Source organism: Ectobacillus sp. OTK, from assembly GCF_059698935.1.
This window is the reverse complement of record NZ_AP048547.1, coordinates 417501-475171: the sequence shown is the minus strand read 5'-3', so window position 1 is coordinate 475171 and position 57671 is coordinate 417501. Positions and strand designations below refer to the sequence as shown.

Sequence of the window (57671 nt, the reverse complement as noted above, 5' to 3'; positions counted from 1 at the left end):
AAGAAGCTCATTAATAGGCTCATCTTCCGGAAAATTTGCAACAATGTCTTCCATTGCTCCTGAAAGCATGTCCTGCTGATTTTGATACGGAATTCCGTCAAAAAGGTCTATCACGCTGGCAATCGCATCAAGTTGATAACTCTGATTAGGGTCAAATTGGAATGTGAGTTTCTTGTTCATCTGCCATATCTCTCCCTATCAGATTGTCTTTACTTTCATGCTTTCACTTAAAATCACCTTATCCCTATCAGAGAGAGCATCATCTAAGCAAATGAATGTGTCATTGCGGAAATTAGCTGCAATCATCGCTACTGTGGATTCGCTAAGCTTCTCATCTAAACAGATGTGCATCTGAAATGGCATGTCCAGATGACGTACAGTCCAAATTGTATTTCCTTCTCTCTCCTTTATTGAAATTTCACTATCAAGAGGGAAACCTTGATTAAGCATCAATTCAATAACAATATTCTGTGAATCCCAGCTTTCTATGAAGCGAGTATTCGTAAAAATATCGAGCTTCTCCTGAAGAAGATTCACATTATCAAATGCAGTGTTGTTCCATTTTGGGATATTGGATTTCTGCAGCCTATAAACAACGAACCCCCTATCCTGACCTGAGTTAGGGTCCTTCTCTTGCAGAGCGAGGATAACTTTTCTAATCCTCTCTTTACAAATATCTGCAATATCATCAAACTCTTTATGCTCAACTGGTTCAGGAATTTGTACTAAAATAAAGTGACGGCCTCCATTATCCTCTTTATTCAGCTCTAAGACTGCTTGAGCAGTAGTACCTGAACCAGCAAAGAAATCCAAAACAATACCATCCTTTCCCATTCCCATTTGAATGATTCTTTTAATTAAATTCACTGGCTTCGGAGTATCAAATGGAACATCCCCGCCGAAAAGCTCTCGTATCTCCCTCTTTCCATTCTCATAGTTGACATCCTTATCAAACCACAACGTTTTATATTTCCTTGCCGAATCTTCTGACAGATAGTCCTTCTGGAATACATCCCACTCACCTCTGGCAGAAATCTCCCTTGCAATTAGCTGGCTTTTATCTTGAACAAACTTTTCTTTTCCCCATCTCCAAACACCATCCGTTCCGTCACTTAGCCTTGGAATGATCTCAACATAACCCGGAATCTTTTCAAGCGTTAAATCAGCTTTCTCAGGTGAATAGTATACAGGATAATACAGATTAGGACGCTCTTCTCTCTTAGAGAAAGATCCTCGCTTTCTTAATCCAAGCAGACGGTATCTGCCTTGCTGATCTTCCAGATTATATTCTTTCTTCTGTTCTTCTGTTAGAGGACTTTTATTTATAACTGCTCTATCAAAGTCTTTTGCATACACAACAATATTCTCATGGGAGGTTGCGATATGTTTTTCAAGATGTCTTCCTCTGGGATTACTTTGAATAGCAATAGTCCCTATAAAGTTCTCTTCCCCAAAAATGTCATTCATAAGCAATATCAAGTTGGCAAGCTCATTATTATCAATACTGATAAAAATGACTCCTTCTCTGCTCAAGAGATTCCTTGCCAGCCTAATCCTTGGGTACATCATGCTTAACCACTTTGCATGGAAACGCCCTCCTACCCTTGGGTTGCTGGTCAACAATCCCTCTTCATCTGCTTGCCCGCTTTTTAGCAAATAGCTCTTCAACGGCTCTTTAAAATCATCCTTATACACAAAGTCATTTCCTGTATTATAGGGAGGATCAATATAGATCAACTTTATTCTCTGTCTATAGCTCTTCTGTAATATACGGAGAATCTCTAAATTGTCACCCTCAAGAAAGAAATTGTTAGAGCATTCCTCTGCAATTCCCTCACCTTTAATTAGATTAAGCGTTCCCTCTGCAGGAAGAAATGCAAGTTTTCTAGCTTCTCTCTTGCCTGCCCATTGCAAACCATAGGACTCTTCAGCATTGGCCTCTGCAGCCTCCTCTCCTATACCATTTATCTCTTCCTTAAGTCTCTCTAAATTCAGAACACCTCCAAAGAATGCTTCTGGAAAAAGTTCTTTCAATTTCTGGATACGGTCTTCATCTATACGTGATGGTCTTTTTAATTCCTCAATCGACATAGTTTACACCTCATCCTCTCCTAAACTCGATTCCAACATTTCTGCCTTCTCATAAATCACGGCCATAATCATCATAAAAGCAGAAAATCATTCTTTGTCTTCATGGACGTAACAGCATGTTCCCTTTGATTATTTCCATATTTGCAATAATTATGGTTAGGTAAGCTCCTGAAGAAGATTTTTCTTTATCGTTACCCCCAGGAATTGATACGGGTGTAGGTGGTTGTTGATTATTACAACTTGAACGCCAACTCTCCTGAAATCCTTAAACTACTCGTTACATCGATCTCTACAAACATTTCTAAGCGAATTATACGCCCTTTATAATCATAGAAAAGTATAATCCTTTCTCTCGCAAAAAGAAAATGCCGGCCCTTATATTCATCGCAATAGAACTGACATTCTAAATAATAGGTTTGATCTCCTAGATCAATGTTATTGATTTGTTATGTACAAGCGGCATAAGAAAATTGATGACCAGGTTGGTAATCCCTTTCGCATCAACCGCTTTGCGCTGCAATCTAATTTCATGCTGTTCCCATTTATTTCTTTATATTACAAACCAAATTTTCATAACACTACATACTCTTTCATGTTATTATTGATATAAAAAAATATACATCTGTTCTGTAAATACATATCAATTTTTTATATAAAACTTATTTCTCGAACAGGTCTTAGTAGGTGTGATACAACATGAAATCCACAGGCAGGTTTACAGCAGTTATTTTAACTTTGATTGCCCACTCCTTGTTTGTTGTTTATTTTTCTATTACAGAAAGACACGGGCAAATTCACATTGTTAGCTTACTTGGCTATTTTCTATGGTTCTTTATCGGATATTGGATAGGAAAACAGTATGATAAAGCAAAGTATTTTTCTGAAAAGGACCCCCTCACCAATTTGTATAATCGTAGATTTATAATAAATACTTTTGAAAAAATCACCTCATTAGCAGAACGTACAAATAGTAAACTCTTTATATTGGTTATTGATTGTGACAATTTTAAACATATCAATGACATGTACGGTCATCATAAAGGTGATTTAATTCTATCTATGATCGGGGAAACACTTATTAGATTCACAGGAAAAAATGATGTTGTCTCTCGTTGGGGCGGAGATGAATTCCTGGTTATTGGACATTGCAAAGAAGAAGCAGCGTTACAAACAATTCTCAATAGACTAGATAATGATTTAGAAAATATTTCAAACCGAATCAATATACCCGTTAACGTTTCTATTGGATCAGCAATTTATCCTGATCATAGCAAGGATTTAGACAAGTTAATCAAATCAGCTGACAAGAATATGTACAAACGCAAATGGACAAAGAAAAGAGATATGAAGCCTGAGCATTATATAGAAACCAAGTAAAAACTGCCCTGCTTTTTACATAGGCGCAAAATTAAAAAAATCGTTTATGCATGAAATATTTCTACTTTTATTCAAATAAAAAGGACCGAAGAAACTCAGGCTATAACCCCCCATGATTCTTTGGTCTTTTATTCGGACAAAATCGCAGGTACGGTGTATCATACTTCAAACATATCTAAGAACAATAGACATACACCTACAAATAGGCTGCCCCCTAACACTAGCGACGTATACCCACTAAACTTCGCAACCTTAGACGCTTTCCGAATCAACCAAAATCCAACCGCCAACAAAATAATTGTTGGGATAGACCAGAAGACTCCCAATCCCAAATTCATTATATACCTCCTACACACACTAAAAAATCCCAATTTCAGCATATCATAGTAAAGGGTAAGGATAGAGGTTAAATTTTATAAAAAGATAGCCCTGAATCTAGAACATTTTCAATCCGTTTTTTATTAAAATCAACTGTCTTATTAATTTTTGAAGAAAGAGAATTATTATAACATTTTTAAGTCCTATTCCTTTGCGAGTGATTGATGGAGGCAAAATTAGCAACAACAAAACGATTAAAGGAATCACGCTATTAAAACGGATATCCCTTCAGGCATTCCCATATTTTATCACTCCTGTAAATATCGGTACATCAATAAATTTCCATTAAGTTCACTAAAAAATACAATATATTATTATTTTCCTCCTGCTTTGTACACCCTAAAAACATCTTAACAAGAGGAGGGAATATATATGGACGAGCAATGCTTTTATTGTGCCAATCCCATAGAAGACAAGTATTGCCATGGGGTTTTCATCATGCAAAATGAACATGTAGAAAAACCTCTTTGTCAGGATTGTTATAAGGAATGGCTCGAGGGAATCAAAGAATAGTCAGTCAAGACACGGTTAGGTGAACTCCCCCACTTACCATTGAAGTGGGGGTCTCCTGCGAGATAGAGCCTGCTGCGCACGTTTTTAATACTCGTTCCTTTTTCTGGAGGAAGGAGTGATATCGCTGAATTTGGTTTTAAGAGATCTCCATTATTTACCTAAGTGCAAGTTAATTTTAGAAATGATAGTCCTTCGATAATTTTTATTTATCAGCTTCTGCAAACAAAAAATCCCCATTGTCTATATATATTAAATTACAAATGTTTTTGTTTAGACTAACTAATGATTTTAACCTGTTTTTTCAAACAAATGATTTCTTCATTTTTAAAATAAATCTTAATCAGCTTGCGGATTTCAGCATCATCATCCATAATCAAAATGCTGGTAGAGTTATTCATTTTTCTCCCTGCCTAACATTCTTGCTTGTCCTCTCATGCTCTTACAATGAGAAGCGAAAATTGCAGCAGTTGCAGCAATCTCCCCAAAAAAGACCGTATTTTGTTGCCAATTTTACTATAACCTCTATGTTGTCACCAAACATTGAGCCTAAGATAAAATAAATCAATGTCCAAACAAATGCAGTTGTATAGGAGTATAGTGCATAGATTTTAAAGGACAGCTTATGTATTCCTGTTAAGCAGGGCACACAATTTCTAAATATTTCATAAAAAATGAAAATGATGATTTGGGTAGAGTTCATTTGAATGAGATTTTGGTATAATATAGGAAGTTATAATGAACTCCTTTCATGCTAGATACTTCAAAAATTCTATTTTATCAAGGGGGAGCTGGTGGTCCGCACAAAGCTGCGGGGCTCTATTCTTGCTCAAATATTAAACAAAGTTAAGAATATCAAGGGCCTAGGATTTTTATCCGTTGGTTTTAATAGATAAATAGCATTGGATTAAAATACTTTGAATTTAACAAAGTTTTAAAATAATTTTTTGAGGTGAAGGATTTTGCGTAAAACTACTCTCATTATTGTAAGCAGTATTATCGTTATAATTGCACTCCTATTTGGGGGAATCAGTTATTATCAAGCAACCCGGTTCAATGCGAATATCACGATTAATGACACAAACGTCGGCGGAATGACTGCTGAGCAAGCAATGAAAAAATTAGAATCATCTGTATTAAAAAACGAAGTCTATATTGGAAAAGAACAAATACTCAATGAAAAGGATACGAAGATGGGATTTACGAGTAAAGACCTGCCTCGTATCAAGAAATTATTAGAAAAACAACGGACGTTATGGCCCTCCTCAAAGGCAATCACATATTCGTTGGTGCCGAGTGAAGAGGATCAGTATCGAAGTCAAACGATGAAAAAGCTAGTAGAGGAAAAGCTCATATCAATGAATCAGAGCTTAAAAGCGCCCCAAGATGCGCAAGCTCATTTGGATCAAGGTAACATCACTATCTCCCAAAGCGTTAAGGGGGAGCAGTATGACGTCGCCAAATTATTAAAGGATTATGAGAAACAGGAGCATAATAGTAAAGTCCATTTGAACGCCGTATACATACAGCCTATCGAAGCGGACAATCCAATTGTAAAAGAAGAAGAGAAAATGCTGCAGGAACTCATTCAACGAACTATTGATTATAAGGTACAGAACCAAGTCTATTCTTTAAAGGGCAGCGATCTCATTAAAAATGCATCAGTGTCAAAAGATATGAAGTATAGTATTGACCCAACCGATATTAAAAACAAGATTGCTGAAATTAATGCTTCTCAATCAACATTAAATAAAAATTATACATTTAAAACACATTCAGGTTCAGTCATATCAGTAAAAGGACAGTCCTATGGCTGGGCAATTAATGTCGACAAGGAAACAAAGCGGATTCAGGAGGCCTTTGAAAAAGGGGAAACATCGATTTCTGCCTCTAATATTTACGGAGTGGGTTATAGCACGTATGGCATCGGCTATGATAATACAACGAACAATGGCATTGGCGATACATATGCTGAAGTGTCAATTGCAGAGCAGCGTATTTGGATTTATAAAAACGGGAAATTGGCAGTCACAACCAATGTAGTTACAGGCAAACATAGCACCAATGAAGATACGCCAACAGGAGTGTGGTATATCATGTTTAAAGAATCACCATCCACGCTCGAGGGCAGTTCAGTAGGCAATCCGAATTATTCAGTTAAGGTATCTTATTGGGCTCCCTTTACAAACAGCGGATGCGGATTCCACGATGCCAGCTGGCGGAAGAACTGGGCAAGTGATGCCTATCTGACGCAAGGATCAGGGTGCTGCGTTAACACACCATCAAGTGCTATGAAAGCTGTGTATGACAATCTCAGTCAAAACGATCCAGTTGTTGTTTATTAAGAAGCAGCGGTGAAGATTTTGAGTGCCTATTTCATGATAATATGTTAGAAACCAGTGTTGTTTAGTAAGGTTTTTATATATTTTTTCATTGAACAGAGAAAAGCTCTAATATTTTCACTAAATCAATTGAAAAGCATTTTCCTTCAAAGTATTAATAGGAGCAGGAAATCGCGAATGATTTCCTGCTTCTTCTTTTAAACTATCTGTGATACGCGCTCAGCATCTCAGAAATGTATGGGGCATTTTTGTCATCTTTTCAATGATTGCTGATAAGAATTACTTTCCTAGAGTGAAACTAAAGAAGTCACCCTTCGGGACAGCTTCTTGCGGCCATAAGATTTGAACTCAGAAGTGAATATCACATAATTTCACTTTCAAGGTATCTGTATAATGTGGATTTGCTAATGCCTGTTTCTTCTTTGATTTCGGCTAAACTGTATTTTTTGCTCTGATACATAGTAATAGCCCGTTTCACATTTTCATCGGGTTTTCTTGGTCTTCCAGTAGAGACTCCCTTTTCTCTGGCTTCATACATGCCCTGTTTTGTTTTTTCACTTATCACATCGCCTTGAAATGCAAGTAGATGCTTTACAATATCATTGAAACGATATCCATCAGTATAGCTTGTATCAATACCTTCAGTAAGAGATTGCAGATATGCCCCTTTTATATCTATTATTTCTAATAACTCGACTAAATGATGTGTTGAATCAGCTAAAGCAAAGAGCTTTGTAATAATTATCTTATCACCCCGGTTGAGGTTATCAAGCATATCTTTAAGGTTTGTCCTTTTTTTGGCTGATGCATGCTCTTCTGCAATAATGACTGTACAATTTACACTTTTTAGCTTTTGCAGTTGATCTTCACATTTCGGATCTTCTTGGTACGGTCTCATATATCCTATTAACATATATGCTCCTCTAACAATTAAGACATTTTTTCAATCATACCATAATTTGTAGTTAGCAAAAAGATTCAAAATGGTTCCTTTTTGGGAATACAAGTGATAGACTAATTTTATTGTATAACGAACCTGACTTTTATGAGAGTTAGAAATCAAACAAATATAAACTATGAGGTGAATGCAAAGTTGAGTAACAAAATAACAACAGAATGGTTTTCCAATGTGAGGGCAGACATTCTTGCCGGTATTGTTGTCGCATTGGCTTTAATACCAGAAGTCATTGGCTTTTCTATTATTGCTGGCGTTGGTCCTATGACTGGTTTATACGCTTCGTTTTGTATGGCTGTTATCATTGCTTTCGTCGGAGGACGTCCAGGTATGATTTCAGCGGCAGCTGGTGCGATGGCTTTAGTATTAGTCGGTTTAGTGAAAGACCACGGTATCCAGTACATGCTTGCCGCAACTATTTTAACAGGAGTTATCCAATTTGTGCTTGGCGTTCTACGAATCGGACAATTAGTCAAATTCATTCCCCGTTCTGTTATGGTGGGGTTTGTAAATGCATTGGCAATTTTAATTTTCACATCACAATTGCCTTCCTTTTCGGGTGAATCTTGGCCCATGTATGCAATGGTGGCTGGCGGATTAGCAATCATTTATCTATTTCCTAGGATAACAAAAGCTGTCCCTTCACCACTTGTTGCGATTATTGTGATTAGCACCATTTCGATTTATACCCACAGTGATGTGAAAACAATAGGTGATATGGGAAGTATTTCGAACACATTACCGCACTTCTTTATTCCTGATGTTCCCTTTAACCTGGAAACTTTCCGTATTATATTCCCGTATGCTCTTTCACTGGCTCTAGTCGGTTTAATTGAGTCTTTGTTAACAGCGCAAATTGTCGATGATATGACGGATACAAGCAGTAATAAAAATATGGAATGCAGAGGACAAGGGATTGCCAATGTCATAACTGGATTTTTTGGAGGTATGGCGGGGTGTGCTATGATTGGTCAATCTGTCATTAACATGAAATCTGGTGGACGCGGACGTCTTTCTGCGTTTGTTGCTGGTGCCTTTTTGATGTTCCTTATCATCGTACTAAATAAGATTGTGGTTCAAATTCCTTTGGCAGCTCTTGTAGCAGTTATGATTGTAGTATCTATCAGCACATTTGATTGGAGTTCCTTAAAACGGCTGCACAAGCTTCCTAAAACAGACACCATTGTTATGGTTGTGACTGTCGTTGCAGTAGTGCTTACTCATAACTTGGCAATTGGTGTTATAAGTGGGATTGTTTTAAGTTCAATTTTCTTTGCTTCTAAAATTTCAAAAGTGAAAGTGACTAAGGTAACTCATCCATCGCTGCAAAAGATGGAATACAAGGTGGAAGGCCAGTTATTCTTTGCTTCCGTAACGGATTTTCTTTCTTCCTTCAATTTCAAACAAGAAAACATCAAAACTGTTGATATTGATTTATCTCATGCTCACATATGGGATGAATCAGGTGTAACGGCTATTGATAAGGCAGTTCTAAAATTTCATCAAAATGGTATTCAAACACATATTATTGGATTGAACGAGGCAAGTGCAACACTGCTTGATCGCGTTGCTGTGTTTAACAAACCAGGTGGTTTAGATCAAAATATCGGTCATTAATACAAATTCCCCTTCAACATAGAAGGGGAATTTGTTATGCAAGTGATTTCCATAATAGAATTACAATACCAATAAAAACGACGGAATAGTTAAAAAGTGCATTGTTTTCTGGTTCTTCAAGTTGACGTCCTGTTAATTTTTCAAAAGCTTGCATACGTAGTTTTGTTTGGTGAAGGTACATCATTATCCCTCTCCTTTTGAATACGAATACAATATTGAAAGCGTTTTCTTCATTATATAGTATTTCTTATTTCGATTCAACTTGCGTCAAAATAGAGTTAGTTTCTTTACATACCGCATACATGTGAAGTTGATATAAGCGTCTATTATGAGTAGTCCTTTCATTCAGCAAGGGCTTCCCTCCTCGTCATTTTTTGTGATTTATACATCTCTGTCACAGCAATATTTTACCGCTCAAAGCTGCATGAAATGCTGTATACTCTTAGTCCCTACCTATAAAATCAGAAGAAATAAACTAAAACTATAAAGACAGCTCAAAACAGTTATCGCCTCCTGAAATAGGTATTACCTCATAATCAATATTTAAACCTGACCCATAATTTAGTTCATATCCTATTTACACAAAAAAACCCGAATAAGGCACTTTTTTATAAGTGTCCCTTATTCGGGTTATAGTTCACCACTAAGCTAGTAGAGTGTATATTATAATTCTTCACCATTCGTTTGAATTACTTTTTTATACCACTCAAATGAATCTTTCTTATATCGCTTCATTGATCCGTTTCCTTCATTATCACGATCAACATAAATCATGCCATAACGCTTTTTCATTTCACCTGTTGTGAATGACACGATATCTATGATTCCCCATGGCGTATAGCCAATTAAATCAACACCATCGTAAGTTACTGCTTTTTCTAATGCTTCAATTTATTTAAGGGAAAATGCTTTATCTACTATTTTTCGCCGTCATTGTGGTACGGTTCCCTATAAAATACCTCAATAGGGTTTTATTTCTGCTTTTCATTCTTTTTTTATTAAAATTTAATTAAGCGGCTTTAATACAGAAATAAATAAATACATAAAATTTCAAACATATACAAATAATGACAAATTCCACACCATAGAATCAAGTAGAATAATAGTGATAATTGAAGTATTAAGGTAAAATAATAGTGATAATCGAATTATTAAGGTAAAATAATAGTGATAATTGAAGTATTAAGGTAAAATAATTGGAAGTTTTGGAGGCAAAACTAAGAGTTTAAAATCGAGAACGTTGATAGCTGAGTTATCAGGTATGCGGGGGGAATATTTATGGGAAATACAGTAAACGAATTAGTTGAGGAAATTGATAAACAACAGATAAACTCATTCAAACGGTTTGCAAACTGGAAGTTTATCACAACTAGTATAATCATTATTATTGCACTTATATTTGCAGCAATCAGCTATTATCAGGCAAACCACTTTAATGCAAATGTCAAAATTAATGGTACAAAGGTCGGTGGATTGACTGCTGATCAGGCGCTTAAGAAATTAAAAACATCTGTATTAAAAAACGCAGTATATGTTGGACAACAACAAATTTTAGATGAAAAAGATACGAAGATGGGATTTACGGATAAAGACCTGTCTGGTGTCAAAAAATTATTAAGAAGCCAGCGGACATTTTTTCCTTCTTCAAAGGCAAAAAATTATTCATTAATGCCAGCCGAACTGGATCAGTATCGAAGCCAAGTGTTGAAAAAACAAGTGGAAGAAAAGCTCTTATCAATGAATAAGAATTTAAAAGCACCCCAAGATGCGCAGGCTATTATGGAACAAGGTAAAATTACAGTCTCAAAAAGTGTTAATGGGCAGCAGTATGATATCGCCAGTCTATTAAAGGACTATGAGAAGCAGGAGTATAATAGTGAAATCCATCTGAACGCTGTATACATACAGCCAATCAAGGAAGACAATCCCATTGTAAAAAATGAAGAGAAAAAGCTGCAGGAACTCCTCGGGCAAACCATTGATTATAAGGTACAGGATAAAGTTTATTCTTTAAAAGCCAGCGATTTAATTAAAAATGCTTCTGTGTCAAAAGATATGAAAATCACAATTGATCCAGTTAATATTAAAAATAAGATTGCTGAAATTAATGACTCTCAATCCACATTAAATAAAAACTTCACATTTAAGACCCATTCAGGTTCAGTCATATCGGTAAAAGGAAAGGGCTATGGCTGGGCAATAGATGTTGAAAAAGAAGCAACACGGATTATGGAAGCTTTTGAAAAAGGGGAAAAATCTCTTTCTGCCTCTAATATTTACGGGCATGGCTGGAAAGGTGAAGGCTACGGTTATGAAACTATAACAAACAATGGCATTGGTGATACGTATGCTGAAGTTTCAATTCAGGAACAGCGTATTTGGCTTTACAAAAATGGACAATTAGTACTAACAACGAATGTAGTTACTGGAAAACATAGCACCAATGAAGATACATCACCAGGAGTGTGGTATATCCTTTATAAACGATCACCGTCCATACTTAAGGGCAGTTCAGTAGGCAATCCGAATTATTCCGTTAAAGTAGATTATTGGGCTCCATTTACGAACGATGGACAAGGGTTCCACGATGCCAGCTGGCGGACAAACTGGGCAAGTGATGCTTATCTTACTGCAGGATCGGGCGGTTGTGTCAACCTCCCGCCTAGTGTCGCGAAGGCAGTGTATGATAATCTCAGTATATACGAGCCAGTTGTCGTTTATTAAGGATTGGCAGCCTATCATGAGTTAATATGTACATCTATAACGTCAGTGAACGTTTTGAGGGCATATGTTTAATACAAATATTTGAGAAACCGCTGCTGTATTCTTTTTTGACGCTAGGTTACTCAGATCTTTCGATGAATTAATTAAATTAATAAACATAAACGGAAGAAGGAAATCTATTAATTAATGATTTCCTTCTTCTTTATTTATACTATCTGTGATACACACTTATCGTGTGCAGCTTGGAGAAACAATCATATACATAAAATTAAGGCCCTATCGATACTTCGACAGGGCCTATTGCTTACTACTTCACCTCTAATTCATCTTTCCTTACAAGCAGTGAACAGCACTCCACATGCCCGGAGTGCTGAGGTAGATAGACTCTAAAAAAACCGATGTAGTTGTGTTCACCCAACACTATAAGTATTTTACGTATAGCCGCCTTGCAGTCTGATTAAGTCGGATTTTCAACCTTAACCAGTCTCAACGTAAACTTTTCAAGCATTATAAAAAATAGTAAACTTGCCGCACGGATGCAGATCAAGTAACTCAATTTCCAATCGTTATAAAAAACTAATATTTTCATCTTCATGAGGATAACATCGCCTAATGGCAAGATAAAAAAAGGAACTACACTCCAATATCTCTTTTTTGGTGTGTAAATACAAAATATCACAATTACAGCCATACACACATGATACAAAAAACCACTAAATAATGTGCTGTCCCGATATATGTTTTCAACCCAATTTACATGAAAAAACTGCTTTCTCAAAAGCATAAGTATGCTTGTTGGAGTTTGCAGAATGATCCATGCAATCGTCCAGAATGTTAGTATTCGCGGGAATTTATGTCTTTTTCTATTTAATATGGAATACCATTTTTTCATAACAACCATAAAGATAAATGTTGCAATACCGGTCATATATGTGTGCCACCAATGGTGGCTGTAGACACCGACTTTAAGAAACAAAACCTCTATCAGCATGAAAACGATGGATATCAATCCAATCCAGAGATATGAGACCTGAAAATACATTATCCAAATCGCTGTCGCAGCCCATAATGCTGTATTGGCTATAATATGCCCTATGATATTTTCTGCAAAGGGATTTGTATAAAGTCCTGGTTTATATACGTAAGCATTTAGTGAAAAGAGTACAATAGCCTCCCCTATCCATGACCAAGCAGTTACGAATATTAAATATGAAATCAAATCAGCTACGCTTCTCTTTTTATACGCTGTATAAACGATAATTATCGCCCCGATGACAATCAACCCGTAGTACCAGAATATATTTGGCATAAATTGCCCCTTTCTGTAATTTGCTGTACCTACTGCGAATGGAAATACAATATTCACGAATTCCCCCAGTTTCTTCAGTTGTATTTACAAGTATCCCCTATTTATAAAACAATTAATACGTCAGCGTATTGGTGATTTGTCTACACCTATTCCGCGCTGCTTGTAACGGCAGGTGATAAGGCTATTACTTTCGCGGAATGGCCTTTTGAGGTAAATGTGATATATGGAAAATCCGGTTTGAATAAAAAGGAGTCACCTTATGGTGACCCTTTCGCCCATGACATCGCTGTTTCAAAAACAAAAAATGAAATCCAATCAGGCAGGTTTTCTTTTTGTAACCTGTTTAGATTATCATGATCTCCTTTTTTATAAGAAGGACGATTTCCGCTGGGATTCATGACCAGAATCGCATCGCAAAACGGTTTCACTCGTTGCGGCAAGTCGTTCTCACATCTTTTTACTTAGTAAAATTTAAAAATTCCCTTCCGATCCAATACGCCATCGTATATCTTTTGAATTAGGCGGACCTATAACAACTGTCTGATCGATAGGCTTGAGCACTTCAGCTAACTGGGCAGCATTCACGCCATAGATTGCCTGGAACACCTCAGGAGGTGTCTTTCTCAGGATGTCGGAACCATATATGGTCTGAGCTTCTTTATTATCAAAAGTAGCCAGGAAGTGGGTGCTATCCATTGCCGCGATTGTCCAATGCCACCATCCCATTGGAACATACACCGTTTGAGGCGGCTTAACACGGTAACTGAGTACCTGCAGAGTAAATGGATTGAGAACAAAAACGACAGTTTCTCCCTGTATCATGTAGATGAGTTCATTCGCGTTGGGGTGCCAATGAGCCTCTACGCTATGTCCTCTATTCAAATAAACATCAAACAAGGTTAGGTTCTGCATAATAGGCAGCTGTTTAACGGATTGCTGGAGAATAAAGTTTTCATTGTTTTTCTGAAAGTATGGAGCAGATCTTAAGTCAAAAGATAAATTCAATGAAGAAGAGCTAAAGTCGAACATATCACTGAAGGTTGACATTGGTATTATCACACCTTTCTTAACCGGGTGTTATGGATTAAATATTAAAGCACACAAATATATATGCATTAACCCAAAAATCATGATTAAATCCAGGCCGGATTTAAGTGCAACGCGAACGACATCCCGGACGCAGGCAGACTCCAAGCAAAAGCCCGAAAACTAGATGGAGCTTCTCCTCAGCTTGGATGAAACGGACTTCATAACCGCATCCCAAAATCGCTGAGGCTCTAAATATTGAGCAGCAATGGCTATTTGAGTTCGATGAACCCTTTTCATTACCTGTAGCTGATGATAAAGAAGCCGCTTTACAAGAAGTGCTTTCGTTACTAAAGGGCGGGGACATACGCCACATTCGTATGACAAAAAGCATACTTGCTGAAATATTCAATTCATTCCCTTACAAGTGAAAAACAGGCTTACAATTGAGCCTGTTTTTTCTGTTTGTTGTCTTCACGACCCTTCTCTTCGTAAACAAAGAGTAAGCATCCGCTTTTTGTTTGAGCGGGCTGCAAAAAACGGACTCAAATGTTTTTTGCAAAATCAAGTGATTTAATAACAGAACAAACCACTAGGAATCCTTGGCGTCTTTGACTTTACATGTTTACAGCACTATAAATTAGAAAAAAAAGGCTCACTACTTATTAAACAATCTGACATGTTTCTACATAACTTTTTTCATTAGCTGAAATGAAAGAAATAAAGAATTAATATTCCATTTATACGGGATAATCCTACCAATTAGGGTAAAAATAAACGAAAACATTCGAAATGGTGTGACTAATGTTTAATGTATTCAAACTTAAAAAACGCAGACCTAACAAAAAATATCCATCAGATTACCTAAAAGATGAACAAAGCATACAGGAAGTAAACGAACAAAATGAACTAGAGAAAAATATACAAAAAAACGATTATGTCGAAGATTGGGAAAAAGAACTCACTAAATCAAAAGATTACAAAAAAACTTTCCATTTTAGTCAAAAGTCAGGTAAAAAATTTCATTTTACCTTTCTATCATCACTTATTGAAGAAGAAGTGCTAGACAATAATGTCCTCCCCTCTTTACTTAAGGGAGAGTTTCATGAAATAGCTGATGTTAAACAGCTGCTTCCGATTGCGGATGTAGAGCTATCAAGCAACACAGCTGATATCCCTCAAAAGCTGCTTAACGGGTATGTAATGCTGACAATTGAAGAAGATACAAGTGAGTTTGCCTTCATCTCCGCGTACAAACAAGTTATTCGATCGGTTACGGCTCCAGAAATTGAATTCAGCGTCGTCGGCCCTAAAGAAGCATTTGTCGAAACCATTGGGCAAAACTTGAACTTGATTCGAAAACGTCTACCTGTCAAGGAACTCATAGCGGAAGGATTCAGCGTCGGAAAATTATCAAAAACGAAAGTAGTCGTCCTCTATATCGATGGGATCACAAATAAGGAAATTATCAATACGGTTAAGCAGCGGATTAGTGATATTGAAAAGGACGAAATCGCTGACAGTTCGTATTTTACGCAGATGATCTCTGATAATGGGAATTCCCCTTTTCCACAGCTGCTCGATACAGAAAGGCCAGATCGGGTTGCATCCAGCTTGGCAGAAGGGAAAGTTGTTATTTTAGTAGACGGCTCACCACATGCACTAATCGGGCCAACCACTTTGACAGAGTTTTTCAACTCATTTGAAGATTATTTTCTTAACTGGATTCTCGCTTCCTTTATCAGATTAATACGTTTATTTGCTGTTACTTTTTCAGTTTTGATTACACCTCTTTATGTTGCGGTGGTTACATACCACTATGAATTGATTCCAAAGGACTTATTAATTACGTTAGTTACCTCAAGGCGTGTTGTTCCTTTCCCGCCAATTCTTGAAGTATTGTTTCTGGAAGTAACGATTGAACTATTAAGGGAAGCAGGAGCCAGGCTTCCAACTAAGGTCGGCCAGACAATCGGCATCGTGGGCGGTATTGTCATCGGGACAGCATCTGTTGAAGCTGGTCTTACGAGCAATGTTCTTTTGATTTTTATTGCCCTGGCTGCTCTTGCCTCCTTCACAACACCTGTATACCAAATGAGCAATACGATCAGGATTATGCGTTTTCCGTTTCTTTTCATGGCCGAATTATGGGGTTTACTCGGGATAACAATCGCATTTTGTTTTCTGCTTGTTCATTTGCTTCGGCTTACATCGCTTGGATTTCCATTTATGGAACCAATTTTTCCGCTCAGAATGCAGGACTTCAAAGATGCACTATTTCGGTTCCCATTTAAAAGTCAGGCACTTCGCCCGCAGTTTTTAAGAACCAGAAATTCGGTTCGTTTTAGTAAGGAAAAAGCTTCTAAAAAGAAGGACATTGATGAATAATCAAAAAAGGCAGGGAAGTAAATATGATGCAGGAATCTGTCCCGGAGAGACTACAAATTTCACCATTTATGGCCGCGTATGTCGTCGTTTCAATGCAGATTGGAATTGGTATCCTCGGTTTTCAACGAGACATTGCCAAAGATGCCGGATATGATGCTTGGATTTCTGTTTTCATGGCAGGATTAATTACCAATATCTCCATATGGTTGATATATAAAATATGCGAAGCTGTTGAAGGGGATGTGATGCATGCCAATGTTTACGTGTTTGGAAAAATCATTGGCAACAGCATAAATACCTTATTTATTGTCTACTTTATCATTACTTGTGCAGGAGTACTCGGCGGCCTAATTGAGATCATTCGCACATGGATGTTTCTTGATTTAAGCCCTTTTTGGTTCGCAATCGTTTATTTACTGTTAGGAATTTATATTGTCTATGGCGGGTTCAGAACAGTAGCAGGAATCTCCTTTTTAGGAACAGTCATTCCCGCTTATTTAGTGTTTACCTTTGGATTTGCATTAAATTATGGGGATTTTACCAATTTGCTTCCTATTTTCGACCATTCCTTGAGCGAAATGATAAAAAGCGGATACAATATGTCACTTAGTTATCTTGGCTTTGAAGAATTATTAATTTTTTATCCTTTTATTAAGAAGCCTAGGCAGTCAAAAAAATGGGTTCATATCGGGCTTTTGGCAACTACTCTTTTTTATACTGGTTTGACAGTTATTAGCTTTGCCTATTTTCCGCCCGCCTTACTTGAACGGTCGATTTGGGCAACCTTGGAAATGTGGAAAATTGTCAGACTCCCTTTTATTGAAAGATTCGAGTATTTAGGAATTGCGAATTGGTCCTTAATCCTTATCCCAAATGTTGCGATTACATTATGGGCTGCCAGTCGGGTCGCCAAACGGGTTTATAGCATCAAACAAAAAAAAGCAGTCATTTTCGTTTCCTTGTTATGTCTGATTATCGTGGTATTAACACCTACACGCGAAAGGATAAATTTTATCTTAGACCTAGACTCAAAAATTGGCTTCTCTCTAGCTTATGCGTATATTCCCATTCTCTATTTATCACTACTCATTAAAAAGAAGGTGAAAACAAAGTGAAGAAGATTCACTTCGCCATGTCCTTACTTTTTTGCACTATGTTTTTAACTGGATGCGTGCAAACAAATGTTATTGATGACGTAAATATTGCCACAGGGATCGGTATTGATAAAAGTGGTAATCAATTGCTTGGCAGTATCATGATCCCCGTATTCAAACCCGACAAGTCATTTGGGAATTTTACCTTTTCCGCCAAAGGAACTATCATGAGGGATATGATGGCCGAAATGCAGAAAAAAGCTTCCCAGCCAATTGTCAGCGGAAGTCTAGCTCTTGCTTTTTTGGGAGAAGATGTCGCACGTGAGGGAATCAATCAAATACTTGAAGTCTTCCTCCGTGATCCAAGCGTTGGCGCAAGAGTCCATTTAGCTGTAGTGGATGGAAAAGCAATTGATATTTTTAAAGGTAAATATGGAGATCGAGGGAACGCCGCATACCTTGCACAGTTAATTGAACATAATATGGAAGGACAAAATTTGCCGTTGACCAACCTTCATTACTTTTTGGCTGCTTTATACCAAAAAGGAAAGGATGCTTATTTACCTCTGCTTAAGAAGAGTCAGTCTCATTTGGTGAATATAACTGGAATAGCTCTCTTCAAGGATGACAAAGTCGTCGCCATTCTTCCGGAGAATAAAATGTTTTATTTTAAGCTCCTTGTCGACAAACACACCACAGGTTCAGTAAAGCTAAAAGATAAGGATAGAGAATCCACTGTCCAAAGTATCACTTCAAAGAATAAAATCAAACTAACAAATAGGAATCCCTATGAATTTACGGTTCATATGACAATAAAAGGGCTTCTTACCGAGCATCAAGAAAAGGTCCTTAAGAAGGGCGAGATACATAAAATTGAGGAACATTTGGAAAAACAAGTTGTTGTAGAATGCAAGAAAATGATTGAGGATTTTCAAAAAAAAGAAATTGACCCGGTTGGCTTTGGTCATATAGCTAAAACCAGAACACGAAATTTTGATTTTAACAAATGGAATGAGAACTATAAAGGTGCTCGATTTAAAGTTACCGCAGATGTAAACATAATTGAGGTTGGGGTTGTTGAGTAAAAACTTTCCAAGAAAAAACATGGCGTGCATCCATTTCTCTTTTTTTCTTAAGCCAACGCAAAGGAATTATCATGCCTCGAAGTGTATACTGTCAGGCTCTTCTACGCTTTTAGATTACTTTCATTCACTTAAAAAACTTAAGCGTGTGTCATCAAGTGGGCATGTGCTCAAAGTGTTATCATCCTAAAAGTCCTATGTATTAAAATTTTTCAAGGAATTAAAAGAAAACTAATAAGGTAAACGAAATAATGGGGGCTGACCCAAAAGCCCTTGAATAATGAAAATTAACAGAGGTATGTGAAATAGACCATCATCGAAACCCTTGATTTTACTGGGTTTCAATAATGGTCTATTTTTCCATTTCAACTCAAAGAGGGGCATTACTCCCCTTTGGAGTCAGCCTCGTTTCAGAATGTTGAAAAACAAAATCGTCAACTACAGAGTAGTGAACTAGGCAGATTTTAACTGCTACATGTAAAGTCTTTTGTAACGAATCCATACCTAAATAGGACTAAATTCATTCGTAAGACCCAAAGAAAAGTCGGCTTGTCTGTTGAAACCGACTTTTTCAGCACCGTGCAAGAAGGGACAGCATATGCTCTCCTTTCTTGTTTAGCATAAAATCCGTTAGAGGAAGTCACATAACTACATCCGTTCTCTTTGTCTGTTTGCTAGGGTTATGTTAAAGCTGACAATTACTAAATAAATAACAATGCTTCCTATCATTAGACAATAGGTAACATTTTGCGCAATGCCAACAATGTCACCCCAGCTACTTGCACCGTTTACAAACAACTGCAAAATTAACCCTGCAAGTAAACTTAGTGATGCATATGGTGTTTTTTTCATCAAAAACCCTACACCCCCGCCAAGGATACCACCGACAGTTGATGCCCCGTACCAAGTCGCATATGCGACTGCCTGTTCTTTAAATGATATCGCCACTGGCGATACATCCTCATAAAAATGGCCAATCACGAAATAAAATGTAATGGCAGCAATTGTGTAAATGGCACCAAGTAATACAGCGTTCTTAATATCCTTTGCAAATATATAGCCAACAAGCATAGCAAGTATAAACCAAACTGGTAAAGAATTAATCATTATCGCCAAATATGAAATGACGAATTCAAAAACTGTTACACCATCACCTAAATATGGTAAGTTATCAGAAATAACTGAAAAGGCGCCAACAATTAAACCAACAATACATGTAAAAATAATAAACTTTTTCCAATTTACTCCACATTCTTGATTCTTCTTCAACAAAACACTCTTCCCCTTTTCCTTTTCACAGCAAACCCCTTCACATTCAAAGGGATGGACTCATAAATTGTATTTTCACCAGAACCACGCTTTTGTTTGGATGTGCCGATGTTAGGCGCACCAAAATTCTTTGAACTGTTCTCCATATAATAGATATTTTCCCTACAAAATTCTTAGTGATCTAGAGTATGAAACTATAAAGCTATGACTCGGTTACATCGTTTGGAAACTTCACAATCATGGGTAACTATAACAATGGTCTTTCCCTCATCATTTAAAGTCTTTAATATATTAAGTACATGCTCTCGATTTATTACATCGAGGGATCCTGTTGGTTCATCTGCAAGGATAATATCATTTTTCTTTAGCATTAATCTCGCTAGTGCTACTCTTTGTTGCTCTCCGCCACTAAGCTGATATACCCTGCTATTCAGTTTATCTAGTAATCCCACTCTCTCAAGTACTTCATTTTTCATCCGCTTTTTGTCTGATGATTTTGTGTACGCTAGAGCAATATCAAGATTTTCATTTACTGTTGCTTGTTCAATTAAAGCGTAATTTTGAAATAAATAACCTATTGTATATCTAAATAACTTTACTAATTCCTTCTCATTCTTAAATGCATTTTTCACTCCCTGTATAATTACATCTCCTGAATCTGGCTTTTCCAGCTGGCCTATTATATTCAAAAGAGTTGATTTCCCTTTCCCACTCGGCCCTGTAATTGCAACCATTTCTCCCTTGTTAATCGTAAGGCTAAAGTCGTTAAATATCTCCTTGTTCTCAAATTTTTTATGTATATTTTTCAACTGGATAGCCAACGTATTATGCTCCCTTCAATACATTTTTCATCTTTTTATTTTCTGAGAACTTTGCAATGAAATAAAACATGACAAGTTCCACCACAAGACATGATGGTAAAAGTAGTACAAGCATTTTTAAGCTTAGTAACTTAAAAATTAATAAACCACAGCAGATGCTTAGCCATAGAAAAATTAATAACAATATAAAATGACTATGTCGTCTAGCAAAGGAAAATCCGTTCATTTTTTTAACTGAATGGATTATTTTATTTCTTTCTAAGTAATTTAGGATTGTAAATACTGTAACAACAATTTCTATAATTAGTAAAACAACGGCTAAAAAGAAATTAATACTTAAATTGTTCTGTAATTTGAACATGTAATCATCTATTACACTATAAAGAAGCGGAGCAGTTAGTATTACATTGCTCAATCCGGCTAGGGAAATGTCTTTCTCTAGCTCTTTGTAAGGATTGTCTGAGTTAGTTGTGTATGGAAAAAAGTAACGACTAGATAGGTAATTAAGGTAACTATCCCCGCCCATATTTTCTGAGTTAATTACGATTAGAATTGAGTCTTTACTATAATTTTGATTTTTCTTCTCTATATTAGGGTCATAGAGAAAATGTGTTTGTCCATCTTTAATAAATATTAACTTTACTTCAACCTCTTTATGAGGTTCAACCTTCTTCCCTATCTTCTTGTTATACATATCTTCATCAACAAATCTTTTAAACTGATACCATTCCTTAAATGTTTTTAAAATTTCTGCTTCCTCGTTACGATACTTGTTCGGAACTAGAACAAGCAGATAGTCACCGTATCCCTCCTTTATATCTAACCTATTTCCGTTATAATCATAGACAGGGTTCTTACTTAGATAATTAGCATTAACCTGAAGAGTATTCCCTGCCTGTGGATCATAATCTTTTATTTGTTCCATACTGCCTTTTGATTGTTGCTTGATTAATTCTTTGTAAACAATCCTATCTGATGGTTTTACTAACAAAGCCCCCTTGTCTGTGGCTAAACTAAATAACTTTTTACTCTTTATTCCAATGTTATATATCCAAACATCGCGATCTTGGTCAGCACTACTATCTTGATACTCATAAAAAGCATAATGCTTTGTTGTAATCCATTTATCTTGATTAGATCCTTGGGACAAAAGCTCTTGATACTGATTAAATATGTTGATCAACATAATTAATAGGAGCAAGGAAAACATACCCTTTGAACTATAATTTAGGAGTTGAACTAACCCTATAGGCTTTTTATTCTTTAACATATCGGCAATCTTTATATGATAAACCATTAAGAATGGAATAAGCCCCACAAGAATGGATACACATGTAAAAGCTAACTGGAATATGATCCATCCAGTTCCAAATTCTATAAATTTATTCATCCTATTATAAAAAAACAAATATATAAATTGACCCAGAAAATTAATCCCTAATGCATAAGCATGAAGTCTTAGGTTTTCTTTTGCTAGAATCTTAAAAATCAGCTCAGCATCTGTATAGCCAAACAGCTTTCTAACTGCCAATGCCTTAAAATTTAACAGAATATAGTATAGAAAACTTAAAGAGATGAGAATAAATACAATAATAAGTACAAGTACAAGATACTGGTAAACCTTTTGATCTGTTAGAGATTTGAGGGTACTCATTGATCCTGGATTTTCTATCTGGAATCCTACGTTTGTATGCAGCCTCTCTTTCACCTTTTCAGCAACTTCTGCATTTTTACTATCAATTAAATATGTTCCTCTTAGATTTTCAGATTTTGCTGCTTCCAGTGGCCTTATTTCAAACATATTGTTAGGAGAAAATAACTCTATTTTTCCAATCTGATTAGGATCTTTTTCATCCAAAGATGATAGATAATGTTCAATGGGCTCATCTTTGGTAAATCCTCTCCCTCGTTTTAAGGAAATTTGTTGATAAAACCTATCCTCGTCAGCTATTGCTGCATAAATAACGATTTTTTGTTTTTGTGCTGTCTTAATAGGTTTGTAGACAACCTTATATATATTTACCTTTTCTTCACGTGAAATCTCTCCTATTTTTTTAAGCTTTTCCTCTGGACTTTCATTTTTATCCCACTCAACTACATTGATTGATTTCTTGTCAGATGAAATAATTTTTATTACTTCATTTATTTCAAAGTATTTGTTAAAGATGCAAGAAGAAATAGCGTAAGCCACTATAATTAATCCTAATAGAATTTTTTTCATAATTATCTCCTTTTTTACCTGTTATTTCTATTTTTCAAGGTATAGAGAATATCACTTATTTATAACTCATTCAACCTATGGTCTTAATTAATTGCACATTTAAATCTTTTCTAGCTGTTTATTAAGATTCTATTAACCAATCCTTTATATTGGTTTTGCTGTAGGTTTATTATTGGATCCAACAGCCAAACGCACAAGACACACTAAATAAGAATTAATATCGTATGTTTTCTGCGAAATGCTGTTAGTACATCTGTATAGAAATACACCACTTAATTTCTCAGCATGTTTAAATATCTAACTTTCTTACCTATACTGCTCTTAAGAAGGAGGATACATGGGCAGATCAAAATGAATGAAAGATTAACTCTCACGAATAATCATAGCTGGACGATGGAACGTCTTCGATCCCATAAGAAAACGATCAAAAAAATGAGTAATAATGATTCGACTCATTTTACAGGGATATTATGCTACTCAAGCGGCAGAACTGTTGAACGCACATTACAAAACCATTTCAGGTTATGGGTGGAAATTTCAGCATGGGTGAGTGAAATTCCTTATTATATCGTGATTATTCACCTACCATGATGTGATACAAAAGCGCCACAGACTAATTAGTATTTTTATATAAAGATGGAAGCTATATTTCTGACTATCATGTTTTATACTCCACGTGAAAAGACAAATCAGTATTATATTTATGGAGCATCTCTGTCCATATCTGAAGAAGGTGCGCCAGCGTATTAGGTTGTTATCTATGTCGAGAAATTCATCAGGATATATTAAATGAATGATTCTCAGATGATCTTGCAAGTTCATCTGAGAATCATAAAATTAAGGTATCGATACCATAAAAAATATGTATTATAAAGAAACTTTGATATTTTGTTTTTTATAAACTCTTAGAATGTCTATCATAATAATTTATGCTGCATACCAAATTCCCTATAAAGAAAATTATTCCTGATACCTAAATTATCTTCTTATTGTACAGACCAGTAAGAGTGATCTACTGCATACCATCTGCTTCCAGCTGATGCATAAGATGTTGTTCCGGCTTTAACCCATCCAGAATCCACAAAGCTGCTTCCCTGTACAGAAGTTTTATGTGTTTTAGTTGGATGAGCCAAGTTAGACCAAACGATAGAGGAATTTTCTCCATAATTCCAAGTTCCAACACCATCTACTGTCTGTGTAGATGCAAATGCAGCGGTTACTCCTGCACCTAAGATTCCGCAAGATAGCGCTAATGCACTTACCGTTTTCTTCATGTTCATTTTCAACACTCCTTAAAATTTTTTAATATTTTGTTTTTCATAAACTATTAAAATATCTATTGTAATAATTTATACTGCATACCAAATTCCCTATAAAGAAAATTATTCCTGATACCTAAATTATCTTCTTATTGTACAGACCAGTAAGAGTGATCTACTGCATACCATCTGCTTCCAGCTGATGCATAAGATGTTGTTCCGGCTTTAACCCATCCAGAATCCACAAAGCTACTTCCCTGTACAGAAGTTTTATGTGTTTTAGTTGGATGAGCCAAGTTAGACCAAACGATAGAGGAATTTTCTCCATAATTCCAAGTTCCAACACCATCTACTGTCTGTGTAGATGCAAATGCAGCGGTTACTCCTGCACCTAAGATTCCGCAAGATAGCGCTAATGCACTTACCGTTTTCTTCATGTTCATTTTCAACACTCCTTAAAATTTTTTTGCCATATGATGTCAAAATCATACTATGCAGATCATATATTACTACAATACTAACTAATATTCTACATATTTTTTACAAAAGGTGAATAATATTCATTATTTGGTATAAAATAACTTTCAGTAATATGGAAATAATTCACTATAAACATAGAAAAGCAATATTCTGTAAACCTCGGAATTAAGTAACTAATCTAAACAACTTATGAAGAGATACTGCCGATAAAATGCGCATGTATAAAACTTACATATAATTAGAAACGGCAAGGATTATCTTTCCCTGCCGTCTTCTAATTGTATGAACATTTTTATACACCACCGCCGCCGCAAGATTTTATGGAGGATTAAAGCACTCAGAATTGCATAAACCTCTTCATATCCTTAGCGTGCATATCTGTGTCCTGTCGTAGCTTTCAAGTTAAGATTTTATAATGTCTCCAAAACGAAAATTTTGCACCTTTTTATAAGACTAATTTTATCGTTTTTGGATGCCATGAAAATTCTCCATACGTCCTGCACCAACAAGGCCAATTCTAACTTCTTTCATCATTGTTCCCTTCTCTAAGCTAATGTTTTTAATAAAAAATTTTACTGGGTTATTACTGCTTCGTGCTCAATCTTAACAGGACGTCCTGTTAGGAAGGATTCCTTTGCAGCCTTTGCGATTCGCTCTGCCTGTAAGCCATCATCACCTGTGCAGAGCACCTTTTCACCCGCTAGGATTGCCTTTGCAAATTGTGTTACTTCCTCGATATAAGCCTGTGTATAGCGCTCAAGGAAGAAGTATAACGGCTTATCCTTGGAAACTCCATTTACTGTTGACACTTCCACCGTTGTTGGACGACAGTTATCAGCTGCTGCTGCTCCCTTTTCACCAAACACCTCTACACGTTGATCATAGCCATAAACAGCTTGGCGGCTATTATCAATCACACCTAGTGCACCATTTGCAAATTTCAATGTAACAATGGCAGTATCAATATCTCCAGCTTCGCCAATCGCAGGATCAACTAAAACCGTTCCTTGGGCAGATATTTCTACTACTTCACTATTCATTACATAACGTGCCATATCAAAATCGTGAATCATCATGTCCATGAACAGTCCGCCTGAAGTAAGAATGTAATCAACGCCTGGCGGCTGTGGATCTCTAGAAGTGATTTTCAAAATATGTGTCTGTCCGATTTCCCCCTGCTGCACAAGGTCGCGTACCTTTTTAAAGTTCGGATCAAAGCGGCGATTAAAGCCAACCTGTAACTGTACGCCCTCTTCCTCTACCACACGTAATGCTTCCATTGTTTGCTCTGCAGAGAAGCTAACCGGCTTTTCGCAGAAGATATGCTTCTTCGCACGCGCTGCTTCCTGGATAATTTGTGCATGTGTACTTGTTGGAGAGCAAATAAATACTGCATCAATTTTAGGATCCCCTAACAAATCTTGGTAATTTGTTGTTAAAACAGAAATGCCCTTGCTGGCAGCCCATTCCTGCAAATGATCCACGACCACATCTGATACCGCTTTAACTCTCACTTGCGGAACCGATAAAAGGTTATCTACATGTAATCTTCCAATACGTCCTGCACCAATAATTCCCAATGTAACTGTGTTCATACTCTTACCCCTTTTCAATTTTTAAATATCTTCTTGAAACCTGCTATTTCACTACAAAAAGTCCTTAAGGTGTTCTCCTGCAATTTTTTAAGATTTTTTATTTTTACGAGAGTCAAGAAGAACTGCTGCTACGATAATCGCTCCCTTTAAGATCTGCTGCCAGTAGGAGGATACGTTCAATAGGTCAAGGCCGTTGTTTAGAACACCGATAATTAATGCTCCAATCATTGTTCCTGGAATTGTACCAATTCCGCCATTTAAGCTTGTTCCGCCGATAACCGCAGCGGCGATTGCATCTAATTCATACATTAATCCAAGGCTTGGCTGTCCTGCGGAAATACGTGCTGTTAACATCAAACCTGCGATAGCTGATAATAGACCTGCGTATGTGAAAATCATAATTTTGTAGCGATCGACTGGAATTCCGCAAATACGTGCAGCTTGTTCATTTCCGCCGATGGCGTATGTGTACTTACCAAATCTCATTTGACTTAACATGATGTGCGAAATAATACCCATGACGATAAAAATAATGATTGGGAATGGAATCCCAGCAATCGTGCCTTTTCCGATAAACATGAAGGACTCTGATAAGTTACCAATTGGTCTTCCATCTGAATAGAGAAGCGCCAAACCTCTCGCTGCTGTCATCATTCCTAATGTAGCAATGAACGGAGGAATTTTTCCTTTTGCAGAGATGGCACCGTTAATAAATCCAGCAGCTGCCCCAATGGCCATCCCGATTGCAAGCGGAACGAATAACGGATATTCACCCGGATGCGCATAGCTTGCAGCGACTACGGATACAAGAGCAATGATGGAACCAGGAGATAAGTCGATTCCTGTTGTAATAATGACCATTGTCATACCCATTGCAACGATACCGATAAAAGAAATTTGCCGCACTACGTTAATAATGTTATTCACATTCAAAAAGGCCGGCGATAGAATCGACATTAAAATGCACATTGCGATAAAGATGAAGACAATTCCGTACTTATTCAATATCACTGAAATTTGTTTCTTTCTGTTAACTGAATTTACGAGAACCGTCGGGTTACTTACAGCACTCTCTTGAGTCTTCATTTCTACTCCTCCTTCAAGGGACCTTTATTGATACGCAACTTCTAGAATTCGTTCTTGGTTCGCTTCTTCTCTGCTTAGCTCCCCTTTTTGAATTCCTTCATGCATAACGATGACCCTGTCACTCATTCCTAACACCTCAGGCAATTCGGAGGAAATCATAATAATTGCTTTTCCCTCCTGTGCAAGCTTGGACATGACCTTATGAATCTCAGCCTTTGCACCAACGTCTACACCGCGTGTTGGTTCATCTAAAATCAGTACATCAGGATCATTGAGCAGCCAGCGGGCAATCAATACCTTTTGTTGGTTCCCTCCGCTCAGATTCATAATGAGCTGGTTTAAATGAGGTGTTTTGACCTTTAATTTCTCTACCTGCTCGTTGCATACTTTTTTCACTAAGCTGCTATTTACATAACCAAATTTCGAGAGATTATCAATGTTGGACATAATCATGTTTTCCCGTATTGACAGCGGCAAGAATGCGCCCGTTAGCTTTCGGTCTTCCGTTAATAAGCCGATTTTATGACGGATCGCATCCTTCGGTGAGTTGATTTTCACCTGCTTGCCATGCATATAAATTTCACCGGATGTTGGCGGGTCAATCCCGAAAATACTTTCCATAATTTCTGTTCTTCCAGAGCCCATGAGGCCTGCAACTCCAAGAATTTCACCCTTGCGCACCTCAAAGTTAACATTCTGGAACTTACCCTCTCTGGATAGGTTTTTAACAGCTAGGACTACCTCTTTAATTTCCGTTAGCTCCTTATGGAATACTGCTTTAATTTCCCGGCCCACCATCATTTGGATTAACGTATCCTGGTTTAACTCACTCGCTGGCTTTGCCCCAACATACTGTCCATCACGAAACACCGTAATATCATCACAAATTCTAAAAATCTCATCCATTTTGTGAGAAATGTAGATGATAGAAACACCTTTTTTCACCAATGAATCGATGATACTAAAAAGATGATCGACTTCCTTATCCGTAATCGCTGAGGTCGGCTCATCCATAATAATTAAATCCGCATTGTAGGAAATTGCCGTTGCGATTTCTACCATCTGCATATTTGCAACGCTTAGCTCCCGCATTTTGCTTCGCGGATCCAAGTCAATCTGTAAGGATTCAAACAACTTTTCTGTATCTGCTATCATTTTCTTCTTATTGACCCAGCCCGTTTTGCCGTACATTGGCTCACGGCCGAGATAAATATTTTCCGCAATCGTCATGTCTGGAACAGGGCTTAACTCCTGATGAATCATGGAAATCCCTTTACTTAGAGCATCTTTAGGACCTGCGATTTGAACTTCTTGTCCTTTGAACTTAATCGTTCCTTTATCTGGGGTATAGACGCCGAAAATGATCTTCATTAGGGTGGACTTTCCAGCACCATTTTCACCCATTAAAGCGTGAACTGTTCCTTTTCGTACCTTCAGCTGGATATGATCCAAAGCCTTAACACCTGGAAATTCCTTTGTAATGTTACTTAGCTCTAGAATATATTCCTTATCCACGTTATGCTCACCCCTAACCAGTAGATTAATAGGCATAAGGGGCTCCTGTTTCATCTCACAACACGAGCAGCCCCTTATCATTACTTATTTAATTTCCCGTACCTTCCCATTTCGCAATATACGTGTCAACATTGTCTTTTGTAATGACCTCAAACGGCACCCATACATATTTGTCATCTAATTTCTCACCGTTCGCAGCTTTAATAGCTGTCTCGATTGCCTTGCTGCCTTGCTCCATTGGATTTTGGAAAGCGGAAACTTTCAATTGTCCAGATTTAATGTACTCCAATGCATCTGGCGTGCCATCAATACCAGCTACTAACGTGTTGTTTAACTTACCAGCAGCTTCTAACGCCTGAATGGCTCCGATTGCCATTTCATCGTTGTTAGCTACAACTGCATCAATTTTCTCGCCAGATTGAATCCAGTTTTCCATTAATTTCATAGCCTCAGCACGCTGCCAGCTTGCTGTTCCTTCACGAGCAATTTTCATTTCAGGGTTTTTGGCAATGATGTTTTTGTTGCCCTTTGTTCTATAGATTTCTGCCTCATCACCTGATTGACCATGAATGATTGCAATATTCCCTTTGCCGCCAAGCAGTTCAGCAGCTTTCTCCATTTGCATTGTTCCAGCTTGGATAGATTCAGAGCCTACATATGCATAAACCTGCTTAACGAGCTTTTCACTTGGCATACGATTCACGAGAACAAGCGGAATGTTCGCATCCTTTGCTGCATCGACTACCGGTTGAATCGCACTTGGATCTGGAGCAGCAACCAGAAGGACATCTACACCCTGTGTAATGAAGGTTTCTACTTGGGCAAGCTGCTTACTGGAGTCATTTTTGGCATCGACCATCTTTAACTCCACATTTTTTTCCTTTGCAACTTTTTTCATAGAATCCTGTAGATACGACATAAATTTATCATCGAATAGCGGCATAGCTGCACCAATTACAATTTTCTTCTTTCCATTAGTAGATTTTGATGAAGAACAAGCAGTCATGAATGAAGCGAGTACAACAATTAAAGAGACAAGAAGTATCAATTTTTTCTTAATTCCCATTATAAATCCCCCTTATAAATATTTAACCTCTATTGTAAAGCGCTTACATTAAAATCCCACAACGTAGTATGTAACTGCTCCTGCACCACCTCCCTTTAAGAAAAGCAGAAATCTTATTTTAATGTCTAACAACAGCTAAGATTAAAGTATTTTCCTGCAACAACAGTTGTTTCCCCTTGCAGTTTTAATAAATCCTTCTATATGCAATCGATTACATTGCTCTCGAAGAAGCTTAGCAGAAACTGTGTCATCGTATCCAACGTCCTTTAATACCAGGAGAGTTTCTCCCGGAATAAGACTAAACTTACTTATCAATCTTATTACGGGAGGTGGACTCCCGAACTACTAACTTTGGGGATAAAACGATTCGCTGCTTAATTTCCTTTGGCCCCTCAATCTCTTCAACTAATAGCTCAACCACTTTCTTACCCATTTCCTGAATAGGTTGTGCTATTGTCGTTAATGGAGGGTCACACACGGTAGCAAGAATAGTATCATCAAACCCAACAATCGAAAGATCCTTAGGAACATTTATCCCCAGTTCCCGCGCGCCTTTTACTGCCCCAATTGCCAGAAACTCAGTTGATGCAAAAATAGCTGTCGGAGGTTCGGGTAAATCTAGAAGTTTTCGTGTCGCGTGTTTTCCTGCGTCAAACGTAGTATTATTCAGAAGCACCAAACTCTCATCATATGCTAATCCCGCTTCCTCAAGCGCCTGTCTATATCCCTGAATTCTCGCTCTAACTACCGACAAATCAGTACTCTCAGTAATCATTGCGATTTTCCGATGTCCTAAACTCATTAAATATTGTGTAGCCTTATACCCTCCTAAAAAATCATCTACCAGTACCGTATCAACAGCAAGTGAAGGTATATCCCGCGAAAGTAAAGCAACAGGAATCTCAGCGTTAATCAGCTCTCTTATTGCCTTATGATCCTTTAATCCCGTAGCAATTATAATACCATCTACATACTTTTGCTTTAGTATAGAGATATATTCAATCTCATTGTCCAAATCATTATCGGTGCTGCAAACCATCAGACTGAAGCCGAATTTTTTAACATGATCCTCAATACTTCTTGCTACTTCTGCCATAAAGGGATTCGCAATACTAGGTATCAGGAGCCCGATAGTTTGGATACGTTTTTTAACGGATGCTACAACACTCGGCTGATAATTCAGCTCTCTCATGGTCTCCTTAACCTTTTGTCTAGTTTTCTCCGCAATACTCCCTGTATTATTCAGTACCTTAGAAACCGTTGAGATCGATACACCAGCTTTCTCTGCCACATCATATATTGTTATTGTTGGTTTCATTTCTTCCCTCTCTTTTCTCTTAGCAACTAATATGTTTATTCTATCCCATATTTAATTATAGGCAAAATAACGTAACGTTGTTAAGAAAATAATCCCCCTACAAAAGCTCATAATCCCTGATCTATTACTATGAACTCCGCAAAAGCGAGAGGGAATATCAGATTGAATTAAAATACTGAACAGCATCATTGATTCTTTACTGCTTTATCATTTTAAGCTGATGCAATTTTTTAATTAGATTTTCAGTGATTTCTAAGGAGCATAATCCTTTTACATGCTGTTATATCACTTGGTACATCGTTTTCAGCAACCTATTGTACTTCTACCTTTAAGGTATCCCATGCTTTTAGTTTTTCTAATGAAGTTTTGTAATAATTCGTAAGAACCTGAAGATAGTCTTCTCCTTTAACGGCTGTAAAAGGATTTGGACCTTCTGCCACCATCTCCATAATAATTGGTCCGGTATAATTTATTTCATGTAATACCTCTATCTGGCCTTTTATATTCGAATGGCCATTTCCAATAGCTTGACGATTGGAATCAGCTACATGATAAACACCTAGCTTACTTCCTGCTTTTCTTAATGCGTCGATTGGATCCGCTTCTTCTATATTCATATGATATGCATCTAATAGGATAGATAAATTCGGACTATTTACAGCATCGATTAGTTTTAAAGCTTCTTCACCTGTGACAATTTGATGATTTTCATAGCGATTTAACACTTCGAACACCACTTCAATATTTAAAGTTTCTGCTTTCTCCATCACTGTTTTAGAACTCTCTACAAGAAGCTGCCAATCCTTCGCAAGATCCCCGCATCCAGCTGTTTTACCTACATCTCCATGTAAACAAATTCTATTTGTACCTAAATCACTCGCCCAACTTAATAAGTCTAAAAAGTATTGTACTGCTTTTAATCTTGTATCTTCATTTACACTAGAAATATCCACATTATCAGGTGTAACAGATAAAACCTTCAACTCATACTTAGATAATATATTTGCCAGCTCTCTCGGATCTTGTGTTAGATCTCCTTGAACTTCGACGCCGTCTACACCAATCTCTTTTGCAATTTTACATTTTTCTTCAACAGGAATGTCTCCAAACGACCATAAACATAAACCATAATCTCTACTCATTTTACTTCCTCCTGATTCATTATTCGTCATTCCATTAAATCAACTTATATGTGAATAAGTTTCTTTATAAACCGTCCAGTTTATAGAAAAACCTTACTCTCAAAATATCACTCCTAGTTTTATCATTATAATCTTTATAAAAGTTAGGTTTTATAACGCTTTCATAATTGTGCTTACTTACTCTTTCTATCTATCCATACTCCAACTAGAAAGAAAGTAGTTTCCTAAAAGAAAAAGTTACTCCTAAATCCACACTTGTACCAAATCCTTTATCATCAATCACTTAAGCAATTAAACTAAGGAGAAAGAACCCTTTATTATTACTTATCTTTAAATGCATCCGAATTATTAAGGAAAGTTCTTTCCTGATGATGAGTTTATCTTTAAAAATACTAATTGTCAATAATTTTTAGAAAATTAAATAAACAATTAGAATCTTTATAAATCTATGATTTTGTAGGCATTTAATTATCTGAGATTTTTTACAATCCTATTGAACTATTTTATTCATTACTTTAATTCAACAATAACCCAGGAAAGATCTTTCCTTTATTCTTTCTTTTTATTCATTTTAGATATTTCATTGTAGTACATGGGCTTATAATGTTTTTAGGAGCCTATCTATCCACGAACCCTGGATTTAAAATTTGATAAAATTATTTAGAGTGCCAATGTTCCCAAAATCAGAATTCACGATTTAAGGCATACCCAGGCAACCACTTTAATGGAGCTTGGTGAAAACCCAAGGATTGTTGCGGATAGACTTGATTATTCAGGTATAAGAATAACTCTTGATACCTATTCACACGTGACCCCAAGCATGCACCAAGAAACAACAAGAAAATTCGGGGAAGCAATTTTAAAAGGCAATGGATAAAATGTGGTCAACCACAAATCCATCGCCTTAAAAACCTTGTTATATCAAGCTTAGTTCTGCTACATACTCTATATACGCCATATTAAGTATTGTTTAAACTATTGTTATTTTTACTTTATTTAAGTGTATACTATCCAAACTCTTCTACGCTTTTAGTTAAATGTATGGTCATTTTGTGGTCATGAGGCCAAATACAATTTGTCTCCGAGGTTTTATTGAGCAAACTGATGGTGCTAAAAATGGTTCTTCTCTTATTATTTTATCTATCTGCATTATAATTTTCATCCACCCAGCACTTTCGATATTTGATAGGAGACATACCAACGATTCTAGTGAAAATAGTGTTAAAATAATTAGAGTTATCATACCCTACCATAGATGCGATTTCGGTGGCACTATACTTAGTATTAATCAGCAGAGACTGAGCTTCTCCAATTCTGCGCCGCATAATGTATTGCATAGGGGCGTATCCAGTAGTTTCTTTAAAAATATGGCACAAGTAAGACAGGCTAATATTTAATGCCCCACTTATGCTTTCCAACGTATGAGCCTCAAAATAATGGTCATCAATATATTTTTTTATGCGCTCTCCCAAAATAACTTCCTTATTTTTCTCTGTATCTATACTTCTATCAATTTGCTTTACAAGCATAATAAGGAGGGTATGTAGTAAATGATGGCAGATTTCTTCAGCCCCTGTATTCCCCAAGCAAATTTGGGTGTACATCATGCGAAATACATTTTCAATGTCCTGACTAAAGTCGTTGCTACGCAAAACCGGACTTGCGCCGTCAGGCAATAGACAATTTTCCCGCATTCCCTCTAGCTTTAAGTTACTTACTCCACAGCTGTATACACTCATATCTGCCTCTGGATTTGTACGCTCATCATGGATAACACCGCTGTTATAAACGAGAATGTCACCCTGTTTGGTATGATATTGTCGTCCTCCAATAGTATGAATTCCTCTGCCATGTCTGATATACAAAATTTCTAGACGGTCTTTATGCACATGCATAACACAGGGTAATTTAGTATGATCAGCTTCAGCTTTGCAGACGTAAAGCAGCTTAGGAAGATTGCCATTCCCAAAAGTCGGCGTGAATTCTTTTTTAACAAAACTCTGTACCATAAACTCACCTCTTTTTCTGTGGTGTGTAAGCCAATTATAGAAATTTAATAGGCGTTTATCAATTTTTGTAAAGAGTTTTGATTGGATGATGTTTTAAAACTCATCTAGAACAATTATGAAAGAAAATTGCCCATAGATGAGCTTTAAATCTTTAGTTACAGTCTCTCCAAATAACAGCGTTGTTAGCGTATCTAACATGTTTTTTATCCAGCGCACGCTCCCAATACCAGAATCAATAGCAGGGTATCAAAAGTTTTTCTTACACTAGCAATGTCTTTTTATGCTCAAACTCTACCCAAACCGATCCGTTATCCGCAGAACGAACACAATTTTCAATCCAGCGAATGCCGTCCAAGCCAGCGTCAATATCAGGGTAAACTAGATTTTTTAATGTTTCTTCATCATTTCGGTTTTTAGCATCAATCGCAATAGCAAATTTGAGATAGATATTTGCCCAAGAGTCAGACAACCCTTCTACATGCAGTGCTCCTAAACGCTCATCAGCATTACAGCTATCATCTAAGTAAGGCATTGCACGAATCCATTTTTGGATAGGTTCGCCTTGAACTTCATATCTAAGTTCACCGCCTTTGTTATCCCACCATTCTAAACTTCCCTTAGATCCTACAATGCGAATTCTATGACCATCCATACATCCTGCATTGATAGAGGATGTCCAAAGTCTTCCTACCGCTCCATTTCCATAGTGCATAAGAACAAAAGCATTATCCTCTAAAGGAGCGCGGCTCCCAATAAAACTCTGCCGGTCACATAATAATTTCTTAATTTTCATATGCGGCATAATCAACTGGGACATATAGTAAGTATGTGTAGAAAGATCACCTAAAACAAAGCTTGGCCCCGCAACCTTAGGGTCAACACGCCATTTTTGTGCATCACTTGTTTTATCCGCTTGATCATTTGCATTAAAGCCATGCGTATACTGTAACTCAACCACACGAATGTCGCCAATTTTCCCCTGTTCAATCATTGCTCGCATTTGAAGCAGCATTTGATTTCCAGAAAAACCGTATGTTACACCAACAATTTTTCCTTTTTTCTCTGCTAAAACTTTAATCTCTTCACCCTCTTCAGACGTAAAAAACAAAGGTTTTTCACAAATAACATGCAAATCAGCTTCTAATGCTGCCTTACAAATTTCATAGTGAGTTCCGTTAGGAGTTGCAATGGAGACAACCTCAATACCATCCTCCCTCTTTGCCTCCTCAGCAAACATTGTTTTGTAATCAGGATAGCAACGGCTCTCATCAACACCGAGATTTACACCAAAGTCTTTACCTCTTTCCGGATCAATATCAAAGGCTCCTGCAACTAAGGTAAAGGCTGTATTATCTCTTAGTGCACCAGTTCTATGCTTATATCCAACCTGACTTGCTCGGCCTCCACCTACCATTGCCCATCTGAAAGGTCTTTTAATTTTCTTTTCACCATTTAACATAATAAACACCTCTTTTGAAAAAATTTTGATTTTGTTTTTCGCGAATGATTTGTAAGCGCTTCCGGTTGTTATAGTTAAAATTATAGTCTTTTTGCACATAATAACCTCCAGTATCTTATTTTTATAGAAGTAGAAAAATCGCAGTTTGACAGAAATTTATCACCTATTTTTCAAAAAAACTTCACAATCTTGCACTATAGGATACTCAAAAAAAGAGATGAATCACTCTTTTACATCTACTCATTTTGATGATTTGAAATTGGAACAAAAAGAACTCTCACCTCTTTCCTCCATTTTTAGTTTGCCTCGGCGGTGATATGAAGGACTGTCGCCCGAACGACTAGATATTGATTATGGTGACCACTTGTCCTGCAAAATACGTACTCTAACCCCTTACAGTTAACTTGGTAACAGTGCTCAAAATCACCAAAGTCCCATTAACCTTTTTGAGTATTTGTTACCAAAATACTAGAGATTACTTTTTCAAAGCTTCCCGTATACAAAATTTTTATTATTCCACAATATGTCTATTTTTATGTAATCGAAACATTTTTTTACATGTCCTTAATAGCATCTCAATACTCCCTTGTTATGCTTTTTTTGTCGAAAAAAAGAAGAAACAGGGGAGAGAAAACATCATGAAAAAAATGTTATTGACAGCTTTAAGCGTCACTGCACTTGGGCTTAGTACCGTTACTGGCAGTATAACAGCTCAAGCAAAGGAACATGTCGATATTACGAATGTTGCACACCGAGGTGCGTCTGGACATGCTCCGGAGCATACGATTACCGCCTATAAGATGGGTGAACAAATGCATAGTGACTACATTGAATTAGACCTGCAGATGACAAAAGACGGTAAATTAATTGTAATGCACGATGAAACATTAGACCGTACAACAAATGGAACAGGTCGTGTCAAAGATTATACGTTAGAAGAAATTAAGCAGCTTGATGCCGGTTCCTGGTTTAACGAAAAGTATCCAGAAGCTGCAAAAGATGAGTATGTCGGACTAAAAGTTCCAACACTTGAAGAGGTATTTCAGACATTTGGAAAGAATGAGAAATACTATATTGAAACAAAGTCTCCAAACGTCTATCCAGGAATGGAAGAGGAGCTGCTTCGATTAATTAATGAGTATCGAATCAACAAAGATACGTTACTCGTACAATCGTTTAGTCCAGAGAGTTTAATAAAAATGCATCAACTTGACCCATCTATGAAACTAGTGCAGCTATTATGGTATGAATCACCTGCCATGATTTCAGATGTAGAAATTGCTGCAATAAAAGAATATGCTATTGGAATTGGTCCAAATTCTAAATATCTAAGTCAGGAATATGTACAGAAAGTAGTAAATACCGGTTTAGAAATTCATCCGTATACTGTTAACGAACAAGAAGAAATGAGGAAGCTGATCGATTGGGGTGTAACAGGAATGTTTACAAACTATCCTGACCGACTTCACGAAGTAATGAAGGGGAAATAAGTTTACTGAATTTGAAACAGCTTCCTTCATCATAACATGAATCACTTTACTAAATACATTTTTTACCTTAAGTGTACCTATCTGTCCCTAGCCTGCATTATTGATATTCTATCTTTAGCTTTAATGACGCATACATTCAACAAGATAAAAAATCCAATTAATCCCAAAAAATAATTGTGATCAAACATAAAGGTTTGCTACTATAAGTATGTAGTTGAATAAATTAGTTGGAGGATGTTAAATGGCTAAGAAAATGAGATTGCTGGTTTGGCCCATTGTTTTGCTTATAACACTATTATCTTCAACTGTTTTTGCACATTTCGAGGGAAGTGAACCAGATTCATCTACTGGTGATGGAAGCTTAAGCTTTAAAGGTAAATTGCCGAAATCAAATCAAGTTACACTCATACATGACACGCATTTCCATGGTAATTTTGGAGATGCAAACAACCCGGAAAACATTGCGAATTACTTTGGATTAATAAATAAAATCAGAAGTGAAAAGCCTAATTCCTTAATGCTTGGTAATGGTGACGATTTAGCCTCTTCCATTTTATCCTCTGTCTTTAAGGGCCAGCATATAATAGATGCTTTTAATGCTGGCGGCTTGGACGTAAACACGTTTGGTAACCACGACTTTGATATGGGACCTGATATATTACTAGAGATGGTTTCTCAAAGTAACTTTAATTGGGTAAGTGCAAACATAGTGGACAAGCGTACGGGTGAAGTATTTGGTAAAGAAGCTGGTGCATCTTCATTTGTCATTAAAAATGTAAATGGTGTAAATATTGGATTTACTGGCTTAATCAACGAAGAAGCCCCAGAGATCACTTCAATGGGTGAAAACGCAATTGTCTTAAAACCAGCAGATGCAATGAAAGCGATTATTCCCAAAATGAAGGGAGCAGGAGCAGATATCATCGTTGTCCTATCTCATTTAGCTAGTCCGGTAGCAGAGCAGCTGGCAGCTGATGTGAAAGGAATTGATGTCATTCTTGGTGACCATGCTGCTTTCAGCTATGAACAGCCAAAAGTGATCAATAACACGATTCTTTCATTCGTCGGGGATGAATTTACATATCTTGGGGTCCTTGATTTAACTGTTGGTGTGAATGGAAAAATCACCGACTTTTCTTTCAAGCGCTTAACTCTTGCGGAAGAGGTAGCTAAGGCTGGGTTCAAACCAGACGCAGCGGTTAAAGCAGTAATGGATAAATATGTGTCACAGCTGGATAGTGAACTAAATGTTGTTATTGGATCAACTACCGTACCATTAGATGCAAGAAAAAGCGTCGTAAGAACACAGGAATCAGCACTAGGAAACTATCTTGCTGATTCGTTTAAACGCTATACAAAATCTGATATTGGGCTCATTAATGGTGGAGGTATCAGATCGGATAAAGTTTTTGAACCTGGAAATATTACAAAAAAAATGGTTCTAGAAATCCTGCCATTCTCTAATATTCTTGTGAAAATTGAAGTGACAGGGCAAGTCATTGTAGATGCTTTAGAAAATAGCGTTAGCCAATTAGAAAGTCAAGCAGGCCGATTTTTGCAAGTAAGCGGCGTAACGTTTACCTTTGATTCCACTAAGCAAGTTGGTTCTCGCGTATCAAACGTACTAGTTAATGGACAACCAATCGATTTAACTGCGAAATATACAATTGGACTTCCTAGCTTTATAGCAGATGGCGGAGACGGCTTTAGCATGTTTAAATCAGCACCACGATTAATTGATGCAAGTTCAGGACCAATTGATGCAAATTTAATCATGGATTCTATCATAAATGATCAAACTATTTCTCCAAAATTGGAAGGAAGAATTGTAGAAGTTAAATAATATTCAAATTGAAAGCGCCAAAGACTGGAGGTTTAATTTAAACCTCCTCTTTTGTTTAACTTACAGTTTTCTTTCTCAGAAGTATAATTATTAATATGGTCATAAATTTTAAAACAAAAAAGACCCAACAAATAATGATTAAAAAATTTGGTACTGATGAGTACCATTTCTGCGGTAAGTAACGCTATACTGGGACATCGTGAGAATCGAAGCCTACCACCTTGATACGCTGATCACAAACGGTTTTGAAATTGAAAGAAAGGTATCTGCTTTAATATCATTTAGTTTTATTTAATCGTCTAGATTCTTAAAACAATGACATTTTAGTGGTATTTGGCAAGCAAAAAAGGTTGTTTATGGCAGTATGTTTTTTGTATGGGAAATAAGGCTTTATATACAAGTACAAGTTATGCATAAAACCTTGTATATATAGCCTTATTTAAAATATATGCTTATTATATTAAAGCCCCCGTTACTTTACGTACATTCCTTCATAATCCCATATACTTAGTAAGGCTTTTGTAAATGATACAGTTGATTTTTGGCTCATATAAGCCAATCATAGGCATCGCTCCCTCCTCGAATCAACTCCCATTTCAGAAGAAAAAAATTAACTAAAAAAGAAAAATCAACGGAATACAACTATTGAATAATAATTCTATCTAATGTATATTTATTATCATTCAGATATAGTTAGATAGTTTGAATTTTATATAGCGAGTAAAATATTATCCTGGAGGGACTTTCTATGCTAATTCGAAAAGCGATTATGAGCGATACAGAAAGTATCTATAAATTAATATCAGAGTATGCCAAAGAGGAAAAACTTTTAGCGAGAACTTATTCTTCTATCTATGAAAATCTGCAAAGTTTCGTTGTTGCCGTTTTAAATAATGAAATTGTTGGGATTGCCAGCTTGACGATCCTTGACCGGGATTTAGCAGAGGTAAGGTCATTAGCCGTCAGCCCTGCTTATGTCGGAAAAGGAATCGGAAAAGCACTGGTAAAGCAAATCATTACAGAAACAAGAAACTTGGGAATTACTAAGCTAATATCGTTAACTTATCAAATTGAATTTTTTTCGAAGTTAGGATTTAATCGGGTGGATAAAAATGATTTACCTCAAAAAATGTGGAAAGATTGCATAAACTGTCCCAAACTGCATTCTTGTGATGAAACAGCGATGCTAATGAACGTTTTACCTTAGAAATAAACTCCTATCCAGATATCTCTAAATGGTTCTGTTTTGTAGGTGCACCTTCAAAAAATTATCGAAACGACTGTTAGTTCGACACGCAAGTAGATACACAAAATGGATCTACTCAATTTCTCTTCTGTCGATGGAACTTCCGAATAATTCCTTCTTGAATACAGAAAAATAAGAGGAAGAAAAGAGGTGCATCATGAAAAAAAAAGAACCGCAATTCAGAAGTGGTGAGTTGGCAAAAGACGAGCTGAAAGGATATTACGGAATGGACCCTGAAATCAGTCTCCAGTCTGTTAATTTTGCTACGACAGAAAATCCATACTTAAATGAGCATTACCAAGAAGATTCCAAAGAAAATGAATAAAGGGCGGGAACACCCGCCCTCAATTATATTCAGCTGTAACACCATGGTTTTAACCTTCAATCAAAAATCTTTTTACGTTACTTTATTCACATCTCAGAATCCGAGGAAGACCCATGTGTCGTTTACGTATATATACAAAAAATAAAAGAGCCTTTCCATAACTTATGGAGAGGCTCCTTACTCACTGTTACATCTCTTATTTATCTTTCCTTACAAGTAGTGAACAGCACTCCACATGCGCCGTATGAGGAAACATATCCACCGGCTGTACATACGAAACCTCATAATCCCCTAGCAGCTTCGCTACATCCTTCGCAAGTGTGGATGGATTACAGGATACATACACAACCCGCTTTGGCTTCACCTTTAAAATCGTGTTTAGCAGCATGTCGTCACAGCCTGTTCTCGGCGGGTCAACAACGATCACATCTGGCTTCCATCCTTCCTTCACCCATTTCGGAAGAACCTGTTCAGCTTTTCCTGTTACATACATTGTATTGAGGAAGCCATGCTGCTTCGCATTCTTTTTTGCATCTTCAATTGCTTCTTCAATAATATCCATGCCGCGGACTTCAGCTGCTTCGTTCGCCAGCCATAGCCCAATCGTTCCAACGCCGCAATATGCATCAACAACCTTTTCCTTGCCTGTTAGCTTTGCCGCTTGTTTTACCTCATCATACAGCTTCACTGTTTGCGTCGGATTGAGCTGGAAGAAGGCTCGGGCCGATAGCTCGAATTTTAAGTCTCCTAAAGCCTCTTGAATAACTTCCTTCCCGGCTAGGCGGAATGTTTCTTCTCCAAAAATAATGGAGGTGCGCTCACCATTGATGTTTTGCATAATCGATTTGACCTGTGGCAGAGCAGTTTGTACTTGCTTTACAAATTGGTCTTTGCGCGGGAATTCCTCTCTTGTAGTTACGAGTACAAGCTGAATTTCTCCTGTACGAACAGCAATGCGCGTTACAATCGTACGAACTGCTCCCTTATGCTTTTTCTCATTGTAGATAGAAATACCAAGGTTCTCCAAAATTTCTTTTACCTTTTGTGTCACTTCGTTTGTTGCCTTGTGCTGAATCATACAGTCAGAAATATCTACAAGCTCATGCGAGTTTAAGCCGTATAGTCCTGCAATAACTTTGCGGTTATCGATGCCGACCTGAAGCTGGCTTTTATTTCGATAATGCCATGGATCCTCCATCCCAATTGTCGAGCGGATATCGAGCTTATCAGCAATTTGCTTCGTATAGCGTTCGAATGCCTGTACGACGATATCACGCTTTTGTTCAAGCTGTCCTTCGTATGAGATGTGCTGAAGCTGGCAGCCGCCGCATTGCTCATATACCGGACAAGGCGGTGTTACGCGCTGCGGAGATTGCTTGCGGATGCGTTTGATTTTTGCTTCGGCATAGCCTTTTTTTATCGTTGTAACCTCAGCAACAACCTCTTCTCCCGGCAGTGCACCCGGAATGAAGACAACCTGCCGTTTGAAATAGCCGACTCCTTCTCCGTTAATACCGAGACGTTTAATTGTCACCGGGAAGGTTTGTCCCATTTGTAATTTGCTTTCTTGCTTTGTTTCCATCGTTCCTCCTACTCAATGCTTCTCCATAAATAAAGGGAAGCATAGCTGCCATAAGGCGTATATTCTTCTTTTAGTGTTTCCAAAATACAGCATCTGGCTTCATATTTTCAGCTGTTATGATAAATTCTGGACGTTCAAACGTTCCTGTTTCTTGTATAGCTGCAGCAATATGTTCTCCATGTATGGTAAGCGGTACTTTAACCATTTTTTCTTCAGTATCGACACAGTTAAGCGGATTTAGAACGAGACGACTAAGTACCTGCTCGAAGTTATATGGTGCTTGCAGCATAATGGCTTGACTCCACATGCTTTTCATCCTCTTTAAACATTTAGCCTTTATTATACGTTACAAGCTTGATTTCGTAAAATCCGCCTACATATGTTGTAATGCGACATATGTCGTGTTACACTTTTATCGGGTGATAAAATATGGATAAAGAGATTTTAAAAGGAAGTATTGACATTTTATTACTTTCGATCATTTCGCAGCATGATACATACGGCTATGAAATTGCGCAGAAGCTGAAGCAGCATAGCAACCAATCCTACAGCATGAGCCAGGGAACATTATATCCTGCCCTGAAACGCATGGAGCAAAGGAAGTTGATTGAGTCCTATTGGGGTGATTCAGAGGCAGGGATGAGAAGGAAGTTTTATCGTATTACGGCAGAAGGACGATTAGAACTGCAGGAGAAATTAACCGCTTGGGATCAAATTACGGAGCTGATTCAAATCTGTAGGAAAGGAGCACTAACATGAAAGAATTTGAAGTATACGTGAACCGCATTGTCGATGAAACAGACTTGTCAGATATAGAAAAGGGAGAACTGTTTTTAGAGCTGCTTCAAATCATTACGCTCGCGGGTGTGTTTGATATTGACGACATTATTCTTAACGTCACTGGTGCATTGCTCGGATACGGTATTTGGAAGGTGTTTCGCAAATTTCGTATTGCAAAACAAACAAAAAATCCGGTTCATACGTAAAAGCCGCAGGCTCCCGCCTGCGGCTTTTAATAATTCACCTCTGGACCAAACTTCTCCCTTACTAAGTCATCTAAGCTTTTAAATTGATAGCCGCGTTTCCGTAAATCCTCAATGATTTTGCCAAGTGCTTCCGCATTGTCACTGGACACGGAGTGAAGAAGAATAATGGAACCCGGATGAATCAAGTTCATCACGTTATCATACGCATATCGCCAGCCGCGTTGTTGTTCGGTTTTCCAATCAATAAATGCAAGCGACCAAAAAACGTTATGATAGCCCATGTCACGTGAAATTGCCAATGTACGCTCACTAAATATTCCGCGCGGCGGGCGAAGGTACTTCATTTCCTTTTGGCCGGTTAGCTCCTTCACCGCCTTTTCAATCATAATGAGCTCTTCACGGAATTTCTCATCTCCGACTGTCGTTAAATCTGGATGATGCCATGAATGATTCCCGATAATATGACCTTCCTTCGCCATCCGTTTGACAAGCTCAGGCTGGTCCTTAATGTAGTGGCCGGTAATAAAAAAGGTGGCTGGTACCTTTTTCTCCTTTAGTACATCCAAAATTTTTGCTGTATATCCATTTTCATACCCATTATCAAACGTTAAGTAAATATCCTTTTTCTTTGTATTGCCAAGGTAAAAACCGTCGTATTTTTCAATAATGGAAGTAAACTCTTTCCCCGCGTCAGGCGGCGTTTCGTCCTTGTTACGCGGAATACCCCAATGCTTGGCTTGATTCGAGTAAGCGTAAGCAAAGGATGGCACAATGGCTAAAAACAATGCGAGTACGGTCATGATGCAAAGGCTTTTTTTCATGCCGAGTCTCCTTTCCAAAATGGTTCGTACTCGTATTTTTTGTTTCCTATTTTCACTTCATCCTGCACACTTTTTTCCATATCATTCTGTTGCTCCATTTATAGGGAGAAGTGCTATTACATTGCTACAGTATTTTTTCAATTGTCGTAAATAATAAAGATGTACCTCAACTTTATTACAAAGGAGCTGTTACGAATGGCATTAATACCATACGATCCATTTAGACAATTAGCTAACATACGAAAGGAATTCGACCATTTCTTTACCGATTTCCCTTCACCCTTTGGAAATGAGCACAGTTTAGGCGGCATTCGAGTTGACGTACATGAAACAGAAAATGAGATTATTGCTACATGTGATATTCCTGGGCTTGAGAAGAAAGAAGATGTAGATATTGAGGTTGAAAATGACATGCTGACAATTAGCGGCTCGATTCATAAATCTCACGAAATGAAAGAGGAGAATATGCATCGAAGAGAGCGTTATGTAGGCCGTTTTCATCGCTCAATTTCGCTTCCAAGCCCTGTATCAAATATAGGTGTCAAGGCTTCTTATAAGAATGGTGTTCTAGAAGTCAGAATGCCGAAGTCCATGAAAAATCAAAAAAGAAGAATTAATGTAGAATTCCATTAATAGAAAAATGTAGTGAACTTACAAAAAAATGACTGAGCGGCAGCCCGCTCAGTCATTTTCACTTTTCTTATTTAAACACAGGCTCTTTAAACTGTGCCAATCTTTCTAATGATGTTTTATCCACATCTGCATGAAGGCTATTGCCGTGAGAGTCCATTGTCACAACTGCTTTAAAGCCGTCTACACGCAGGTGCCACATTGCTTCCGGAATACCGAATTCAAGGAAGTCCACACCCTCTACTTCTTTAATACATTCTGCATAATATTGCGCTGCACCGCCGATCGCATTTAAGTATACACCGCCGTGCTCCTGAAGTGCTGCAAGAGTTTTCGCGCCCATACCGCCTTTTCCGATAACAGCGCGGATGCCGAATTTCTTCATGATGTCGCCTTGATATGGCTCCTCACGAATACTTGTCGTCGGGCCAGCTGCTTTAATGTGATATTTGCCTTCGCTGTCCTTCATAACAACCGGACCGCAATGGTAAATCACTTGTCCATTCAAATCAACCGGACAGTCGTTGTCTATTAAATGCTTATGGATCGCATCGCGTCCTGTATACATCATACCGTTAATGGTAACAACGTCACCAACGCGGAGCCCGCGAATTTGTTCCTCTGTAATCGGTGCCTGCAGCACGATTTCACGCTGCTCCTGTGCAGCTGCTGCAACTTCTGCCGCTGCTGGCTGAAGCGTGTCATCACCTTCTTGATATAACCATTCGATGATTTCTCCCGTTTCCGGACTGATTGTAACGCCTAGGCGGCGGTATGCCCAGCAGTTATACGCAACAGATACATAGAAGCTTGCAGGCAGACGGTTATACACGCCAATTTTGCAGCCAAGAAGTGTTGTTTCGCCTCCAAAGCCCATTGTTCCAATGCCTAGCTTGTTCGCATTTTCCATTACGTACTCTTCTAATTGACGAAGCTCTGGAATTGGATTTTCATCGTCTAATGAGCGGAATAACTGCTCCTTAGCTAGCTCATAGCCGGATGTACGGTCACCGCCAATACCAACACCAATTACACCTGCGCTGCAGCCTTGTCCTTGTGCTTGGTATACAGCATGCATTAAGCATTTACGGATGCCGTCCAGGTCACGGCCCGCTTTGCCAAGGCCTTCCAATTCACATGGAAGACTGTACTGAATATTTTTATTCTCGCAGCCGCCGCCCTTTAGAATTAGGCGGGCATCAATGTAGTCCTTTTCCCATTGCTCGAATTTCACAACCGGTGTACCTGCGCCGAGATTGTTACCGCTGTTATTGCCAAATAAGGAGTCAACTGAATTCGGACGAAGCTTTCCATCCTTGGTCGCTTGTTCAATCGCTTGATAAATTGCCTCTTTAATGACAAGCTGATTTACGCCAACTGGTGTTTTCACTTTAAAAGTCGGCATTCCTGTATCTTGGCAAATAGGCGAAATATTATCATCCGCCATTTTAATATTATTTGTAATTGTATCAAGTGCCATTGCAGAACGCGTTCCCGCATTTTCTTTCTCCTTCGCACGCTGAATTGCACGGCGGACGTCCTTTGGCAAGTTCGTAGAAGTATCGACAATTAATTTATACATGCTTTCTTGAAGCTTTTCCATTTCATTTCCCCCCTGAATGAGAACGCTACCTAAAAACTTTCACAACTTGATTATACTCCTATTTGCATAAAAAACAGAAGAAGTTTTTATTTTGTAAGATATACAAAAAAACGAACAAAGGCTGGTTTACTAATGCCCAAATGAGAAAAGCAGACGCCGATTTATACAGGCTCTCCGTTTGTTCTCTCGGACACAAGATGCGTTTTGTCCTTTATATGGGAGGTTATTCTGAAGGCAGGAACAGACTACAGGAACTAGACAACACCTCAAAAGCGATATTTTCAAATAAAAAAGAGAATGCCCACGCATCCCCTTTCTTCAATCCTTATCATTTATTAAATTGCTCGCACTTGCTCTCTAAATCATCCAACATGCTGATCAAGCGATCGATATCCTCAAGCTCAATATCCTCTGGATCAATCGTATCAATGACCTCCACGAACATATTCAGGCGTTCCTTCAAATATACTAGCTGTGAATCTTTATCGTTTACAGCATTTCCCATGCGTATCCGCTCCTTTTTCTTTGCATTGTTTCTATTATAAAAGAAGATAAAAACTTTTTGTACAAAACAGTTTATAAACTGGCTGTATTCTTCTATGATAAGTATGGATATTTTAGCTTGTTCTTACAATCAGTCAGCGCTGGCTGATAAGAGCTAGGTTTATTCTCCTAGCATGCGTGAGAAAATGGCTCGCGTACAAAGCTTTACTTTACAATAAAGGAGTTCTACTATGAATACATCACAACTCAAGCCGATTACTCCCGCTTATGATCCATGGGAAGCTTACATGGACATAGAGGAGTACGGAAATCTGACACTTACAAACGTTGAGTTCACAACAACGACAATATGTAATATGAGATGCGAGCATTGTGCGGTTGGTTACACCCTGCAGCCAAAGGATCCGAATGCTTTGCCGCTTGCATTGTTGCTAAAGCGATTGGAGGAGATTCCTTCACTTCGTTCCTTAAGTATTACCGGCGGTGAACCAATGCTTTCCAAAACATCCGTTCAATCTTACGTTGTTCCTCTTTTAAAATATGCTCGCGAACGCGGTGTCCGCACGCAAATTAACTCAAACCTAACATTAGAGTTATCCCGCTATGAGCAAATTATACCGCATTTGGACGTACTGCATATTTCTCATAACTGGGGTACATTGGAAGACTTTATAGAGGGCGGCTTTGCAATGATGGAGCGCAAGCCAACAATAGAGCAACGGGCGAAGCTGTTCGAACGGATGATTGAAAATAGCAAGGTTCTTTCAAAGGCGGGTGTGCTTGTCTCAGCAGAAACAATGTTAAACAAGCGTACGCTTCCGCACATTGAGCGTATTCACAAGCAAATTACAGAAGAAATGGGCTGTAAGCGGCACGAGGTGCATCCAATGTATCCAAGCGATTTCGCGAGCAATTTAGAAATTCTTACAAAGGATGAAATTCGCGAAGCAGTCTCTCACCTGCTTGATATTCGAAATAAGGATGTTTGGATGCTTTTTGGCACGCTGCCATTTTATGCATGCAGTTCTGATGAACGCGACCTAGAGGTACTGCAAAAATTATATCGCAGTAAAAATGTAACAGTCCGCAATGACCCTGACGGGCGCTCGCGGCTCAATGTGAACATTTTTGACGGCAGCATTATCGTAACCGACTTCGGTGATGTTCCGCCACTTGGCAATATTCAGACAAACACCTTACAAGAGGCTTATAACGTATGGGCGGAATCGAAGACAGCAAAGCAATTAAGCTGTCATTGTCCGGCTGTGAAATGCCTCGGCCCGAATGTGCTTGTAAAAAACAGCTACTATCCGAATGAAGACTTTACTGTAAAAAAAGCCAAGCTTGTTTTCTAAAGAAAACTCGCCGACTGGCGAGCCGTTAGGCGAAGACAGAAGCGTAGTTGCACTTACACTGTATTCCTAAAATTTTCTACTACGTCGAATACACTCCTAGCTAGAAATTTATACTCTTTCTTACAGTGTAAAAAAGCGGACTCGGTTGAGTCCGCTTTTCCTATCTTGGATTTGGCGATGTCATAAAGCCAAAGGAAACGCGGTCCTGCACCGGAATCCATGCTCCAATTCCCTGTGACGTTACATTTTTGATCATAAGCTTACGTTGGTTTCCTTTTAACACCAGGTATACTTCCCCAAATGTTACCTTGCCCTTTTCATTAACAGCTGGAGCATATGCATAGAGATAGCCAAGATTTTTTGGCCCGACATTATACACGCGGCTATGCTTCGTGCCATATCCTACTACAGTTTGGAAGGAAAGCGGCAGCTGCGTTTTCTCCATTGCCTTTAGTAGCATCATTTTTTTTACATCATCCGACCCGCGTATATTGGCAGTTAAGCCGCCTCGGACAATACGCTGTGCTTCTTGATTATAACGGAGCTGGAAAAAGGTTCTGCCGCCGCGGTTATCATGAAAATTGCGGTTAATTTGCTGATATTCCCAGTTCACAGTTGTTTCTGTTGACTCGTAGTTCAAAGGCCACTGCCCAAGATAAATTTTCGCACGGTATCCAACGGCAAGGGGCGCATTCGATATTGATGTTTCATTAAACATACGGATAAGATTCGGGTTTTCAATCGGGATTTCCGATGTTTTTAGTAAACTTTTTGCAAGCTCGCTCGGCTGTAAACGCGGCAAATCCTGCGTCGGGTTCGGATACGTATTCTCCTTGGAAATGTCTAAGACAGACGCAGGGATTTTGAAATGAGTTGGCTTCGCATCAGCAAATGCCGGATGAGCGAGGCCGAGCAAGAAAAGAGAAATCATAAAGACATGTTTTACACCTTTCATTCCTGGTGCTCCTTTCAAGGAAAATTCATCACTGTTATTGTTTTCTCTACATTCTATTGTTATCCAACATTCTTCCACAAAAAAATCAGCTCCTATCTTAAGATAGAGCTGATCTTCATCATAAACCGTTCTGTTGAATGATAGCACCATTGAACGCTAGGGCCGATGGTAAATGCGATTACGAGCGTTCCAATACCAATCGGTCCTTTTAGTAAAACAGCAAATACAAGAGCAGCCATCTCTCCGAGTGTTTTTGCGACCATTAAACTAACACCGAATCGTTTATGCAGAGCAATCATCAAATTGTCGATTGGGTTAGCTGGATAATGTGACTGCAGGTACATCGCCACACCTGCTGAAAGCATGAAAATTCCAGTTAGCAACGTGCTTGCCTGATACACAAGTCCAACTGGGCTCCAATTCTTCATTACCTTTAGCAGCCAAAAGTCGATCATCATGCCAATAAACACAAATGTGACAGCAGCTAGAAATTGCGGCCTTTGCTGGAGTAAATAGGCATTTACAAATAGGAGAAGCACACCATTGATAATGACCCACGTTCCGACAGTAAAGCCCGTTACTTTTGCTTGTCCTGCCGCTAAAGCATCCCAGGGACCTGCTCCTAAATTCGCCTTTAATGTTAAACTAGCTCCAAACGTTAAAATGGCAATTCCCGTGATGAAACAAAACAAGCGTGTAAGTTTCATGATTTTCTCCTTTTTTTCCTTCTACAATAGAGCATATTACCGACATACAAAAAAATTCCTAGCCTTGGCCAGGAATTTCTAAAGCAAATAAAAACCAATCCCCATAATTACATATGCCCCTAAAAGAGTAAGGCCCTCAAACCAGTTCGTGTCCCCATCATTTGAAATAGAGATTGTCAAAAATACTGCAGTAATCATCGCAATTAACTCTGGCATTGTAAATACGAGCGGCATTTGCTCTGTTGAGAATAAAGAAATGAGCACGAGCACCGGTGCTACAAACATTGCAATCTGCAGCGTAGAACCGACTGCGATTTCGACTGCGATATTTACTTTATTTTTATAAGCCATAATAATTGCCGATGCATGCTCTGCTGCATTCCCAACAATAGCAACTATAATTACCCCAATGAACAGCTCCGTCCATCCAAATGATTCTGCGACTGTCTCAAATGTATGTACGAGCGCTTCTGATACATAAGCTACCGCAGCAGTTGCTACCGCTAATATTGCCAGTGCTCTTCCTTTACTCCATTCCGGCTCCTCGTGCTCCTCTGCTTCCTCTTCTTTATGCTGATAGACACCGCGATGTGTAACAAGCTTAAAGAATAACGCTGCTAAATAGAGCACAATTAAGATAATAGATGTACCGATACTTAAGGTAAAGGTTCTCTCTTCATCCATGCCCATAGAAAATACTTCTGGTATGACAAACGCAACAATGACAGCAAAAACAAGAAGAGCTGAATTGTGACGAGCATCATACACATTAAAGCTTTGGCGCTTATATTTCAAACCGCCAACAAAAAAGGATAATCCGCCAACGAGCAATAGGTTACCAAGTACAGAACCCGTTAGCGAAGCAAGCACAACCTCAGTTAAACCTGCCTGTAAAGCGAAGATCGAGATAATCAGCTCAACAGCATTTCCGAACGTAGCATTTAAAAGACCGCCGATGCTCGGGCCAGAAACGATAGCTAGGCTTTCCGTCGCACGCCCCATAAAGCTCGCCAGTGCAACGATTGTGAGACAATATACACCAAACATGAGCGTCTGGGGCCAATGCAGTACATTACCTGCTATTGAAAGCGGCACACCGATTACTGCTAATAAGAAAAAGATTTTATTTACCACAATAATCCAACCTTTCCAATTAATATGAAGAATCTCATTGTATCATTATTGTGCTCCGATTTTAATAAAATTCATTTTAATTTTTGTTTAAAAATGCCCTTTCTAGAAAACAGTAAGAACTGGGACAAAGAAAGGGGTCTGGAAATCATGGAACTAAAAGAAAAAATCTTAAGCATTTTACAAAATCAGCAAACAGGGGTACTTGCCACTGTCCGTGATCATAAACCGCACAGCTGCTTTATGATGTTTTTTCACCAAGACCTAATATTATACGTCGCAACAGATCGTCTATCTCGCAAGCTGGATGATATTAAGGAAAATAATAATGTTCATGTCCTCATCGGACATAAAGAGAAAATCTGGGATGGGGAATTTATTGAAATAGAAGCAGACGCTTACGTAGAAGATAGTGCACAATTAAAGAATCAATTTTGGAACGACAGCTTAAAACCATGGCTGAACGGACCGGAAGACCCAAACTATGTACTGCTGCGTCTTGAACCGAAAAATATTTACTACATCGATAAAGCTGGTACCGCTCATCCAGAAGTATTAACACTGTAGTATAACAGAAAATCATCTCATGGAATGGATCGTCCTACATAAGGATGATCCATTCTTATTTTCTTATATCTATGCGCTTTGTAAACAGTCGCATTAGTACAATTCACAAAAAAAAATGGACAATTTTTCAAAAAAAATAGTGCACTTTTTCCACTATGTGTTATATAATAGTATCAAGTTAAATATACTGTATTAAGACAGTAAAGGGGAGGAAATACAAGATGAGAAGAGAAGAGCGAAAAAATATGATTGAGTTTATTCAAAAAACAAAGGGGCTTCAGTATAGTCAGTTAATGTATATGACAGATGAGGAAGTAGAACATATTTATAATGTAGCGTATTATCATTTAGAGGAAATTGCAGAATAAAAATGCAATTACCGCTGAAGGATACTAAAAAAGTCTCTTTCCATCCCAGAAATGGGGCGAAAAGAGACTTTTTATGATATGAATCCTATGAACAAGTCCCTGTCTGATTAAGCAGGGACTTGTTCTGGTGCAAATATGATCTGTTCAATTCGCTTTATTTTTAATACTCGGGAAATTCTAACCTAACTTATTAATATTCGTTAAAAAATTGCTGAATTTCTTTTGGATCATCTGTTTTTGTTAATGCAAGCATTGTCAAAATGCGTGCTTTTTGAGGATTAAGTGAGTCTGCTGTAACAAAATTATTTTCATCATCAGTTTTTTCTCTCGTCACAATACCATTTCCTACACGGCTAGAGCGGGTAATAATTACCCCTTTTCCAGCTGCGGCTTTCGCCCCTTCAAGGGCAGAATCAGAAATCGAGCCATTTCCTTCGCCTGCGATTATAATTCCTTTTGCTCCTGCTTTTACAGCTGCATCATAAAAATATCGATTATCATTCTGATAGCTATAAATAATATCCACTTGAGGCAATTCCTCTAGTTCCGATATATCAAAAACGGATTCCGCCGTATGTTTACGAGTCGGTTCATTGTAGAAATATATTTTATTTCCTGCAATTGCTCCTAAATAACCCTGTTCCTCGGATTGGAATGTATCTGTCGTAGTTGTATTGGTTTTTGTTATATAACGTGCAGAACCAATTCGATCATTTAACGAGATTAAAACCCCTTTGTTCTTAGCTTCTTCACTAGCAGCAACTTTCACTGCATTATATAAGTTTAAAGGCCCATCTGCACTTAGAGCTGTAGCAGGTCTCATTGATCCAACAATAACGACAGGTTTGTTGCTTTTTACGACAAGATTTAGAAAATAAGCAGTTTCTTCTAAGGTATCTGTTCCATGCGTAACAACAATTCCATCTACATCTTTAGACTTCAATAACTCATTAATTCGCTTCGCCAACTTTAGTAAAGTTTTATTATTTATATTGTTACTTTCGATATTAACGATTTGTTCGCCACTTACATTTGCTGCTTCTTTTAATTCAGGAACAGCTTGAATTAGTGTTTCAACATCAAGTGCTCCTGCTTGATAATCGGTTATATCAGTATGAGATGCAGCAGAACCTGCAATCGTTCCTCCAGTAGCTAAAATTTTCACATTCCTTAACTTTGGATTTACTGAGGCTGCTTCTACCTCCTCTGCCGTTGGATTATTACTCGCTGAACTATGAGTAGCTGCGATAGATCCTGACAACACTAATGTGCCTAATAAAAAAGTGGTTACTACATACTTTTTAAGGTTCATGGTTGCTTTTCTCCTTCTTCGTTAATTTATAACGATATGCGAAAAAATACATTTTCTAAGTATTTTTCTCTGCATTAACATTTGAGCTTCTGTTCTACTTTTTCCATGAAGCAGGGACCTTAATTCTTTCGAAAAACAAAAAAAGACTCTTCGAACATTCGAAAAGTCTTAATCCTATAACAAATTTATTTGATACCGATGGTCGGGGTCGAACCGACACTCCAGAGGAACACGATTTTGAGTCGTGCGCGTCTGCCAATTCCGCCACATCGGCACGATATTGTATATGTTAAAAAGGCGGCAACCGGATTCGAACCGGTGGATAAAGGTTTTGCAGACCTTGGCCTTACCACTTGGCTATGCCGCCATAAACAGAAAGCTGTATGCTGTTTATGAGCCATTCTTGTGAAACATATATAGTAAGATGGGGCGATTGATGGGAATCGAACCCACGAATGTCGGAGCCACAATCCGATGCGTTAACCACTTCGCCACAACCGCCATAATATTAGAATCAATAAAATGGGCCTAAATGGACTCGAACCATCGACCTCACGCTTATCAGGCGTGCGCTCTAACCAGCTGAGCTATAGGCCCATGTAATAAAATATAAAATAATGGAGCGGGTGATGGGAATCGAACCCACGCTATCAGCTTGGAAGGCTGAAGTTCTACCATTAAACTACACCCGCAATGTGAGCCATGAAGGACTCGAACCTTCGACCCTCTGATTAAAAGTCAGATGCTCTACCGACTGAGCTAATGGCTCATAGAATGGTGCCGGCTAGAGGACTTGAACCCCCAACCTACTGATTACAAGTCAGTTGCTCTACCAATTGAGCTAAGCCGGCGTAATATATTTTTATTGCCCGGACGATAGTTTTTGTTCGTCGTCCTCATTTCAGAAAGTTTATTCAAGATGCGGCTCAATGAGTACGCTGAAGTAATTCTTCGAAGCATATTCGGTCGTGCTCTACCAATTGAGCTAAGCCGGCAATATAAAAGTGGCTCGGGACGGAATCGAACCGCCGACACGAGGATTTTCAGTCCTCTGCTCTACCGACTGAGCTACCGAGCCAAATGGCGGTCCCGACGGGGATCGAACCCGCGATCTCCTGCGTGACAGGCAGGCATGTTAACCACTACACCACGGAACCATTTTGGTTGCGCCATTTTGGTTGCGGGGACAGGATTTGAACCTGCGACCTTCGGGTTATGAGCCCGACGAGCTACCAGACTGCTCCACCCCGCGATGATAATATACTTACTATAAAATGGAGGAGGGTGTGGGATTTGAACCCACGGACGTGTTACCGTCTCCGGTTTTCAAGACCGGTGTATTAAGCCGCTCTACCAACCCTCCATAAAAGTGGAGCCTAGCGGGATCGAACCGCTGACCTCCTGCGTGCAAAGCAGGCGCTCTCCCAGCTGAGCTAAGGCCCCATATCGGGAAGACAGGATTCGAACCTGCGACCCCCTGGTCCCAAACCAGGTGCTCTACCAAGCTGAGCCACTTCCCGTTCAAGCGCGCCCGAAAGGACTCGAACCCATAACCTTCTGATCCGTAGTCAGACGCTCTATCCAATTGAGCTACGGGCGCATGTTATTAAACATATTATTGTATGAAACAGTGCCGAGGGCCGGGCTCGAACCGGCACGGTAGTCACCTACCGCAGGATTTTAAGTCCTGTGCGTCTGCCAATTCCGCCACCCCGGCATGAAAGCGGAAGACGGGATTCGAACCCGCGACCCCAACCTTGGCAAGGTTGTATTCTACCACTGAACTACTTCCGCATGACAAACACTGTAATCATATACAATTGTAAATGGTGCGGGTGAAGGGACTCGAACCCCCACGCCAAAGGCGCCAGATCCTAAGTCTGGTGCGTCTGCCAATTCCGCCACACCCGCAAAAAAAATATGGCTGGGCTAGCTGGATTCGAACCAACGAATGACGGAGTCAAAGTCCGTTGCCTTACCGCTTGGCTATAGCCCATTGATACAACTTCATGTTATACATCTTCGAATTCACTACGTGAATCTTCATCGCAGGATGATTTTCGTTTGTTTCAACTTTGCTTCATTAGAATGACCTGCATAAAACAAAGATAAATCAGACGATATCTCCTACTATCTTTTCACAATATTCTAAATTTTATACACAAAATAGTGGTGGAGGGGGACGGATTCGAACCGCCGAACCCCGAGGGAGCGGATTTACAGTCCGCCGCGTTTAGCCACTTCGCTACCCCTCCAATTGTATGGTGGAGGATGACGGGCTCGAACCGCCGACCCTCTGCTTGTAAGGCAGATGCTCTCCCAGCTGAGCTAATCCTCCATATGTTGGTGACCCGTACGGGATTCGAACCCGTGTTACCGCCGTGAAAGGGCGGTGTCTTAACCGCTTGACCAACGGGCCAAAGAAATTTTTAATCAATGAAAGTATGGCTCCGCAAGTAGGATTCGAACCTACGACCTATCGGTTAACAGCCGATTGCTCTACCGCTGAGCTATTGCGGAATAAGAATTATTTTTAAGCCTTTTGGGCCAGCCTAGCGACGTCCTACTCTCACAGGGGGAAACCCCCAACTACCATCGGCGCTGAAGAGCTTAACTTCCGTGTTCGGTATGGGAACGGGTGTGGCCTCTTCGCCATCATCACTAGGCCTATTTTCTTTGAAGGATATTCCTTCAAAACTAGATAACACGCTGCGCTGTGTAATTATGATTAAGCCCTCGATCGATTAGTATCTGTCAGCTGCACGTGTCGCCACGCTTACACCTCAGACCTATCAACCTGATCATCTTTCAGGGATCTTACTAGCTTGACGCTATGGGAAATCTCATCTTGAGGGGGGCTTCATGCTTAGATGCTTTCAGCACTTATCCCGTCCGCACATAGCTACCCAGCGATGCCCTTGGCAGAACAACTGGTACACCAGCGGTGCGTCCATCCCGGTCCTCTCGTACTAAGGACAGCTCCTCTCAAATTTCCTGCGCCCGCGACGGATAGGGACCGAACTGTCTCACGACGTTCTGAACCCAGCTCGCGTACCGCTTTAATGGGCGAACAGCCCAACCCTTGGGACCGACTACAGCCCCAGGATGCGATGAGCCGACATCGAGGTGCCAAACCTCCCCGTCGATGTGGACTCTTGGGGGAGATAAGCCTGTTATCCCCGGGGTAGCTTTTATCCGTTGAGCGATGGCCCTTCCATGCGGAACCACCGGATCACTAAGCCCGACTTTCGTCCCTGCTCGACTTGTAGGTCTCGCAGTCAAGCTCCCTTATGCCTTTACACTCTTCGAATGATTTCCAACCATTCTGAGGGAACCTTTGGGCGCCTCCGTTACACTTTAGGAGGCGACCGCCCCAGTCAAACTGCCCACCTGACACTGTCTCCCGCCCCGATAAGGGGCGCGGGTTAGAACTTCAATACAGCCAGAGCGGTATCCCACAGGCGCCTCCACCGAAGCTGGCGCTCCGGCTTCCCAGGCTCCCGCCTATTCTGTACAAGCTGTACCAAAATTCAATATCAGGCTACAGTAAAGCTCCACGGGGTCTTTCCGTCCTGTCGCGGGTAACCTGCATCTTCACAGGTACTATAATTTCACCGAGTCTCTGGTTGAGACAGTGCCCAAGTCGTTACACCTTTCGTGCGGGTCGGAACTTACCCGACAAGGAATTTCGCTACCTTAGGACCGTTATAGTTACGGCCGCCGTTTACTGGGGCTTCGATTCAAAGCTTCGCCTGGAGCTAACCTCTCCTCTTAACCTTCCAGCACCGGGCAGGTGTCAGCCCCTATACTTCGCCTTGCGGCTTCGCAGAGACCTGTGTTTTTGCTAAACAGTCGCTTGGGCCTATTCACTGCGGCTCTCCTTACGAAGAGCACCCCTTCTCCCGAAGTTACGGGGTCATTTTGCCGAGTTCCTTAACCAGAGTTCTCTCGCTCACCTTAGGATTCTCTCCTCGCCTACCTGTGTCGGTTTGCGGTACGGGCACCATTTACCATCGCTAGAAGCTTTTCTTGGCAGCGTAGAATCAGGGAGTTCGCCCATAAAGGGCTTCCCCATCACAGCTCAGCCTTTACGGTAAGCGGATTTGCCTGCTT

The 57671-nt window shown here is 38.7% G+C and carries 48 protein-coding genes, 22 tRNA genes, 2 rRNA genes and 3 pseudogenes (2 of these 75 cut by a window edge); 19 read left to right on the top strand and 56 right to left on the bottom strand.

Going from position 1 to position 57671, the window contains the following annotated elements:
• Together AC6HZ4_RS02495 and AC6HZ4_RS02490 are read right to left on the bottom strand one after the other, a co-directional pair.
• Positions 1-180, bottom strand: partial view of a DEAD/DEAH box helicase family protein gene (locus tag AC6HZ4_RS02495; RefSeq protein ID WP_497493476.1) — the start only. Its footprint begins 2679 nt before the window's first position; 180 of the gene's 2859 nt are visible here — the first part of the coding sequence; it begins with the start codon at positions 178-180; its stop codon lies off the left edge, out of view.
• Positions 181-198: 18 nt separating this feature from the next.
• On the bottom strand, positions 199-2091 hold the full coding sequence (locus tag AC6HZ4_RS02490) for a site-specific DNA-methyltransferase (RefSeq protein ID WP_497493475.1): 1893 nt from the start codon (positions 2089-2091) through the stop codon (positions 199-201).
• A gap of 696 nt (positions 2092-2787) precedes the next feature.
• On the opposite strand from AC6HZ4_RS02490, the gene AC6HZ4_RS02485 reads away from it, so the two are divergent.
• On the top strand, positions 2788-3468 hold the full coding sequence (locus AC6HZ4_RS02485) for a GGDEF domain-containing protein (protein ID WP_497493474.1): 681 nt from the start codon (positions 2788-2790) through the stop codon (positions 3466-3468).
• A 158-nt stretch (positions 3469-3626) separates the two neighbouring features.
• Here AC6HZ4_RS02485 and AC6HZ4_RS02480 read toward each other — a convergent pair whose 3' ends face one another.
• On the bottom strand, positions 3627-3806 hold the full coding sequence (locus AC6HZ4_RS02480) for a hypothetical protein (RefSeq protein ID WP_497493473.1): 180 nt from the start codon (positions 3804-3806) through the stop codon (positions 3627-3629).
• 412 nt (positions 3807-4218) lie between these two features.
• Between AC6HZ4_RS02480 and AC6HZ4_RS02475 the strand changes: the two genes are divergently transcribed.
• Positions 4219-4359, top strand: a complete 141-nt coding sequence (locus AC6HZ4_RS02475) for a hypothetical protein (RefSeq protein ID WP_497493471.1) — start codon at positions 4219-4221, stop codon at positions 4357-4359.
• Between the two features lie 275 nt (positions 4360-4634).
• On the opposite strand, the gene AC6HZ4_RS02470 is transcribed toward AC6HZ4_RS02475, so the two are convergent.
• Both AC6HZ4_RS02470 and AC6HZ4_RS02465 read right to left on the bottom strand, forming a co-directional pair.
• Positions 4635-4757 (bottom strand): hypothetical protein, encoded by a 123-nt coding sequence (locus tag AC6HZ4_RS02470; RefSeq protein ID WP_497493469.1) that lies wholly within the window; start codon positions 4755-4757, stop codon positions 4635-4637.
• Between the two features lie 80 nt (positions 4758-4837).
• Positions 4838-5014: pseudogene (locus tag AC6HZ4_RS02465) on the bottom strand (DedA family protein); the annotation flags it as partial.
• Between the two features lie 304 nt (positions 5015-5318).
• Here AC6HZ4_RS02465 and AC6HZ4_RS02460 point away from each other — a divergent pair.
• Complete coding sequence (locus AC6HZ4_RS02460; protein ID WP_497493467.1) at positions 5319-6701, top strand: L,D-transpeptidase family protein; 1383 nt, start codon at positions 5319-5321, stop codon at positions 6699-6701.
• Positions 6702-7059: 358 nt separating this feature from the next.
• On the opposite strand, the gene AC6HZ4_RS02455 is transcribed toward AC6HZ4_RS02460, so the two are convergent.
• On the bottom strand, positions 7060-7611 hold the full coding sequence (locus tag AC6HZ4_RS02455; RefSeq protein ID WP_497493465.1) for a recombinase family protein: 552 nt from the start codon (positions 7609-7611) through the stop codon (positions 7060-7062).
• 180 nt (positions 7612-7791) lie between these two features.
• Between AC6HZ4_RS02455 and AC6HZ4_RS02450 the strand changes: the two genes are divergently transcribed.
• Positions 7792-9270, top strand: a complete 1479-nt coding sequence (locus AC6HZ4_RS02450; RefSeq protein WP_497493463.1) for a SulP family inorganic anion transporter — start codon at positions 7792-7794, stop codon at positions 9268-9270.
• A gap of 34 nt (positions 9271-9304) precedes the next feature.
• On the opposite strand, the gene AC6HZ4_RS02445 is transcribed toward AC6HZ4_RS02450, so the two are convergent.
• Together AC6HZ4_RS02445 and AC6HZ4_RS02440 are read right to left on the bottom strand one after the other, a co-directional pair.
• Positions 9305-9454: a hypothetical protein gene (locus AC6HZ4_RS02445; protein ID WP_497493461.1), complete on the bottom strand. Its 150-nt coding sequence runs from the start codon at positions 9452-9454 to the stop codon at positions 9305-9307.
• Between the two features lie 479 nt (positions 9455-9933).
• Positions 9934-10161 (bottom strand): annotated as a pseudogene (locus AC6HZ4_RS02440) (family 1 glycosylhydrolase); the annotation flags it as partial.
• A gap of 387 nt (positions 10162-10548) precedes the next feature.
• Between AC6HZ4_RS02440 and AC6HZ4_RS02435 the strand changes: the two are divergent.
• On the top strand, positions 10549-11994 hold the full coding sequence (locus AC6HZ4_RS02435) for a L,D-transpeptidase family protein (protein WP_497493459.1): 1446 nt from the start codon (positions 10549-10551) through the stop codon (positions 11992-11994).
• 457 nt (positions 11995-12451) lie between these two features.
• Here the strand turns inward: AC6HZ4_RS02435 and AC6HZ4_RS02430 are convergent, their stop codons facing one another.
• The gene (locus AC6HZ4_RS02430; RefSeq protein ID WP_497493457.1) at positions 12452-13360 is read right to left on the bottom strand and encodes a hypothetical protein; all 909 of its coding nucleotides are present in this window, start codon (positions 13358-13360) and stop codon (positions 12452-12454) included.
• Between the two features lie 414 nt (positions 13361-13774).
• Positions 13775-14350 (bottom strand): cupin domain-containing protein, encoded by a 576-nt coding sequence (locus tag AC6HZ4_RS02425; RefSeq protein ID WP_497493455.1) that lies wholly within the window; start codon positions 14348-14350, stop codon positions 13775-13777.
• Positions 14351-15133: 783 nt separating this feature from the next.
• On the opposite strand from AC6HZ4_RS02425, the gene AC6HZ4_RS02420 reads away from it, so the two are divergent.
• The 3 genes from AC6HZ4_RS02420 to AC6HZ4_RS02410 are packed head-to-tail and all read left to right on the top strand — an operon-like array spanning position 15134 to position 18896.
• A complete protein-coding gene (locus tag AC6HZ4_RS02420) occupies positions 15134-16717 on the top strand; it encodes a spore germination protein (protein WP_497493453.1) in 1584 nt (527 codons plus the stop codon).
• A 23-nt stretch (positions 16718-16740) separates the two neighbouring features.
• Complete coding sequence (locus AC6HZ4_RS02415) at positions 16741-17832, top strand: GerAB/ArcD/ProY family transporter (protein ID WP_497493451.1); 1092 nt, start codon at positions 16741-16743, stop codon at positions 17830-17832.
• The gene (locus AC6HZ4_RS02410; protein WP_497493449.1) at positions 17829-18896 is read left to right on the top strand and encodes a Ger(x)C family spore germination protein; all 1068 of its coding nucleotides are present in this window, start codon (positions 17829-17831) and stop codon (positions 18894-18896) included. The genes AC6HZ4_RS02415 and AC6HZ4_RS02410 overlap by 4 nt, the downstream gene beginning before the upstream one ends.
• 645 nt (positions 18897-19541) lie before the next feature.
• On the opposite strand, the gene AC6HZ4_RS02405 is transcribed toward AC6HZ4_RS02410, so the two are convergent.
• From AC6HZ4_RS02405 to AC6HZ4_RS02355, 11 genes are all read right to left on the bottom strand, one after another.
• On the bottom strand, positions 19542-20165 hold the full coding sequence (locus tag AC6HZ4_RS02405) for a hypothetical protein (RefSeq protein WP_497493447.1): 624 nt from the start codon (positions 20163-20165) through the stop codon (positions 19542-19544).
• Between the two features lie 191 nt (positions 20166-20356).
• Positions 20357-20983, bottom strand: a complete 627-nt coding sequence (locus tag AC6HZ4_RS02400; RefSeq protein WP_497493445.1) for an ABC transporter ATP-binding protein — start codon at positions 20981-20983, stop codon at positions 20357-20359.
• Between the two features lie 4 nt (positions 20984-20987).
• Entirely contained in the window at positions 20988-23204 is a 2217-nt protein-coding gene (locus tag AC6HZ4_RS02395) for a DUF1430 domain-containing protein (RefSeq protein ID WP_497493443.1), read from the bottom strand.
• Between the two features lie 986 nt (positions 23205-24190).
• On the bottom strand, positions 24191-24484 hold the full coding sequence (locus AC6HZ4_RS02390; protein WP_497493441.1) for a lactococcin 972 family bacteriocin: 294 nt from the start codon (positions 24482-24484) through the stop codon (positions 24191-24193).
• A gap of 128 nt (positions 24485-24612) precedes the next feature.
• Complete coding sequence (locus AC6HZ4_RS02385) at positions 24613-24906, bottom strand: lactococcin 972 family bacteriocin (protein WP_497493441.1); 294 nt, start codon at positions 24904-24906, stop codon at positions 24613-24615.
• A gap of 609 nt (positions 24907-25515) precedes the next feature.
• A complete protein-coding gene (iolG, locus tag AC6HZ4_RS02380; RefSeq protein WP_497493439.1) occupies positions 25516-26538 on the bottom strand; it encodes an inositol 2-dehydrogenase in 1023 nt (340 codons plus the stop codon).
• Positions 26539-26625: 87 nt separating this feature from the next.
• The gene (locus AC6HZ4_RS02375) at positions 26626-27624 is read right to left on the bottom strand and encodes an ABC transporter permease (RefSeq protein ID WP_497493437.1); all 999 of its coding nucleotides are present in this window, start codon (positions 27622-27624) and stop codon (positions 26626-26628) included.
• A gap of 24 nt (positions 27625-27648) precedes the next feature.
• Positions 27649-29139 carry a sugar ABC transporter ATP-binding protein gene (locus tag AC6HZ4_RS02370; protein ID WP_497493435.1) on the bottom strand — a complete coding sequence of 497 codons (1491 nt, stop codon included), beginning with the start codon at positions 29137-29139 and terminating at the stop codon, positions 27649-27651.
• A gap of 88 nt (positions 29140-29227) precedes the next feature.
• The gene (locus AC6HZ4_RS02365) at positions 29228-30205 is read right to left on the bottom strand and encodes a sugar ABC transporter substrate-binding protein (RefSeq protein WP_497493433.1); all 978 of its coding nucleotides are present in this window, start codon (positions 30203-30205) and stop codon (positions 29228-29230) included.
• 304 nt (positions 30206-30509) lie between these two features.
• Positions 30510-31523 carry a LacI family DNA-binding transcriptional regulator gene (locus AC6HZ4_RS02360; protein ID WP_497493431.1) on the bottom strand — a complete coding sequence of 338 codons (1014 nt, stop codon included), beginning with the start codon at positions 31521-31523 and terminating at the stop codon, positions 30510-30512.
• 311 nt (positions 31524-31834) lie between these two features.
• Entirely contained in the window at positions 31835-32665 is an 831-nt protein-coding gene (locus AC6HZ4_RS02355) for a sugar phosphate isomerase/epimerase family protein (RefSeq protein ID WP_497493429.1), read from the bottom strand.
• Between the two features lie 682 nt (positions 32666-33347).
• On the opposite strand from AC6HZ4_RS02355, the gene AC6HZ4_RS02350 reads away from it, so the two are divergent.
• On the top strand, positions 33348-33542 hold the full coding sequence (locus tag AC6HZ4_RS02350; RefSeq protein WP_497495571.1) for a tyrosine-type recombinase/integrase: 195 nt from the start codon (positions 33348-33350) through the stop codon (positions 33540-33542).
• Between the two features lie 259 nt (positions 33543-33801).
• Here AC6HZ4_RS02350 and AC6HZ4_RS02345 read toward each other — a convergent pair whose 3' ends face one another.
• Both AC6HZ4_RS02345 and AC6HZ4_RS02340 read right to left on the bottom strand, forming a co-directional pair.
• Positions 33802-34674 (bottom strand): helix-turn-helix transcriptional regulator, encoded by an 873-nt coding sequence (locus AC6HZ4_RS02345; protein WP_497493427.1) that lies wholly within the window; start codon positions 34672-34674, stop codon positions 33802-33804.
• 259 nt (positions 34675-34933) lie between these two features.
• Positions 34934-36136 carry a Gfo/Idh/MocA family protein gene (locus AC6HZ4_RS02340; protein ID WP_497495570.1) on the bottom strand — a complete coding sequence of 401 codons (1203 nt, stop codon included), beginning with the start codon at positions 36134-36136 and terminating at the stop codon, positions 34934-34936.
• Between the two features lie 635 nt (positions 36137-36771).
• Here AC6HZ4_RS02340 and AC6HZ4_RS02335 point away from each other — a divergent pair.
• From AC6HZ4_RS02335 to AC6HZ4_RS02320, 4 genes are all read left to right on the top strand, one after another.
• A complete protein-coding gene (locus AC6HZ4_RS02335; RefSeq protein ID WP_497493425.1) occupies positions 36772-37623 on the top strand; it encodes a glycerophosphodiester phosphodiesterase in 852 nt (283 codons plus the stop codon).
• A 241-nt stretch (positions 37624-37864) separates the two neighbouring features.
• On the top strand, positions 37865-39466 hold the full coding sequence (locus AC6HZ4_RS02330; protein ID WP_497493423.1) for a bifunctional metallophosphatase/5'-nucleotidase: 1602 nt from the start codon (positions 37865-37867) through the stop codon (positions 39464-39466).
• Positions 39467-40214: 748 nt separating this feature from the next.
• Complete coding sequence (locus AC6HZ4_RS02325; RefSeq protein ID WP_497493421.1) at positions 40215-40673, top strand: N-acetyltransferase; 459 nt, start codon at positions 40215-40217, stop codon at positions 40671-40673.
• 196 nt (positions 40674-40869) lie between these two features.
• Positions 40870-41037 (top strand): hypothetical protein, encoded by a 168-nt coding sequence (locus AC6HZ4_RS02320; protein WP_497493419.1) that lies wholly within the window; start codon positions 40870-40872, stop codon positions 41035-41037.
• Positions 41038-41233: 196 nt separating this feature from the next.
• On the opposite strand, the gene rlmD is transcribed toward AC6HZ4_RS02320, so the two are convergent.
• Together rlmD and AC6HZ4_RS02310 are read right to left on the bottom strand one after the other, a co-directional pair.
• Positions 41234-42619, bottom strand: a complete 1386-nt coding sequence (gene rlmD, locus AC6HZ4_RS02315; RefSeq protein WP_497493417.1) for a 23S rRNA (uracil(1939)-C(5))-methyltransferase RlmD — start codon at positions 42617-42619, stop codon at positions 41234-41236.
• Positions 42620-42689: 70 nt separating this feature from the next.
• Complete coding sequence (locus AC6HZ4_RS02310) at positions 42690-42926, bottom strand: hypothetical protein (protein WP_497493415.1); 237 nt, start codon at positions 42924-42926, stop codon at positions 42690-42692.
• A 122-nt stretch (positions 42927-43048) separates the two neighbouring features.
• Between AC6HZ4_RS02310 and AC6HZ4_RS02305 the strand changes: the two genes are divergently transcribed.
• Both AC6HZ4_RS02305 and AC6HZ4_RS02300 read left to right on the top strand, forming a co-directional pair.
• Positions 43049-43378, top strand: a complete 330-nt coding sequence (locus AC6HZ4_RS02305) for a PadR family transcriptional regulator (protein ID WP_497493413.1) — start codon at positions 43049-43051, stop codon at positions 43376-43378.
• 68 nt (positions 43379-43446) lie between these two features.
• Positions 43447-43605, top strand: a pseudogene (locus tag AC6HZ4_RS02300) (VanZ family protein); the annotation flags it as partial.
• Between the two features lie 26 nt (positions 43606-43631).
• Here AC6HZ4_RS02300 and pdaA read toward each other — a convergent pair.
• Entirely contained in the window at positions 43632-44426 is a 795-nt protein-coding gene (gene pdaA / locus AC6HZ4_RS02295) for a delta-lactam-biosynthetic de-N-acetylase (RefSeq protein ID WP_497493411.1), read from the bottom strand.
• 195 nt (positions 44427-44621) lie between these two features.
• Between pdaA and AC6HZ4_RS02290 the strand changes: the two genes are divergently transcribed.
• Entirely contained in the window at positions 44622-45059 is a 438-nt protein-coding gene (locus AC6HZ4_RS02290) for an Hsp20/alpha crystallin family protein (protein ID WP_497493409.1), read from the top strand.
• A 67-nt stretch (positions 45060-45126) separates the two neighbouring features.
• Here the strand turns inward: AC6HZ4_RS02290 and AC6HZ4_RS02285 are convergent, their stop codons facing one another.
• Together AC6HZ4_RS02285 and AC6HZ4_RS02280 are read right to left on the bottom strand one after the other, a co-directional pair.
• Complete coding sequence (locus AC6HZ4_RS02285) at positions 45127-46659, bottom strand: fumarate hydratase (protein ID WP_497493407.1); 1533 nt, start codon at positions 46657-46659, stop codon at positions 45127-45129.
• Between the two features lie 328 nt (positions 46660-46987).
• Complete coding sequence (locus AC6HZ4_RS02280; protein ID WP_497493405.1) at positions 46988-47164, bottom strand: SE1561 family protein; 177 nt, start codon at positions 47162-47164, stop codon at positions 46988-46990.
• A gap of 229 nt (positions 47165-47393) precedes the next feature.
• Between AC6HZ4_RS02280 and yfkAB the strand changes: the two genes are divergently transcribed.
• Complete coding sequence (gene yfkAB, locus AC6HZ4_RS02275) at positions 47394-48518, top strand: radical SAM/CxCxxxxC motif protein YfkAB (RefSeq protein ID WP_497493403.1); 1125 nt, start codon at positions 47394-47396, stop codon at positions 48516-48518.
• 160 nt (positions 48519-48678) lie between these two features.
• Here yfkAB and AC6HZ4_RS02270 read toward each other — a convergent pair whose 3' ends face one another.
• From AC6HZ4_RS02270 to cax, 3 genes are all read right to left on the bottom strand, one after another.
• Positions 48679-49449, bottom strand: coding sequence for a YfkD family protein (locus AC6HZ4_RS02270; protein WP_497495569.1), 771 nt, complete (start codon positions 49447-49449; stop codon positions 48679-48681).
• 116 nt (positions 49450-49565) lie between these two features.
• Positions 49566-50180 carry a YczE/YyaS/YitT family protein gene (locus AC6HZ4_RS02265; RefSeq protein ID WP_497493401.1) on the bottom strand — a complete coding sequence of 205 codons (615 nt, stop codon included), beginning with the start codon at positions 50178-50180 and terminating at the stop codon, positions 49566-49568.
• A 78-nt stretch (positions 50181-50258) separates the two neighbouring features.
• Positions 50259-51314, bottom strand: coding sequence for a calcium/proton exchanger (cax, locus tag AC6HZ4_RS02260; RefSeq protein ID WP_497493399.1), 1056 nt, complete (start codon positions 51312-51314; stop codon positions 50259-50261).
• Positions 51315-51461: 147 nt separating this feature from the next.
• Between cax and AC6HZ4_RS02255 the strand changes: the two genes are divergently transcribed.
• Positions 51462-51878 carry a pyridoxamine 5'-phosphate oxidase family protein gene (locus AC6HZ4_RS02255; protein WP_497493397.1) on the top strand — a complete coding sequence of 139 codons (417 nt, stop codon included), beginning with the start codon at positions 51462-51464 and terminating at the stop codon, positions 51876-51878.
• Between the two features lie 221 nt (positions 51879-52099).
• The gene (locus AC6HZ4_RS02250) at positions 52100-52246 is read left to right on the top strand and encodes a BH0509 family protein (protein ID WP_497493395.1); all 147 of its coding nucleotides are present in this window, start codon (positions 52100-52102) and stop codon (positions 52244-52246) included.
• 190 nt (positions 52247-52436) lie between these two features.
• Here the strand turns inward: AC6HZ4_RS02250 and AC6HZ4_RS02245 are convergent, their stop codons facing one another.
• The 25 genes from AC6HZ4_RS02245 to AC6HZ4_RS02125 all read right to left on the bottom strand — a co-directional run.
• Positions 52437-53558, bottom strand: coding sequence for a type II asparaginase (locus AC6HZ4_RS02245; protein ID WP_497493393.1), 1122 nt, complete (start codon positions 53556-53558; stop codon positions 52437-52439).
• A 193-nt stretch (positions 53559-53751) separates the two neighbouring features.
• Positions 53752-53832, bottom strand: a tRNA-Leu gene (locus tag AC6HZ4_RS02240).
• A 21-nt stretch (positions 53833-53853) separates the two neighbouring features.
• Positions 53854-53925, bottom strand: a tRNA-Cys gene (locus AC6HZ4_RS02235).
• A gap of 58 nt (positions 53926-53983) precedes the next feature.
• A tRNA-His gene (locus tag AC6HZ4_RS02230) sits at positions 53984-54059 on the bottom strand.
• Positions 54060-54081: 22 nt separating this feature from the next.
• Positions 54082-54155, bottom strand: a tRNA-Ile gene (locus AC6HZ4_RS02225).
• Between the two features lie 21 nt (positions 54156-54176).
• A tRNA-Gly gene (locus tag AC6HZ4_RS02220) sits at positions 54177-54250 on the bottom strand.
• A gap of 4 nt (positions 54251-54254) precedes the next feature.
• A tRNA-Lys gene (locus AC6HZ4_RS02215) sits at positions 54255-54327 on the bottom strand.
• A gap of 6 nt (positions 54328-54333) precedes the next feature.
• Positions 54334-54409 (bottom strand) — tRNA-Thr (locus AC6HZ4_RS02210).
• A gap of 154 nt (positions 54410-54563) precedes the next feature.
• A tRNA-Phe gene (locus tag AC6HZ4_RS02205) sits at positions 54564-54636 on the bottom strand.
• A 3-nt stretch (positions 54637-54639) separates the two neighbouring features.
• Positions 54640-54715: transfer RNA gene (locus AC6HZ4_RS02200), tRNA-Asp, on the bottom strand.
• A gap of 18 nt (positions 54716-54733) precedes the next feature.
• Positions 54734-54810: transfer RNA gene (locus AC6HZ4_RS02195), tRNA-Met, on the bottom strand.
• Between the two features lie 23 nt (positions 54811-54833).
• Positions 54834-54921: transfer RNA gene (locus AC6HZ4_RS02190), tRNA-Ser, on the bottom strand.
• A 7-nt stretch (positions 54922-54928) separates the two neighbouring features.
• Positions 54929-55001 (bottom strand) — tRNA-Ala (locus AC6HZ4_RS02185).
• Positions 55002-55004: 3 nt separating this feature from the next.
• Positions 55005-55078: transfer RNA gene (locus AC6HZ4_RS02180), tRNA-Pro, on the bottom strand.
• 6 nt (positions 55079-55084) lie between these two features.
• Positions 55085-55158: transfer RNA gene (locus AC6HZ4_RS02175), tRNA-Arg, on the bottom strand.
• 31 nt (positions 55159-55189) lie between these two features.
• A tRNA-Leu gene (locus tag AC6HZ4_RS02170) sits at positions 55190-55275 on the bottom strand.
• 5 nt (positions 55276-55280) lie between these two features.
• A tRNA-Gly gene (locus tag AC6HZ4_RS02165) sits at positions 55281-55352 on the bottom strand.
• 33 nt (positions 55353-55385) lie between these two features.
• A tRNA-Leu gene (locus tag AC6HZ4_RS02160) sits at positions 55386-55469 on the bottom strand.
• 10 nt (positions 55470-55479) lie between these two features.
• Positions 55480-55554 (bottom strand) — tRNA-Gln (locus tag AC6HZ4_RS02155).
• Between the two features lie 174 nt (positions 55555-55728).
• Positions 55729-55813: transfer RNA gene (locus tag AC6HZ4_RS02150), tRNA-Tyr, on the bottom strand.
• Positions 55814-55820: 7 nt separating this feature from the next.
• Positions 55821-55896: transfer RNA gene (locus AC6HZ4_RS02145), tRNA-Val, on the bottom strand.
• A gap of 6 nt (positions 55897-55902) precedes the next feature.
• Positions 55903-55977: transfer RNA gene (locus AC6HZ4_RS02140), tRNA-Glu, on the bottom strand.
• 26 nt (positions 55978-56003) lie between these two features.
• Positions 56004-56078, bottom strand: a tRNA-Asn gene (locus AC6HZ4_RS02135).
• Positions 56079-56108: 30 nt separating this feature from the next.
• Positions 56109-56224, bottom strand: a 5S ribosomal RNA gene (gene rrf / locus AC6HZ4_RS02130).
• Positions 56225-56282: 58 nt separating this feature from the next.
• Positions 56283-57671, bottom strand: a 23S ribosomal RNA gene (locus AC6HZ4_RS02125) (it continues 1537 nt past the right edge of the window).

What these genes read in the sequence shown, in the direction of transcription:
- AC6HZ4_RS02420 (WP_497493453.1), top strand. Translation starts at nt 15,134, where the DNA reads ATGTTTAATGTATTCAAACTTAAAAAACGCAGACCTAACAAAAAATAT.
- AC6HZ4_RS02290 (WP_497493409.1), top strand. Translation starts at nt 44,622, where the DNA reads ATGGCATTAATACCATACGATCCATTTAGACAATTAGCTAACATACGA.
- AC6HZ4_RS02455 (WP_497493465.1), bottom strand. Translation starts at nt 7,611, where the DNA reads ATGTTAATAGGATATATGAGACCGTACCAAGAAGATCCGAAATGTGAA.
- AC6HZ4_RS02390 (WP_497493441.1), bottom strand. Translation starts at nt 24,484, where the DNA reads ATGAACATGAAGAAAACGGTAAGTGCATTAGCGCTATCTTGCGGAATC.
- yfkAB (WP_497493403.1), top strand. Translation starts at nt 47,394, where the DNA reads ATGAATACATCACAACTCAAGCCGATTACTCCCGCTTATGATCCATGG.
- AC6HZ4_RS02490 (WP_497493475.1), bottom strand. Translation starts at nt 2,091, where the DNA reads ATGTCGATTGAGGAATTAAAAAGACCATCACGTATAGATGAAGACCGT.
- AC6HZ4_RS02375 (WP_497493437.1), bottom strand. Translation starts at nt 27,624, where the DNA reads ATGAAGACTCAAGAGAGTGCTGTAAGTAACCCGACGGTTCTCGTAAAT.
- AC6HZ4_RS02365 (WP_497493433.1), bottom strand. Translation starts at nt 30,205, where the DNA reads ATGGGAATTAAGAAAAAATTGATACTTCTTGTCTCTTTAATTGTTGTA.
- AC6HZ4_RS02435 (WP_497493459.1), top strand. Translation starts at nt 10,549, where the DNA reads ATGGGAAATACAGTAAACGAATTAGTTGAGGAAATTGATAAACAACAG.
- AC6HZ4_RS02325 (WP_497493421.1), top strand. Translation starts at nt 40,215, where the DNA reads ATGCTAATTCGAAAAGCGATTATGAGCGATACAGAAAGTATCTATAAA.
- pdaA (WP_497493411.1), bottom strand. Translation starts at nt 44,426, where the DNA reads ATGAAAAAAAGCCTTTGCATCATGACCGTACTCGCATTGTTTTTAGCC.
- AC6HZ4_RS02320 (WP_497493419.1), top strand. Translation starts at nt 40,870, where the DNA reads ATGAAAAAAAAAGAACCGCAATTCAGAAGTGGTGAGTTGGCAAAAGAC.
- rlmD (WP_497493417.1), bottom strand. Translation starts at nt 42,619, where the DNA reads ATGGAAACAAAGCAAGAAAGCAAATTACAAATGGGACAAACCTTCCCG.
- AC6HZ4_RS02335 (WP_497493425.1), top strand. Translation starts at nt 36,772, where the DNA reads ATGAAAAAAATGTTATTGACAGCTTTAAGCGTCACTGCACTTGGGCTT.
- AC6HZ4_RS02475 (WP_497493471.1), top strand. Translation starts at nt 4,219, where the DNA reads ATGGACGAGCAATGCTTTTATTGTGCCAATCCCATAGAAGACAAGTAT.
- AC6HZ4_RS02425 (WP_497493455.1), bottom strand. Translation starts at nt 14,350, where the DNA reads ATGTCAACCTTCAGTGATATGTTCGACTTTAGCTCTTCTTCATTGAAT.
- AC6HZ4_RS02470 (WP_497493469.1), bottom strand. Translation starts at nt 4,757, where the DNA reads ATGAATAACTCTACCAGCATTTTGATTATGGATGATGATGCTGAAATC.
- AC6HZ4_RS02255 (WP_497493397.1), top strand. Translation starts at nt 51,462, where the DNA reads ATGGAACTAAAAGAAAAAATCTTAAGCATTTTACAAAATCAGCAAACA.
- AC6HZ4_RS02355 (WP_497493429.1), bottom strand. Translation starts at nt 32,665, where the DNA reads ATGAGTAGAGATTATGGTTTATGTTTATGGTCGTTTGGAGACATTCCT.
- AC6HZ4_RS02395 (WP_497493443.1), bottom strand. Translation starts at nt 23,204, where the DNA reads ATGAAAAAAATTCTATTAGGATTAATTATAGTGGCTTACGCTATTTCT.
- AC6HZ4_RS02270 (WP_497495569.1), bottom strand. Translation starts at nt 49,449, where the DNA reads ATGATTTCTCTTTTCTTGCTCGGCCTCGCTCATCCGGCATTTGCTGAT.
- AC6HZ4_RS02310 (WP_497493415.1), bottom strand. Translation starts at nt 42,926, where the DNA reads ATGTGGAGTCAAGCCATTATGCTGCAAGCACCATATAACTTCGAGCAG.
- AC6HZ4_RS02485 (WP_497493474.1), top strand. Translation starts at nt 2,788, where the DNA reads ATGAAATCCACAGGCAGGTTTACAGCAGTTATTTTAACTTTGATTGCC.
- iolG (WP_497493439.1), bottom strand. Translation starts at nt 26,538, where the DNA reads ATGAACACAGTTACATTGGGAATTATTGGTGCAGGACGTATTGGAAGA.
- AC6HZ4_RS02480 (WP_497493473.1), bottom strand. Translation starts at nt 3,806, where the DNA reads ATGAATTTGGGATTGGGAGTCTTCTGGTCTATCCCAACAATTATTTTG.
- AC6HZ4_RS02330 (WP_497493423.1), top strand. Translation starts at nt 37,865, where the DNA reads ATGGCTAAGAAAATGAGATTGCTGGTTTGGCCCATTGTTTTGCTTATA.
- AC6HZ4_RS02280 (WP_497493405.1), bottom strand. Translation starts at nt 47,164, where the DNA reads ATGGGAAATGCTGTAAACGATAAAGATTCACAGCTAGTATATTTGAAG.
- AC6HZ4_RS02360 (WP_497493431.1), bottom strand. Translation starts at nt 31,523, where the DNA reads ATGAAACCAACAATAACAATATATGATGTGGCAGAGAAAGCTGGTGTA.
- AC6HZ4_RS02265 (WP_497493401.1), bottom strand. Translation starts at nt 50,180, where the DNA reads ATGAAACTTACACGCTTGTTTTGTTTCATCACGGGAATTGCCATTTTA.
- AC6HZ4_RS02245 (WP_497493393.1), bottom strand. Translation starts at nt 53,558, where the DNA reads ATGAACCTTAAAAAGTATGTAGTAACCACTTTTTTATTAGGCACATTA.
- AC6HZ4_RS02305 (WP_497493413.1), top strand. Translation starts at nt 43,049, where the DNA reads ATGGATAAAGAGATTTTAAAAGGAAGTATTGACATTTTATTACTTTCG.
- AC6HZ4_RS02250 (WP_497493395.1), top strand. Translation starts at nt 52,100, where the DNA reads ATGAGAAGAGAAGAGCGAAAAAATATGATTGAGTTTATTCAAAAAACA.
- AC6HZ4_RS02345 (WP_497493427.1), bottom strand. Translation starts at nt 34,674, where the DNA reads ATGGTACAGAGTTTTGTTAAAAAAGAATTCACGCCGACTTTTGGGAAT.
- AC6HZ4_RS02385 (WP_497493441.1), bottom strand. Translation starts at nt 24,906, where the DNA reads ATGAACATGAAGAAAACGGTAAGTGCATTAGCGCTATCTTGCGGAATC.
- AC6HZ4_RS02415 (WP_497493451.1), top strand. Translation starts at nt 16,741, where the DNA reads ATGATGCAGGAATCTGTCCCGGAGAGACTACAAATTTCACCATTTATG.
- AC6HZ4_RS02445 (WP_497493461.1), bottom strand. Translation starts at nt 9,454, where the DNA reads ATGATGTACCTTCACCAAACAAAACTACGTATGCAAGCTTTTGAAAAA.
- AC6HZ4_RS02285 (WP_497493407.1), bottom strand. Translation starts at nt 46,659, where the DNA reads ATGGAAAAGCTTCAAGAAAGCATGTATAAATTAATTGTCGATACTTCT.